Origin of the sequence: Kocuria rhizosphaerae, from assembly GCF_044462265.1 — a bacterium.
GTDB classification, from domain to species: domain Bacteria; phylum Actinomycetota; class Actinomycetes; order Actinomycetales; family Micrococcaceae; genus Kocuria; species Kocuria rhizosphaerae.
This window is the reverse complement of sequence record NZ_JBISWL010000124.1, coordinates 1-49,189: the sequence shown is the minus strand read 5'-3', so window position 1 is coordinate 49,189 and position 49,189 is coordinate 1. Positions and strand designations below refer to the sequence as shown.

General features: G+C 74.0%; 43 protein-coding genes, 1 tRNA gene and 1 pseudogene. 18 read left to right on the top strand and 27 right to left on the bottom strand.

What is annotated here, in order from left to right; genetic code table 11:
* Positions 1–25 precede the first annotated feature (25 nt).
* On the bottom strand, positions 26–187 hold the full coding sequence (locus ACH9EU_RS14475) for a hypothetical protein (RefSeq protein ID WP_396414618.1): 162 nt from the start codon (positions 185–187) through the stop codon (positions 26–28).
* A gap of 44 nt (positions 188–231) precedes the next feature.
* On the bottom strand, positions 232–621 hold the full coding sequence (locus tag ACH9EU_RS14470) for a cell division protein CrgA (protein ID WP_396414617.1): 390 nt from the start codon (positions 619–621) through the stop codon (positions 232–234).
* 140 nt (positions 622–761) lie between these two features.
* On the opposite strand from ACH9EU_RS14470, the gene ACH9EU_RS14465 reads away from it, so the two are divergent.
* A complete protein-coding gene (locus tag ACH9EU_RS14465; protein ID WP_396414616.1) occupies positions 762–1,400 on the top strand; it encodes a glutamine amidotransferase-related protein in 639 nt (212 codons plus the stop codon).
* A 16-nt stretch (positions 1,401–1,416) separates the two neighbouring features.
* Here ACH9EU_RS14465 and pknB read toward each other — a convergent pair whose 3' ends face one another.
* From pknB to ACH9EU_RS14430, 7 genes are read right to left on the bottom strand one after another with little or no spacing between them, the layout of a single operon-like run.
* Positions 1,417–3,435, bottom strand: a complete 2,019-nt coding sequence (pknB, locus tag ACH9EU_RS14460) for a Stk1 family PASTA domain-containing Ser/Thr kinase (protein ID WP_396414615.1) — start codon at positions 3,433–3,435, stop codon at positions 1,417–1,419.
* A 3-nt stretch (positions 3,436–3,438) separates the two neighbouring features.
* On the bottom strand, positions 3,439–5,169 hold the full coding sequence (locus tag ACH9EU_RS14455; RefSeq protein WP_396414614.1) for a protein kinase domain-containing protein: 1,731 nt from the start codon (positions 5,167–5,169) through the stop codon (positions 3,439–3,441).
* A complete protein-coding gene (locus ACH9EU_RS14450; RefSeq protein WP_396414613.1) occupies positions 5,166–6,611 on the bottom strand; it encodes a penicillin-binding transpeptidase domain-containing protein in 1,446 nt (481 codons plus the stop codon). The genes ACH9EU_RS14455 and ACH9EU_RS14450 overlap by 4 nt, the downstream gene beginning before the upstream one ends.
* Positions 6,608–8,290 (bottom strand): FtsW/RodA/SpoVE family cell cycle protein, encoded by a 1,683-nt coding sequence (locus ACH9EU_RS14445; protein ID WP_396414612.1) that lies wholly within the window; start codon positions 8,288–8,290, stop codon positions 6,608–6,610. The genes ACH9EU_RS14450 and ACH9EU_RS14445 overlap by 4 nt, the downstream gene beginning before the upstream one ends.
* Positions 8,287–9,774: a Stp1/IreP family PP2C-type Ser/Thr phosphatase gene (locus ACH9EU_RS14440; protein ID WP_396414611.1), complete on the bottom strand. Its 1,488-nt coding sequence runs from the start codon at positions 9,772–9,774 to the stop codon at positions 8,287–8,289. Before ACH9EU_RS14440 ends, ACH9EU_RS14445 begins: the two co-directional genes overlap by 4 nt.
* Positions 9,775–9,777: 3 nt before the next feature.
* Positions 9,778–10,272: an FHA domain-containing protein FhaB/FipA gene (locus tag ACH9EU_RS14435; protein WP_396414610.1), complete on the bottom strand. Its 495-nt coding sequence runs from the start codon at positions 10,270–10,272 to the stop codon at positions 9,778–9,780.
* Complete coding sequence (locus tag ACH9EU_RS14430; protein ID WP_396414609.1) at positions 10,273–11,046, bottom strand: FhaA domain-containing protein; 774 nt, start codon at positions 11,044–11,046, stop codon at positions 10,273–10,275.
* Positions 11,047–11,218: 172 nt separating this feature from the next.
* On the opposite strand from ACH9EU_RS14430, the gene ACH9EU_RS14425 reads away from it, so the two are divergent.
* The gene (locus tag ACH9EU_RS14425; protein WP_396414608.1) at positions 11,219–11,854 is read left to right on the top strand and encodes a PepSY domain-containing protein; all 636 of its coding nucleotides are present in this window, start codon (positions 11,219–11,221) and stop codon (positions 11,852–11,854) included.
* A 70-nt stretch (positions 11,855–11,924) separates the two neighbouring features.
* Entirely contained in the window at positions 11,925–12,404 is a 480-nt protein-coding gene (rraA, locus tag ACH9EU_RS14420) for a ribonuclease E activity regulator RraA (RefSeq protein ID WP_396414607.1), read from the top strand.
* A gap of 12 nt (positions 12,405–12,416) precedes the next feature.
* Here rraA and ACH9EU_RS14415 read toward each other — a convergent pair whose 3' ends face one another.
* The 3 genes from ACH9EU_RS14415 to ACH9EU_RS14405 form a co-directional block, all read right to left on the bottom strand.
* Positions 12,417–14,048: an amidohydrolase family protein gene (locus ACH9EU_RS14415; protein ID WP_396414606.1), complete on the bottom strand. Its 1,632-nt coding sequence runs from the start codon at positions 14,046–14,048 to the stop codon at positions 12,417–12,419.
* A gap of 103 nt (positions 14,049–14,151) precedes the next feature.
* A complete protein-coding gene (locus ACH9EU_RS14410) occupies positions 14,152–14,700 on the bottom strand; it encodes a hypothetical protein (protein ID WP_396414605.1) in 549 nt (182 codons plus the stop codon).
* A 36-nt stretch (positions 14,701–14,736) separates the two neighbouring features.
* On the bottom strand, positions 14,737–14,970 hold the full coding sequence (locus ACH9EU_RS14405) for a hypothetical protein (RefSeq protein ID WP_396414604.1): 234 nt from the start codon (positions 14,968–14,970) through the stop codon (positions 14,737–14,739).
* A 259-nt stretch (positions 14,971–15,229) separates the two neighbouring features.
* Here ACH9EU_RS14405 and ACH9EU_RS14400 point away from each other — a divergent pair, with 259 nt between their 5' ends.
* Positions 15,230–15,793, top strand: coding sequence for a ferritin-like domain-containing protein (locus tag ACH9EU_RS14400; RefSeq protein ID WP_396414603.1), 564 nt, complete (start codon positions 15,230–15,232; stop codon positions 15,791–15,793).
* Positions 15,794–15,870: 77 nt separating this feature from the next.
* Positions 15,871–16,650: an endonuclease/exonuclease/phosphatase family protein gene (locus tag ACH9EU_RS14395; RefSeq protein ID WP_396414602.1), complete on the top strand. Its 780-nt coding sequence runs from the start codon at positions 15,871–15,873 to the stop codon at positions 16,648–16,650.
* 19 nt (positions 16,651–16,669) lie between these two features.
* Here ACH9EU_RS14395 and ACH9EU_RS14390 read toward each other — a convergent pair.
* A pseudogene (locus ACH9EU_RS14390) lies at positions 16,670–17,000 on the bottom strand (anion permease); the annotation flags it as partial.
* 297 nt (positions 17,001–17,297) lie between these two features.
* On the opposite strand from ACH9EU_RS14390, the gene ACH9EU_RS14385 reads away from it, so the two are divergent.
* Both ACH9EU_RS14385 and ACH9EU_RS14380 read left to right on the top strand, forming a co-directional pair.
* Positions 17,298–18,026 (top strand): DUF1028 domain-containing protein, encoded by a 729-nt coding sequence (locus ACH9EU_RS14385; protein WP_396414601.1) that lies wholly within the window; start codon positions 17,298–17,300, stop codon positions 18,024–18,026.
* Positions 18,027–18,082: 56 nt separating this feature from the next.
* Positions 18,083–19,306 carry a CapA family protein gene (locus ACH9EU_RS14380; RefSeq protein WP_396414600.1) on the top strand — a complete coding sequence of 408 codons (1,224 nt, stop codon included), beginning with the start codon at positions 18,083–18,085 and terminating at the stop codon, positions 19,304–19,306.
* A 3-nt stretch (positions 19,307–19,309) separates the two neighbouring features.
* On the opposite strand, the gene ACH9EU_RS14375 is transcribed toward ACH9EU_RS14380, so the two are convergent.
* The 4 genes from ACH9EU_RS14375 to ACH9EU_RS14360 all read right to left on the bottom strand — a co-directional run bounded on the left by ACH9EU_RS14375 (position 19,310) and on the right by ACH9EU_RS14360 (position 24,917).
* Positions 19,310–20,227, bottom strand: a complete 918-nt coding sequence (locus tag ACH9EU_RS14375) for an endonuclease/exonuclease/phosphatase family protein (protein ID WP_396414599.1) — start codon at positions 20,225–20,227, stop codon at positions 19,310–19,312.
* Between the two features lie 145 nt (positions 20,228–20,372).
* Positions 20,373–23,357, bottom strand: coding sequence for a glycosyl hydrolase family 65 protein (locus ACH9EU_RS14370; protein ID WP_396414598.1), 2,985 nt, complete (start codon positions 23,355–23,357; stop codon positions 20,373–20,375).
* Positions 23,358–23,413: 56 nt separating this feature from the next.
* Positions 23,414–24,610 (bottom strand): phosphoglycerate dehydrogenase, encoded by a 1,197-nt coding sequence (gene serA / locus ACH9EU_RS14365; protein WP_396414597.1) that lies wholly within the window; start codon positions 24,608–24,610, stop codon positions 23,414–23,416.
* A gap of 220 nt (positions 24,611–24,830) precedes the next feature.
* Positions 24,831–24,917 (bottom strand) — tRNA-Leu (locus ACH9EU_RS14360).
* Between the two features lie 150 nt (positions 24,918–25,067).
* Between ACH9EU_RS14360 and ACH9EU_RS14355 the strand changes: the two genes are divergently transcribed.
* Positions 25,068–25,919 carry a formate/nitrite transporter family protein gene (locus ACH9EU_RS14355; RefSeq protein ID WP_396414596.1) on the top strand — a complete coding sequence of 284 codons (852 nt, stop codon included), beginning with the start codon at positions 25,068–25,070 and terminating at the stop codon, positions 25,917–25,919.
* A 2-nt stretch (positions 25,920–25,921) separates the two neighbouring features.
* Here the strand turns inward: ACH9EU_RS14355 and ACH9EU_RS14350 are convergent, their stop codons facing one another.
* From ACH9EU_RS14350 to ACH9EU_RS14340, 3 genes are all read right to left on the bottom strand, one after another.
* The gene (locus ACH9EU_RS14350; RefSeq protein WP_396414595.1) at positions 25,922–26,704 is read right to left on the bottom strand and encodes a metal-dependent hydrolase; all 783 of its coding nucleotides are present in this window, start codon (positions 26,702–26,704) and stop codon (positions 25,922–25,924) included.
* A gap of 101 nt (positions 26,705–26,805) precedes the next feature.
* Positions 26,806–27,093, bottom strand: coding sequence for a hypothetical protein (locus tag ACH9EU_RS14345; RefSeq protein WP_396414594.1), 288 nt, complete (start codon positions 27,091–27,093; stop codon positions 26,806–26,808).
* Positions 27,094–27,141: 48 nt separating this feature from the next.
* The gene (locus tag ACH9EU_RS14340) at positions 27,142–28,368 is read right to left on the bottom strand and encodes an acyltransferase family protein (protein WP_396414593.1); all 1,227 of its coding nucleotides are present in this window, start codon (positions 28,366–28,368) and stop codon (positions 27,142–27,144) included.
* 211 nt (positions 28,369–28,579) lie between these two features.
* Here ACH9EU_RS14340 and ACH9EU_RS14335 point away from each other — a divergent pair, with 211 nt between their 5' ends.
* The gene (locus ACH9EU_RS14335; protein WP_396414592.1) at positions 28,580–28,831 is read left to right on the top strand and encodes a hypothetical protein; all 252 of its coding nucleotides are present in this window, start codon (positions 28,580–28,582) and stop codon (positions 28,829–28,831) included.
* A gap of 54 nt (positions 28,832–28,885) precedes the next feature.
* Entirely contained in the window at positions 28,886–29,362 is a 477-nt protein-coding gene (locus ACH9EU_RS14330) for a thioesterase family protein (RefSeq protein WP_396414591.1), read from the top strand.
* A 301-nt stretch (positions 29,363–29,663) separates the two neighbouring features.
* Here the strand turns inward: ACH9EU_RS14330 and ACH9EU_RS14325 are convergent, their stop codons facing one another.
* From ACH9EU_RS14325 to ACH9EU_RS14305, 5 genes are all read right to left on the bottom strand, one after another.
* On the bottom strand, positions 29,664–31,529 hold the full coding sequence (locus ACH9EU_RS14325; RefSeq protein WP_396414590.1) for a TIM barrel protein: 1,866 nt from the start codon (positions 31,527–31,529) through the stop codon (positions 29,664–29,666).
* Positions 31,529–32,953, bottom strand: a complete 1,425-nt coding sequence (locus tag ACH9EU_RS14320; RefSeq protein WP_396414589.1) for an MFS transporter — start codon at positions 32,951–32,953, stop codon at positions 31,529–31,531. Before ACH9EU_RS14320 ends, ACH9EU_RS14325 begins: the two co-directional genes overlap by 1 nt.
* A gap of 372 nt (positions 32,954–33,325) precedes the next feature.
* Positions 33,326–34,282, bottom strand: coding sequence for an aldo/keto reductase (locus ACH9EU_RS14315; protein ID WP_396414588.1), 957 nt, complete (start codon positions 34,280–34,282; stop codon positions 33,326–33,328).
* Positions 34,279–34,962 (bottom strand): tetratricopeptide repeat protein, encoded by a 684-nt coding sequence (locus ACH9EU_RS14310; protein ID WP_396414587.1) that lies wholly within the window; start codon positions 34,960–34,962, stop codon positions 34,279–34,281. Before ACH9EU_RS14310 ends, ACH9EU_RS14315 begins: the two co-directional genes overlap by 4 nt.
* Positions 34,963–35,002: 40 nt before the next feature.
* Entirely contained in the window at positions 35,003–35,266 is a 264-nt protein-coding gene (locus ACH9EU_RS14305; RefSeq protein ID WP_396414586.1) for a PLDc N-terminal domain-containing protein, read from the bottom strand.
* A 137-nt stretch (positions 35,267–35,403) separates the two neighbouring features.
* Here ACH9EU_RS14305 and ACH9EU_RS14300 point away from each other — a divergent pair, with 137 nt between their 5' ends.
* Both ACH9EU_RS14300 and ACH9EU_RS14295 read left to right on the top strand, forming a co-directional pair.
* Positions 35,404–35,790 carry a hypothetical protein gene (locus ACH9EU_RS14300; RefSeq protein WP_396414585.1) on the top strand — a complete coding sequence of 129 codons (387 nt, stop codon included), beginning with the start codon at positions 35,404–35,406 and terminating at the stop codon, positions 35,788–35,790.
* 155 nt (positions 35,791–35,945) lie between these two features.
* Complete coding sequence (locus ACH9EU_RS14295) at positions 35,946–38,192, top strand: catalase (RefSeq protein WP_396414584.1); 2,247 nt, start codon at positions 35,946–35,948, stop codon at positions 38,190–38,192.
* A 54-nt stretch (positions 38,193–38,246) separates the two neighbouring features.
* On the opposite strand, the gene ACH9EU_RS14290 is transcribed toward ACH9EU_RS14295, so the two are convergent.
* A complete protein-coding gene (locus ACH9EU_RS14290; RefSeq protein ID WP_396414583.1) occupies positions 38,247–39,629 on the bottom strand; it encodes a TIGR01777 family oxidoreductase in 1,383 nt (460 codons plus the stop codon).
* A 515-nt stretch (positions 39,630–40,144) separates the two neighbouring features.
* Here ACH9EU_RS14290 and ACH9EU_RS14285 point away from each other — a divergent pair.
* The 5 genes from ACH9EU_RS14285 (at position 40,145) to ACH9EU_RS14265 (ending at position 47,884) form a co-directional block, all read left to right on the top strand.
* Entirely contained in the window at positions 40,145–40,426 is a 282-nt protein-coding gene (locus tag ACH9EU_RS14285) for a hypothetical protein (protein WP_396414582.1), read from the top strand.
* 87 nt (positions 40,427–40,513) lie between these two features.
* A complete protein-coding gene (locus ACH9EU_RS14280) occupies positions 40,514–40,720 on the top strand; it encodes a hypothetical protein (RefSeq protein WP_396414581.1) in 207 nt (68 codons plus the stop codon).
* Positions 40,721–40,785: 65 nt separating this feature from the next.
* Positions 40,786–41,364 carry a histidine phosphatase family protein gene (locus tag ACH9EU_RS14275; protein WP_396414580.1) on the top strand — a complete coding sequence of 193 codons (579 nt, stop codon included), beginning with the start codon at positions 40,786–40,788 and terminating at the stop codon, positions 41,362–41,364.
* A 158-nt stretch (positions 41,365–41,522) separates the two neighbouring features.
* Positions 41,523–46,445 carry an NAD-glutamate dehydrogenase domain-containing protein gene (locus ACH9EU_RS14270; protein WP_396414579.1) on the top strand — a complete coding sequence of 1,641 codons (4,923 nt, stop codon included), beginning with the start codon at positions 41,523–41,525 and terminating at the stop codon, positions 46,443–46,445.
* A 5-nt stretch (positions 46,446–46,450) separates the two neighbouring features.
* Positions 46,451–47,884, top strand: a complete 1,434-nt coding sequence (locus ACH9EU_RS14265; protein ID WP_396414578.1) for an FAD-dependent oxidoreductase — start codon at positions 46,451–46,453, stop codon at positions 47,882–47,884.
* Between the two features lie 7 nt (positions 47,885–47,891).
* On the opposite strand, the gene ACH9EU_RS14260 is transcribed toward ACH9EU_RS14265, so the two are convergent.
* A complete protein-coding gene (locus tag ACH9EU_RS14260; protein ID WP_396414577.1) occupies positions 47,892–48,515 on the bottom strand; it encodes a transglycosylase SLT domain-containing protein in 624 nt (207 codons plus the stop codon).
* A gap of 82 nt (positions 48,516–48,597) precedes the next feature.
* On the opposite strand from ACH9EU_RS14260, the gene ACH9EU_RS14255 reads away from it, so the two are divergent.
* Positions 48,598–49,107: a DUF456 domain-containing protein gene (locus ACH9EU_RS14255; protein ID WP_396414576.1), complete on the top strand. Its 510-nt coding sequence runs from the start codon at positions 48,598–48,600 to the stop codon at positions 49,105–49,107.
* Positions 49,108–49,189 lie beyond the last annotated feature (82 nt).

The window sequence follows — 49,189 nt, the reverse complement described above, 5'->3', positions numbered from 1 at the left end:
GCGGGCCACGGCCGTCGGCGAGGAGCTAGCGCAGCTGCTGGGCCAGGAACCACACGGCGGGCACGGCGACCAGCAGGAGCAGGGCCCAGCGGCGCAGCCGCACCTCGAACGTCGCGGGGTTGATCCGCCCGCCGGGCCCGGGGCGGGAGGCGGCGATCTCGTCCTCGAGCGGTTGCGGGGAGGGCACGTTCCGGTCCTCGTCCGAGTCCCCGGGCGGGTCCTCGGGCCCGGTCACCGCCACTTCGTGGTCATGATCAGGCCCGCCATCATCAGCCCCAGGCCGACGCCGATGTTCCACGTCCCGATCCCGGGCACGGGGTAGGCCCCCTGGAAGAGGTAGTACACGATGAGCCACAGCAGTCCCGCGACGAGCAGCCCCAGCATGATGGCCTTGTACCAGGTGGGGGTCGGAGCCTTCTCCTCCCGGGCGCCGTGGCGGGTGCGCTCGGTCAGCTCCTGCGCCACCGCGTTGGCCGCGGCGTCCGGGTCGAAGGCGGTGGACCCGCCGGGCAGTCCCTCCGCCGCGAGCCGCGCCAGGTCCGCGTCGACGGGCGTGGCGGGTCCCGTGCCGCCGTGCTGACGGCGGGCGGGCTTCCTGCGGCGGTTCCTGGACTCGGGCACTGATCCTCCTGATCACCAAGCGGGCCGTGGTCACGGCGGGGGGTCCGGTGACCAGTCTAGCCGCCCGGCGCCGGGGGCCCCGCGGGCGGTAAGCTGGACGGGCGCCCGCGCCGCCAGGCACCCCGTTCCCAGGAGACCCCGTGACCGTCAAGATCCTCGTCGTGGACAACTACGACAGCTTCGTCTACACCCTCGTCGGCTACCTCCAGCAGCTGGGCGCCGAGACCACGGTCATCCGCAACGACGACCTCGACGAGGCCGCCGCGTGCGCGCTGGCCGACCGGCACCAGGGCGTCCTGCTCTCGCCCGGGCCGGGCGCACCCGCCGACGCCGGCGTGTGCACCGCCCTGATCCTCAACGCCGAGCGGACCGGGCAGCCGCTGCTCGGCGTCTGCCTGGGGCACCAGGCGCTGGCGGAGGCCTACGGCGGCACCGTCACCCACGCCGAGGAGCTCATGCACGGGAAGACCTCACAGGTCGAGCACAACGGCACGAGCGTGTTCGCGGGGGTCCCGACGCCCTTCACCGCGACCCGTTACCACTCCCTGGCCGTGGTGACCGGGTCCGTCCCGGACGTCCTCGAGGTCACCGCCCGCACCCCCAACGGCGTGATCATGGGGCTGCGGCACCGCAGTGCCCCGTTGCACGGGCTGCAGTTCCACCCGGAGTCCGTCCTGACGGAGGGCGGCTACCTCATGCTCGGCAACTGGCTGGAGCTGGTGGGACTGGACGGAGCGGCCCGTGCGGCGGCCTCGTTGTCCCCCCTGATCACGGTCTGACGCCGGCCGGGCCGGCTCACTCCTCGCCGCCGGAGCGCCGCTCCTGACCGTCGGCGCGCCGCTCCTCGCCGCGGGCCTGCTGCTCGGCGGCCCGCTCCTGCGGCTGTTCGGGCCTGGGGTCCTCGTCCTGGCCGCCCGGCGTCGCCGGCGCCTCGGCGGACCGCCGCGCCTCCGCGGCGGGCGGGGACTCCGCGTCGTCGTCGGACGGATCCTCGTCCTCCGCCTCGGGCTCCTCGTCCTCCGCCTCGGACTCCTCGGGTGACGGCGTGGGCGACGGCGTGGCCGGGGGTTCCGGGGCGGGCTCGGGGGCCACCGCCACCGTGAGGGTGATCGTGGAGCCCTGCGGTGCCGACCGGCCGCCCTCGACGCTCTGGTCCACGACCTGCCCCGGCTCCACCACGGAGCGCGGGGTCGTGACGATCTCGTGCGCGAGCCGGACGTCGTCGGCGCGGAGCGCGGCGATCGCGTCCTCGCGGCTGAGGCCCACCAGCTGGGGCACGGTCACGCGTCCCGTGGACAGGGCGATCCGCACCTCGGAGCCCGTCGGGACGGTGGTCCCGCCGGGCGGGTCCGTGCCGGCGACCATGCCCTCGGGCACCCAGGAGCTGTTCACGGCGTTGGTGGGCCCCGGCTCGAGCCCGGCCGAGTCCAGGGCCTCCCGCACATCGGCCTCGAACTGCCCCACGAGGTCGTCCGGGACCTCCACCTCGGCGGGGCCCTTCGAGACGTCGAGGACGACAGTGCTGCCCGCCTCCACCTGGGTGTCCGGGGCGGGATCGGTCCCGACGACGTCCCCCTCGGGCACGTCGTCGCTGAAGACCTCATCACGCTGGGGGACGAGGTCCACGTTGCGCAGCGCCGTCTCGGCGACGGAGGCGTCCATGCCCGCGACGTAGGGCACGGCCACGAGCACCGGTCCGCCCCGCTGGGACTGGTACCACTGGAGCGCGAGGAGGCCGGCAACCGCGAGCACCACGAGCACGAGCAGGCCGATCAGCGCGGCCCGCAGGCCACGGCGGCGGCGCGGCGCGGCGGTGGAACCGGTCTCCTGGACCTCCGTGCTCGTCTCCTGGAGGCCGGCCGCCACCCCCGCGGCGGGGACGGGGGGAAGGGTCTTCGTGTCCTCGTCGCGCACCGGGACGGTGTCCACGGGCTGGGTGGCCTCGAGGTCCTCCGGCACCCCCGGGCGCAGCTCCCGCAGCGCGCGGCGCATCTGGCCGGCGTCCTGGAAGCGGGCGGAGCGGTCCTTGGCGAGGGCCTTGGCCATGAACGCGTCCACCCGCCGTCCGAGCCGGGGGTCGAGCTCGGACGGGGCCGGAGGCGCGTCCCGGACGTGCTGGGCGGCGACGTCCACGGAGGAACCGCCCACGAACGGGGCCCGCCCCGTGAGCATCTCGAAGAGCACGCACGCCGCGGAGTACAGGTCGGAGCGGGCGTCCACGGACTCGCCGCGGGCCTGCTCCGGGGACAGGTACTGGGCCGTGCCCAGCACCGCCTGCGCCTGGGTGAGCGCCGGTGAGGTGTCCTCGACGGCGCGGGCGATGCCGAAGTCCATGACCTTGACTTGCCGCTCGGGGGTCACGATCACGTTGGCGGGCTTGATATCGCGGTGGACGATGCCGGCCCGGTGGCTGTACTCCAGGGCGTCGAGGATCCCGAGGGTGAGGTCCACGGCCTCCTGCGGGGTGATCGCGTCCTCGTGGATCAGTTCCCGCAGGGTGCGGCCGGGCACGTACTCCATCACGATGAACGGCCGGTCCACCCCCTCGTCGGTCTCCGCGAGGATCTCGCCGGTGTCGTAGACGGAGACGATCGAGTGGTGGTTCAGAGCCGCCACGGACTGCGCCTCGCGCTTGAACCGCTCGTGGAACGTGTCGTCCCGCGCGAGCTCGGGCCGGAGCACCTTGATCGCCACCCGCCGGCCGAGCCGGAGATCCCGCCCCGCGTGCACCGTGGCCATCCCGCCGCGGCCGATGGTCTCGCCCACCTCGTAGCGGTCGTTGATCAGCTGGGGGACGGAGTTCCGGCCCGGCACGGCTCAGCCCTCCTGGCCGGGTCCGGGCGTCGTCGGAGGCGCCGTCGCCGTGGGCCCGGGGGACCCGGTCCGGGGTGCGACGGCCACCCACATCTCGATGGTGTCACCGGGGCGCACGGTGGACCCGCCCAGCGGCTGGGTGCGCAGCACCGTGTCCGGCTCCGCCTCCTCGGTGGGCTCCTCGTAGAGCGTGATGTTCACGCCCAGGAGCCGGATCCGGTCGATCAGCGGCTGAGCCGGCTGACCCACCATCCCCGTGGGCAGCTCCACGGTGTCGGGTCCGGTCGAGTAGAGCACGGTGATCGTGCTGCCGCGCTGCACCTGGCCCACGGGATCGAGGGAGACCACCGTGTCCGGTTCCTCGTCCGAGGCCCGTCCCTCCCGCTCCACGGCGAAGCCGAGGTCCGAGAGCTCCTGCACGACGTCGTCGACCGGCCGCCCCTCGTACCGGGCGGCGAGCACCTCCACGGTGTCCGCCGCCGCCGGCGCCGTCGCCTCGGGGGGCGCGGTGGGCGTGGCGGGCACGGCGGAGGTGGAGACGGTGCCCGTGGGGGACGGCGCCCGGCCCCCGGGGTCGGTCTCCCGGGCCAGCAGGAACCACACGAGCCCCGCGACCACGACCAGCGTCAGGAGCAGCGGGAGCAGCCAGCTCCACACCGACCGCCGCCGGCGCTCCTCCGGCACCGGCTCCGCGTCGTAGCGGGTGGCGTCGTCGTCGGGGTCCTGCGCGACCTCGACGGCGTTCAGCTCCGCGGTGACGGGGTGCGCGGGATCGGCGGCCGCGGCGGCCGCGGCACGACCGTCCAGCTGCTCGGTCGCGTCGTCGCGCACGGGCTCGAACGCCTGGGTGGGGTCGTCGTCGGGGAGGTCCAGGAACGGCCGCATGCCGGGCACGGCGGCGAGGGCGGCGGGCACGTCGTCGCGCCGGATGGCGTCCACGGCCGTCGCGAGGGCCCCGGCCGTGGCGGGGCGGTCCTTCGGGTCCTTCGCGAGCATCGACATCAGCAGCGCGCGCACGGGCTCGGGCACGTTCCGGGACAGCGGTGGCGGCGGGTCGTTGACCTGGGCGAGGGCGATCGCGATCTGGGACTCGCCCGTGAACGGGCGGCGCCCGGCCAGGCACTCGTAGCCGATGATGCCCAGCGAGTAGATGTCGGAGGAGCCGGTGGCCGTCTGTCCCGTCGCCTGCTCCGGGGCGAGGTACTGCGCGGTGCCCATCACCTGGCCGGTGGCCGTGAGCGGCACCTGGTCCGCGAGGCGGGCGATGCCGAAGTCCGTGACCTTCACCCGGTTGTCCGGGGTGATGATGAGGTTTCCCGGCTTGACGTCGCGGTGCACCAGCCCCTGCGCGTGCGCCGCCGCCAGGGCCCGGGCCGTCTGGCCGATGTAGTTGAGCACGGTGTCCGGCCCGAGGGTCCTCTGCCGCTCGATCATGTTGGACAGCGGTTCCCCGGGCACGAGCTCCATGACGAGGAACGCCGAGCCCTCCTCCTCGCCGTAGTCGAAGACGTTGGCCACGCCGGGGTGGTTCAGCAGCGCGGTGTGCCGGGCCTCCGCGCGGAAGCGCTGGAGGAAGTTCGGGTCGCCGTTGTACTCCTCCTTGAGGATCTTCACGGCGACGATGCGGCCCAGGACCCGGTCCTTGGCCTTCCACACCTCTCCCATGCCGCCGATCGCGATCCGATCGGTCAGTGCGTAGCGCCCGCCCAGGACGGTGCTCGACGATGGTCTCACTTGTTCAACACCGCCTCGAAGAGTTGCTTGGCGCTCGTGGTGGTCAGGCCGGAGCCGGTCGCGATGTCGACGTCCTCGAAGACGACGGCGAGGGCCACCTGCGGGTCGTCGGCCGGCGCGAAGCCCGTGAACCAGGCGTCGTTGAGGCCTTCGTCCGAGCCGATCTCGGCGGTGCCCGTCTTGCCGGCCACCTCGACGCCGGGCACCGCCGCGCCCTGGGCGATGCCGTCGTCGACCACCTCGACCATCAGGTCCTTGACCGTCCCGGCGACGTCCGCGCTCGTGGAGCGGCGCAGCTGCTCCGGGTTGAGCTCGTCGATCACGGACAGGTCGGCGGAGCGGACGGTGCGCACGAGCTTGGGCTTCATCTGCACCCCGTCGTTGGCGATCGTGGCACTCGTCATGGCGACCTGCAGGGGAGTGGCGCGCACGTCGTACTGGCCGATCGCGGACAGCGCGAGCTGGGACTCGTTGAGCTCCTCGGGGAAGATCGACGGGGTCACCTGCAGGGGGATCGACAGGGGCTCCCCGTAGCCGAAGTTCTGCGCCGTGCGGCGGATCGTGTCCTCCCCGAGGTCGAGGGCGATGGAGGCGAAAGGCGTGTTGCAGGACTGCTCGAGGGCGAACTCCAGGTCGGCCTGCGCGCGGGCCGTGCACCCGCCGCCCACGAAGTTCGGCAGCGTCACGTCCGTGCCCGGCAGCGGGAGCTCCTGCGGGTTGGGGATCTGGGAGTCCGTCGTGTACTTCCCGGACTCCAGGGCTGCCACGGTGTCGATGATCTTGAACGTCGAGGCCGGGGCGTACAGGTCACCCGCGATCGCCCGGTTGATCAGTGGCTGCTCCGGGTCGGCGTTGAGCCGCTCGGCGGCCGAGATGACCGCTGCCGGGTCGTGCGAGGCCAGCTCGTTGGGGTCGTAGCCGGGGCTGGAGACCATGGCGAGGATCGCGCCCGTCTCCGGGTCGAGGGCCACGACCGAGCCCTTGCGCCCCTGCAGCAGGTCGTGGGCCGTCCGCTGCAGGACGGGGTCGATGGTCAGCTCGACGGAGGCGCCCGTGGGCTGGTCCCCGGAGAACATCGCGACCACCCGGTCGTAGAACTGCTCGTCCGAGGCGCCCGAGAGCTCCTCGCCCAGTGCCGCCTCGAGGCCCGTGGCGCCGTAGACGAGGGAGAAGTATCCGGTCAGGTGCCCGTAGAGCAGCGGGTCGGTGTAGACGCGCTGGTACTCGAAGTCGTCGTCGGAGGGCACGGAGGAGGCCTTCGGGTCGCCGTCCACGAGGATCGATCCGCGGTCCGCGCCGAACTGGTCGTACAGGCTGCGGTTGTTCCACGGGTGCGCCTCGAGCGAGCGCGCCGCGAAGAACTGCACGTAGGTCAGCGCCAGGAGCAGCACGGTGAAGGCGGCCACGCCGGCCATCCAGGTGCGTCGGATCGCCCGGTTCACGATGCTCCTCCGTTCTCGTCGCCGCGGGGTCCCCGGTGCCGGCCCTCGTCCGTCAGGCGGGACATGGCCTCGGTCGGGGTGTCCCCGTCCGCGTCCTGTCCGCCCGTGGCCCCGATGGGCTCCGTGGCGGGACCGGCGTCAGGCACCTCGTCACCGGGCGCGGTGTCCGTCCCGACGGCGCGGTGCTCGACCGTGGCGTCGTCGTCGGCGTCCGGTTCGGCACCGCGGCTCCGGCGCCGCTCGAGGCGCTCCTGCTCGTCCCGCTCCGCCGCCTCCCGCAGGGCCGCCTCGTGCGCGGCGATCTCGGCGAGGTCAGCCTCGGTGGCCGGCCCCGTGACCACGGGGCGGCGGGCCGTGTGGGAGATCGCGAGGATGATGGCCGCGATGATCCAGTTGGACAGCAGCGAGGACCCCCCGGCCGACATGAACGGGGTGGTGAGCCCCGTGAGGGGGATCAGGCGAGTGACACCGCCGACCACCACGAACAGCTGCAGCACCATGACGGCGGAGAGCCCGGCGGCGAGCAGCTTCCCGAAGGCGTCGCGGGTGCCCAGGGCGGCCCGGAAACCCCGGCTGACGAAGAGGAAGAACAGCAGGAGCACGGCACTGACGCCGATGAGCCCGAGCTCCTCGCCGAACGCGGTCATGATCATGTCCGAGTTGGCGTAGGAGACGAGGTCGGGCCGGCCCTGGCCCAGGCCCTGCCCGAAGAGACCGCCCGAGGAGAGCCCGAACAGGCCCTGCACGATCTGCCCGGACCCGCCGGGGGCACGGTTGTAGACGTCCGGGTCGAAGGCGTTGAGCCACGAGTCCAGGCGCGCCGCCACGTGGCCGAAGAACTGGCTCGCGAGGAACCCGCCGACGGCCACGAGCAGCAGGCCGATGACGATCCAGCTCAGCCGGCTCGTGGCGAGGTAGATCATGGCGAGGAACAGCCCGAAGAACAGGATCGCCGAGCCGAGGTCCCGCTGGAACACGAGCACGCCGATCGCGATGAGCCACGCCGCGAACATGGGTGCCATGTCCCGGAAGCGGGGCAGGCGCACGGGACCGATCTTCTTCCCGGCCAGCAGGATGAGGTCCCGGTTGGTGGACAGGTAGCCCGCGAAGAACACGGCCAGCGTGATCTTCGCGACCTCCCCCGGCTGGAACGTGCGCCCGCCCACGGAGATCCAGATCCGGGCGCCGTTGAGCTCCACGCCGAGACCGGGCAGCAGTGGCATCAGCAGCAGCAGGCCGCTGAGCAGCAGGCAGATGTAGGTGATCCGCCGCAGCACCCGGTGGTCCTTGAGGAACCACAGCACCAGGCCCGCGGCGACCATGGCGACCGCCGTCCACAGCACCTGGGAGCCCGCCGCCGACTGGTTCGTGGTGAGGTCGATCCGGTGGATCATCGCGATGCCGAGGCCGTTGAGGGCCACCACGATCGGCAGCACGTAGGGGTCGGCGTGCGTCGCCCGCAGCCGCAGCACCACGTGCAGGAGCAGCCCGCCCACGCCGAGCACGAGCCCGGAGACCAGGATGTGCGGGTCCCCGGAGCCGAGCTGGTCCGGGTCCACGAGGATGTTGGCGCCCACGCCGATGGTGACGGCGACCAGCAGCAGGAGCAGCTCGGTCAGCCACCGCGGCTTGCGGCGCGGCGCGGCCTGCGCCTCGCGGGGGGACACGGCGGTGCTCATCGGTCACCTCCCGGGCTGGACGTGGGGGAGGAGGTGGCCCGGCGGACGGTGCCGGTGGGGCGGGGCTCGGGGCTCGGGGTGGCCTGCGGGGCGGACTCGCGCAGCTCGCGGACGATCCGTTCCGCCTCCGCCAGGCTGTCGGCGGGGATCGCGGTGCGGACCCGCTCCCGGGCGAAGCCGGGGAGGTCCTCCACGCGCAGGTCCGTGGTGCGCTCCAGCTCGCTGAGGCTGACCGGCCCGAGGGACTGGGAGACGCCGTTGTAGATCGCCACGTTCCCCTGGGCCTCACCCACGTAGTACTGGGAGCTGATCCAGGTGCTGGCCATCCACGCCCCGGCGACCAGCAGCAGCCCCACGGCGGCGAGGCTCAGCGCGGCGATCGCGCGGCGGTGGCGGCGGCGGCGCGGTGAGCGTCCCGCGGCGGCCTCCGCCCGGTGGAGCGCGGACTCGACCTCCTGGGGATCGGCGAGGGTGTCCGGCGCCGAGGTCTGGACCAGCGTGGCCCGGCGCTCCAGGACGCTGTCGCTCACGGTCGGGATGCGACCGGTCTGGGTCGCGTTGGCCGCGGCGCCCACGAGCAGGTGCGGACGTGCGGCCAGGTCCCGGCGCAGCACGGCCGCGGAGGACTCGGTGACGGGGACGGGAGCGGTGTCCTCGCCGGCGGCCGGGTCGTCGGTCATCTCGTCCGAGGTGAGCGCCGACCCGGGGTCGGGGACCGCGCCCTGCGGCTCGCCCGTCCGCGGCACGACCGCGGTGTCGTCGTCGCCGAAGACCTCGACGACGACCACGGTGACGTTGTCCGGCGCCCCGCGGTCCAGGGTCAGCTCCACGAGGGTGTCCACGGTCTGGCTCAGGTCGCCGGTGGAGCGCAGCACCGACTCGATGGTCTCCTGGCGGACCACGGCGTTGAGCCCGTCCGAGCACAGCAGCCAGCGCTCGCCGACCTGCGGGCGCAGCGTGGTCACGTCGATCTCGGGGGAGGCGTCGACGTCGCCGAGCACGCGCATCAGGACGTTCTTGTGCGGGTGGGACTCGGCCTCCTCGGGGCGCAGCCGACCCTCGTCGATGAGCCGCTGGACGAAGGTGTGGTCCTTGGTGACCTGCTCGAACTCCTCCCCGTGCAACCGGTACGCGCGGGAGTCGCCGATGTGGGCGACGACGAGCTCGTCCTCGTCGGCGAGCAGCGCCGTGACGGTGGTGCCCATCCCGCCGAGCCGGGGGTTGCCGTGCACGAGCCGCGCGAGGTTCTGGTTGGCGTTCTGGATCTCGTCGGCGAGCACGGTGGCGCCCTGGCCGTGGTGGCCGGTGTGGTCGAGGGTCGTGAGGTCCATGACGGCGGAGGCCGAGGCCACGTCCCCGCCCACGTGCCCGCCCATGCCGTCGGCGACCACGGCGAGGTGGCGGCCCGCGTAGGCGGAGTCGTCGTTCTTCGAGCGGACCCTGCCCACGTCGGAGCGCGCGGCGTAGCGGAAGGCGACCCCCATGCGTCAGGCCCTCAGTTCCAGGACGGTCTTGCCCACACGGAACGCGGTCCCGGGCTCCAGGGGAACCGCGCGCGTGAGGCGGGCTCCGCCCACGAACGTGCCGTTGGTGGAGCCCAGGTCCTCGAGGAACCACCGGGAGCCCTGCGGGAAGAGGCGGGCGTGCCGGCCCGAGGCGTAGTCGTCGCCGAGCGGGACGGTCACCTCGGGGGAGCGGCCGAGCAGGACGGGCGCGTCGCCCAGCGGGTAGCTGCGCCCGCGCAGGGGCCCCTCGAGGACGACGAGGGTCTGCGGGCGGGACCGCTGGGCCGGGGGCGGTCCCCCCGCGGGGCGGCCGGGCCCGGTCGCCGGCGGATCACGGCGATCGGCGCGCGAGCGGGCGCCCGGGAGCTTCCCGCCGACCGCCAGGTCGCGTCCCTGGCTGGCGACGATGCTGAAGATGAAGATCCAGAGGAGGGCCAGGAAGCCGAAGCGGAGCAGCGTGATGGTCAGTTCCGACATTCAGCGGTTCCCCTTCGGGGTCAGGAGGCGGAACGTGATCCTGGTCCGACCCATCGTGATCACGGAGCCGTTGACCAGCTCGGTGCGGCCGATCACCCGCTCCCCGTCGACGTAGGAACCGTTCGTCGAGCCCAGGTCCACGGCCACGAAGTGGTCCCCCTGGCGCCGGATCTCGAGGTGCTTGCGGGAGACGCCGGAGTCCTCCACGGTGATGTCCGCCTCTGTCGAGCGGCCGAGCACGATCGACTCCGCGTTGATGGAGAACCGCTCGCCCTCGACGTCGAGCACCGGGATCCAGTGCCGGACGGGCGCGGCGGCCTGCGTCGGCTCGTCCTCCTCACGGCGGTGGCCCCGCGCGATGCGGTGCCCGCTGGGCGTCGACGGCGTGTTGGGGGACTCCGCGGTGCGCTGGGCCGAGGAGTGGATGCGGAACTGCCCGGCCTCCACGTCGGACCCGCGGGCGAAGGAGACCTTCACGGCGCCCTGGAGCGTGTAGGCCTGGCTGCGCGCGTGCTTGATCACGACGTCGCACAGCTCCTCTGCCAGCGGCGTGCCCCAGTCCTGGGCGCGCGGGAAGTCCTCGTCGGAGAACTCCACGACGAAGACGTTGGGGGCCATGGTGCGCCCGGCCGAGATGGTGAACGCCTCCTGGTCGAGCTCGCGCCGCAGTGCGCTGGCGATCTCCACCGCCTCGACGCGCTTGCGGGAGCCCGTGGCGAAGGTGGCGCGGACGGCCTTCTCGATGTTCTTCTCGAGGCTGTCGAGAAATCCCATGCCGCCTCCTTCCTGGCGTCGATCGCGGTGCGCATGCCCCCGGTCTCGGGTCAGGCGTTCTCCAGGATAGTAGACGCGCACCCTGGGAGCCCGGTGGGGCGCCGGGCGCGGCGGTTCCGCCCGTCGCGCCGGGCCCTTGCACCCGGGCGTGGCGGGGAGAAGAATCCGGGACATGAGGCACACTGACCGACAAGGACCGTCCATCGCAGCTCTCGCGGTCACCGCCCTGCTCCTGGCCGGGTGCGGCGGCGAGGAGGACGGGGCGCCGGGCCCCACCGGGACCACGTCGCCCACCGGGGAGGCGACTGCCTCCGCGAGTCCCACGAGCACGGCGGGTCCCACGGGCACGGCGGAGCCCACGGCCACCGGGAGCCCCACGGCCACCGCCGGGGCCGGTGACGAGGCCACCACGGTGGCGGGCGTGATCGCCGCGGCCGTGGAGACCGTGCCGGGCAGCCGGGCGTTCGAGCTCGACCGCAAGGACGGCGAGGGCTGGGAGGTCACGCTCGCCGTCGGGGACCGGGAGCAGGAGGTGGACGTCTCCGAGGGCGGCTCGCGCGCCACGGCCCAGCCGGGCGACGACGACCTGGACGACGAGGACCGGCGCAACCTCGCCCAGGTCGCGGTGCCGCTGGAGGTCGCCGTCCGCACCGCCCTCCAGGAGGCCGACGGCAGCCTCGACGAGGCCGAGCTCGGCACCGAGGGCGGCACGGTCGTGTGGGAGATCGACGTCGACGACGAGGACGGCTCCTCCGTGGACGTGTACGTCAACGTGGGCGACGGGTCCGTGCTGAAGATCGACCGCTGACCCGGTAACTAGGCTGGGGCGCGGAACAGTCACCCGGGCCGTCCGCGCCCGCAGCCACGAGGAGCCCGACATGAGCGACCCCCGCCCGTTCACGACCGCCGACCTCTACGACGAGCGCGGCGAGCAGCTCATGTCCTGCCCGCGCCAGTTCCTGGACCTGGGCGGCGTGCGCGCGTTCACCGGGCCGGTGCGCACGATCCGCTGCTTCCAGGACAACGGGCTCGTCAAGCAGGTCCTCGGCACCCCGGGGGACGGCGCGGTCCTCGTCGTGGACGGCCACGGATCCATGGGCACCGCGCTCATGGGGGACATGATCGCCGAGTCCGCCGTCCGCAACGGCTGGGCCGGGGTCGTCGTGAACGGACCCGTCCGGGACCGCGTCGCCCTCGCCGGACTGCCGCTGGGGGTCAAGGCCCTGGGCTCCAACCCCCGGAAGTCCGCCAAGGACGGTGTGGGAGAGGTGGACGTGCCCGTCGTGATCGAGGGCGTGACCTTCCGGCCGGGGCGCACCGTGTGGGCGGACGAGGACGGGATCCTGGTCGAGGGCTGAGCGCCGGCCGCCTCAGCCGGGCGACCCGTGGGTGAGCCTGCCGCCGCGGTAGGTCGCGCGCACGCCGATGTGCTCCACGGACTGCCCGCGCCGGTGCGCCGCGACGGGGTCCTCCTCGAGCACCACGAGGTCCGCGAGCTTGCCCGGGGTCAGGGAGCCGATCCGGTCGAACATGCCCAGCGCCCGGGCGGCCTCGGAGGTGTAGGCGGCCAGCGCGTCCACGACGTCGAGCCGCTCCCCGGGCGGGCCGAAGCGGCGCCCGTCGCCGTCGAGCCGGTCCGTCCACGCCTGGACCGAGCGCAGCACGTCGCCGTCGGCGACGGGGCGGTCCGAGCTGCCGGCGATCCGCACCCCGGCGTCGAGGAAGCTCCGGCCCCGGTACGTCCAGTCCGTGCGCTCCGGGCCCAGCAGACGCCGGAACTGCACCGCCATGGGGCGCAGGAACCCGATCTGCGGGGTCACCCAGATCCCGGCGGCGGCCAGCCGCGGGAGCTGGTCGGGGCGGGTGATGCTCGCGTGCTCGATCCGGTTGGGGAAGCGGCGGCGGCCGTGCTCGTCCTGGCACCGGGTGATCACGTCGATGGCGAGGTCGACGGCGCGGTCGCCGATCGCGTGCGCCGCCACCGACCACCCCGCCCGGTACGCGGCGCGCACGGCCGTGGCCATCACTTCGGGGTCGTCCTGGAACCAGCCGGTGGAGTGGCCGCCGCAGAAGGCCTCGCTCACCGCGGCGGTCTCGCCCAGCAGGGAGCCGTCGACGAAGACCTTGACCGGCCCGAGCACGAGCTCGTCGTCGCCGAAACCCGTGCGCAGCCCCAGGTCGAGCCCCCGGGCGGGGCCGGCCCCGAGACCGCCGATCTCGTGCAGCACGTCGAGCACGGGCATCACCTGCGCCCTGGCGTGCAGGCACCCCGCCTCGCGGGCCTGCTGGTAGGCGAGCAGCTCTGAGGGGTTGTGCCCGATCCACCCGCCTCCGACCCCGGCCTCGGCGAACGTGGTGATCCCCTCGGCCGCGTAGCGGGCGGTGGCCCGGTCCAGGGCGGCCACGATCTTCGCGACCGGGTACGGGCGGAAGAGCCCCTGCACCATCGACTGGGCGGTCTCCTCGACGAGGCCGGTCGCCCGGCCGCGGGCGTCCCGAGCCACCCGCCCGCCCACGGGGTCGGGGGTGTCCGGGGCCAGCGCCCCGGCGCGGCGCAGCGCCTCCGAGTTCACGACGGCCGCGTGGCCGGAGGTGTGGCGCACGAACAGGGGGGTGCCCCCGGTGATGCGGTCCAGGACGTCGATGTCCGGCAGTGCGCCGCCGACGGCGGCCGGGTAGAAGCCGGTGGCCATGAGCCACTCCTCGTCCTCCGGCCGGTCCGCCATCCCGCGCTCGAGGGCGGCGTAGAGCTCCTCCAGGCTCGAGCACCCGGACAGGTCCACCTCCGCCAGGCCCAGGCCGAACCACGCGGTGTGGCAGTGGGCGTCCACGAACCCCGGCAGGACCGCGGCCCCGCCCAGGTCGACGGTCCGGGCCGCGGGCGCGCCGGGCTCGTCGAGGACCACGATCCGGCCGTCGAGCACCCCGATGCTCGTGGCCCGGGGGCGGGCGGGGTCCATGGTCAGCACGGTGGCGTTGACGATCAGGAGGTCGAGCCGCACGGAGGATCCTTTCGCCGGGACTGCCCTCGCTCGGAGCGCCGGCCCGGACCCGGCGCCCCGTCGTCCCCGGCAGGGGTCTCCCGCGGGCAGCTCCCGGCCGGGGTCAGAGGCCGCGGAGCCGTTCCTTCCAGACAGGGCGCCACCGTTCGGCGTCCTCGGCGGAGGCCAGCCCGGTGTGGGCCACGCCGACCGTCGTGCGCCCGCCGCCCTTGTCCCCCACGGTCACGGTGATCCGCGTGCCGTCGGCCAGCCTCGCCCGCCAGTAGCGCCACTTCTCGGTGGCGGCGGTGACGGGCTCCTGCTCGAACGGCACGCCCTCCACGCCGTCGGCCCCGGCCATGAGCGCGCACCACCTCCCGAGCGCGTCGTCCCGCGAACCGGACACGGTCCGGCTCGCGCTGACCCCGAAACTGCCGTCACCGGCCTGCCCGGGGCGCCGGGCGCCCGTGTGCTGCTCGTAGGCCACGGCCACCGACTGCCCCCACCACTCGTGGTTGTCGACGACGCCCTCGAGCCAACCCGCCGCGTGACGCGCGATCTCGGCGTGGCTCATCTCCCGCGCGCCGATCCCGTCCAGCCGGGCCGTCCAGTCCTCCCAGGGGATGCCCGTCGCCCGGGCGATCCCGGCCGTGCTGGTGCCCCGGGTGGTCATGGCCGCCGGGGGGCCGGGGCGGTGGCCGCCACGGGGTCAGTCCGAGGTCGGCGGGCGGTAGCCGCCCGCCGGGTCCTGGTCGTCCCCGCCGATCCCGTGGTCCGTGGTGCCGGCGTCGGCGACCCCGGGCAGGCGCTGGCCGGCGTTGGTCTGACCGAGGGGGTCCTCGGCGGTCTCCATGTCCCTCGCCGGGGTGTCGGGAACGCCGACGTCGTCGGCGAGGTGCGGGTCGTCGGGAAGCTGGTCGCCGGAGGCGGGCGTGGTGTTCATGGGACCAGACAACCAGCGGTTCCGGGTGCTGGCAAGGGTCCACCGCCCGCCCGGTGCGTCCCGCGTGCGTGCGGGACGCACCGACCGCGGCCGGGCCTGCCCGTGTGCCCGGGCGATATCGCGGACAGCGAATGCACAGGGTGCTGACAGTGTGGGGGGCCCGTGCCATAGTGAGACCGGACGGCTCGCCGACGCGAGCAGCACATCGTTGTCGACCAGGGTCCCCGTCCGGCGGGGGCCGGAACCAGGAGACGCAGTCATGGCCACCCTGAAGCAGAGCAACGCGCCCTACACCGTCCCGGGTCTGTCCACGCAGAACGGTCACGAGGTCGCCCAGACGCTCCAGCAGCGGCTGCACGCCCTCAACGACCTCCAGCTGACCCTGAAGCACGCCCACTGGAACGTGGTGGGTCCCAACTTCATCGCCGTCCACGAGATGCTGGACCCGCAGATCGAGCTCGTGCGCGGCTTCGTCGACGAGCTCGCCGAGCGGATGGCGACCATGGGCGTGGGACCGAGCGGCCTGCCCGGCGACCTGGTCCGGGCGCGGACCTGGGAGGACTACTCGGTCCACCGGGCCTCCGCGGTGGAGCACCTCGCGGCCCTCGACCTCGTCTACACCGGTGTGATCGGGGACCACCGGGACGCCCTCCGGAAGGTGGGGGAGCTCGACCCGATCACCGAGGACATGCTCATCGGCCAGGTCCGTGAGCTCGAGCTCTTCCAGTGGTTCATGCGCGCCCACCTCGAGAACAGCGGCGGGGAACTCCAGCACGGCGCAGCCCGCACGGAGCGCGACGCGGCGGAGTCCGCCGCGCGGTAGCCGGCGCCGTGACCTCGCCCCCGGTGACCGGCCCCGCCGACCCCTCTGGTCGGCGGGGCCGGTCCGCGCTCACGGCCATGACCTTCAACGTCCGCCGCCCCCACGACCGGTACCTGTGGGCGGGGCCGGACGCCTGGTTCACCCGCGTCCCGGCGGTGCAGGCGGTCCTGCGGGACCACCGGGCGGACCTCGTGGCCCTGCAGGAGGTGCACCCCGAGCAGCTGCACCCGATCCAGGACGCGCTGGGCCCGCGGCACGTCCTGCTCGGCACGGGCCGGGACGACGGCGGGCGGGGCGAGGGGTGCCTGCTCGCCGTCGACACGTCGCGGTTCGACGTCGCGCACTGGCGGCAGCGCTGGCTCTCGCCCACCCCCGAGGTCCCCGGATCGCGCTGGCCGGGGGACGCCTGCCCCCGCACCGTCGTCCACGCGGACCTCGTGGACCGGCGCACCGGCGTCGCCTGGCGGGCCGTGGCCACCCACCTCGACCCGTGGCCGGAGCGTGCCCGGCTGCGCAAGCTCCCGGCCCTGCGGCAGCTGCACCTCGAGTGGGAAGGCCCCCTGGTGCTCCTCGGCGACATGAACGCCGCCGCCGGGCGGTCCCGCACGTGGCAGGCCGCCCTCGCGGGCGGTCTGCGGGACACGCTGCCCGCGGACGCGCCCGGGACCTTCCACCGCTACCGCGAGCCGGGCGCCAGGACGCCGCGCCTGGACTGGATCCTGCACGCCGGACCGGTGCGGGTCCTCGACGCGCGCGTGCTGGCCGACCGGCCGCGCGGGACCTGGGCCTCCGACCACTTCCCCGTCCTCGCCGCCCTGGAGCACGAGCGGGCTCCCGACGGCGAGCGCGACCGCTGAGCGGGGCGCTCCCGGGCGGTCAGTGCACCACGCCGAACACCCAGACCCCCGGGGTCATGGTGAGGAGGGTGATCACGACGGTGCCGATGAGGTGGAGCCACAGCCCGACCCTGATCATCTGCCCGATGGTGACGTAGCCGGAGCCGAAGGCGATGGCGTCCGGCGGCGTGGCCACGGGGAGCATGAACGCGCTCGTGGCGGCCAGGGCCAGGGGGACCACCCGCAGCACGGGATCCAGCCCCGGCCCCATGGCGACCCGGCCCGCCGCCGAAGAGCAGGAGCACGCCCCACGGCAGCTTGACGGCGGTCTCCCAGCCCAGCAGCCGGACCCCGCGCCGGGCGCCGGGGGGACGTCGCGCGCGTCCCCGGCCTCGGCCGGCCGCACCACCCGGACGTGGCCGCGCGGGTGCCTCGCCACCGCGCAGGTCCGTGCTGGACGTGCCATGCGCCGCCTCCCGGTGGTAGGAATGACCCGTCCGGCCACGGCGGGCGCAGGTCCCGCCGCGAGCACCCGGCCGTCGGCGTCCGGCCGGCGCAGGCGTCCGGGGCGGCCCGCGGCCACCCCCGTGCGGACCGGTCCGGACGACCGGCGGAGTTCGCCCTGACGACGAGGCGGCCGTCCCGACAGCGATGGCCAGGAGGTGTCCGTGACCTACACCGTGATCGCGCGCAGCGCGGACTCGCGACTGCTCGGGGCCGCCACGGCGAGCTTCTCGCTGGCCGTGGGCAACGCCGTGCCCGCGCTGGTGCCCACGGCCGGGGTCGTGGCCTCCCAGGCGTGGACCAACCGGCGGCTGCGCTACGAGATGCTCCGCACGCTGCACCACGGGGGCGCGGCCGAGGACGCGATCGCGGGCCTGGCCGACGCGGACCCGGACCTGGCGCTGCGCCAGGTCGCGGCCCTCCCGGTGCGGGGTCCGGGGGCCCACCTCACCGGGAGTCTCTGCACCCCCTGGGCGGGGGGCGTCGCGGGGCAGGACTTCGTGGTGATCGGCAACTACCTGGCCGGGCCGGAGGTGGTCGAGGCCATGCGCGAGGCCGTGTCCGGCGCGCTCGCCGTCCCCGCCCTGTCGAGCACGCGGATGGCAGCGGCCCTCGTCGACTGCCTGCGCGCGGGCCTCGACGCGGGCGGCGACAGCCGTGGCCAGCAGAGCGCCGCGGTCCTGGTGGCGGACACCCTCGCGGGCTTCCAGTACCCCGTGCTGCTCGACGTGGACCTGCGCGCCGACAACTCGCCGACCCCGCTCGACGACCTGGACGGGATGCTCGCCCTCAAGGGGGCCAGGGCCCACCCCGCGCCGGCGGAGCTCGTGCCCAGCACGGAGGTCCCGCACCGTCCCGAGGACGAGGGCCTGTGGTCCACCGTCCTGTCCTGACCGCCCCGGGCCCCACCGGAGTGGGCGCGACGGGGCCGATGCCCTACCCTCGGGGCATGTCCTGTCCTCCACTCCCGCGCCGCGCGCGGCACCGCGCGGCCGCGGCCCTCGCCGTGGCCCTCCTCACGACGGCGCTCGGCGCGTGCGGCGGGCAGAGCGCCGAGCCGGGAGGGGATCCGGCCACGGCGGGCTCCGGCACGGGCGCTCCGACCGGTGCGTCCCCGTCCGCCGGCCCTTCCGCCGCGGCGACGACCGCGCCGCCGGACGACGTGCAGGTGGTCGTCACGGGCGACGTCCTGCTGCACCAGGGCCTCTGGGCGCAGGCCGAGGCCGACGGCGGCGGGGAGCTGGACTTCGGGCCCCTGGTCGCCGGGCTGCGCCCCTTCACGCGGGACGCGGACCTCGCGATCTGCGACATGGAGACGCCGCTGGCCCCGCCGGGCGGACCCTACACCGGCTACCCGGCGTTCGAGGTCCCGCCCCAGATCGTCCCCGCCCTCGCGGACGTGGGCTACGACGCGTGCACGACGGCCACGAACCACACCCTCGACGCCGGCCCGGCCGGGCTCGAGCGCACCCTCGACGCCCTGGAGGAGGCGGGGATCGCCACCACGGGCTCCTACCGCACGGCCGCCGACGCCGCGCGTCCGCTCGTGCTCGACGCCGGCGGGGTGGACGTGGGCCTGGTGACGGGGACCTACGGGCTCAACGGGAACGTCCCGGACGCCCCGTGGCGCGTCGACCTCCTGGACGTGCCGCGGATGGTCGACCGGGCGCGGGCGGCGCGGGAGGCCGGTGCGGAGATCGTGCTCGCGGCCGTCCACGCCGGGGACGAGTACTCGAGCGCCCCCAACCAGCAGCAGCTGGACGTGACGCACGCGCTGGCAGACAGCGGGGAGTTCGACTTCGTCTACGGGCACCACACGCACTCGGTGCTGCCGATCGAGAAGCACGGGGACACGTGGATCGTGCACGGCCTGGGCAACAGCCTCTCCGAGCACGCGACGCGGGTGCCGGTCAACAACGAGGGCCTGACCGTGCGCATGACCTTCACGCGGCAGGGGGAGGAGTGGATCGGGGAGCCCCCGGTGTGGATCCCGCACATCCTCACGGTCGACCCGGTCCGGTGGTGCGCCCTGCCGGCCGAGGACGTCTGCCGGTCCCCGGAGGAGGACGCGGCCTCCCTGGCCCGGACCGCGGCGACCGTCACGTCCATGGGCGCCGAGGCCGACGGCGCACGCCCGTGGCGGCCGCTCGGAACCCCGACCCCGGGGCAGTAGCCCTCAGGCCCGCTCCGCGTCGTCGTCCGGGTCCTCGTCCGCGTCGACGCGGACGAGGGCCTGCACGGCGGCGTGGTCGCTGGGGTGACCTCCGTCGAAGCGCGCGGTGTTGATCCCGCCGGCCCGCACCCGGACCTCCGGGGTGGCCAGCACCCAGTCGATGCGCAGGTCGTCGCCGTCCGCGTGGCCGTAGTCGGGGAACGTGCCCAGGTCCGGGGTGAGGTGGCGCTCCGCCGCCGCCCAGGTGTCCCGGAGGACCCCCGACCCCACGAGTGTGCTGTACGCGGCCGAGTCGTCCGCCACCGCGTTGAAGTCCCCGGTGACCACGGTCGGGGTGTGCGGGCGGAAACTGTGCACGAGCTCGACGACGGCGTCCGCGCTGCGGTCCCGGGCGGTCTCGGAGTCGTGGTCGAAGTGGGTGTTGACGAGCACGAGCTCGGCACCCGTGCCGCGGTCCAGGAAGCGGCCCCACGTGACGATGCGGGGCACCGTGTTGCCCCAGGTGGCCGAGCCGATGAGCTCCGGGGTGTCCGAGAGCCAGAACTGGTCCCACTCCAGCAGCTCCAGGCGGCGGGCGTCGTAGAAGATCGGGGAGTACTCGCCCTTGCTCCCGCCCGCCCGGCCGCAGCCCAGCATCGCGTAGCCGGCCGGCAGGGCACGCTCGACCACCGAGAGCTGGTGGAACAGCGCCTCCTGCACGCCCAGGAGGGTGGGCTGCTCGAGCCGGAGCAGCCTGGTCAGCCGCGGCGCGCGGTCGGGCCAGTGGTCGGGGTCCCCGCGTCGCGTGCCGCTGTGCTGGAAGCGGATGTTGTAGCTCATCACGTGCAGGTCCCGGCCCGTGGCCGGTCCGACGAGCGGCCGGGCCGGGTCGGAGACCCCGGGGGTCGTGGGGCGGTCGAGGAGGGCGGCGTCCGGTGTCATCACAGCTCCAGGTAGGGGATGGGCGGGGGCGTCGTCGTCCCATCGTGGCCGGAGGGATCCGACCACGACGGGACCGGAGGAGAACACCGGATGGCGATCCGGTGAAATTCGGCCCGCGGGGGTCGCGGGGCCGGCGGCGAGGGGCTCAGGCATCGGCCGCCTCCACGGGGAACTGCCGGACCTGCCCGGCGGCGAGCTCGTGCACCTGCCGGTTCACGTTCACGCGCACGGGTGCGGCCGGACCGGGGGCGAGGTGCAGCCGCAGCGCGGTGCGGGTGACCTCCACGTGGATGCGCTGGTGCCGGTAGCTGATCGAGAAGGAGACCCTGGGCAGTTCGGGCGGGATCGCCGGGTGCAGCCAGAGCATGTCCTCCCGGACCTCCAGGCCCGTGTAGCAGCGGGTGAGGATGTCCACGGACCCGGCCATCGCCCCCAGGTGCACCCCCTGGCGGGTCGTGTCCCCGTGGGCGTCGACGAGGTCGCTGTCGAGGGCCCGGGTCAGGAAGCTCCACGAGCTGGCGCGGTCCCGGCGGGCCTCCACCCAGGAGTGCACCACGTTGGACAGCGTGGACCCGTGCGAGGACCGGGCGCAGTAGAACGCGACCGTGGCCCGCACCGCCTCGCCCGGGAGGTCGTACCCCATCTGCCCGAGGATCTCCCGCAGCTCCTCCGCGGAGAACAGGTACAGCAGCATCAGGACGTCCGCCTGCTTGGAGAGCCGGAAGTCGTTGGTGGACCGCCCCTCCGCGTCGAGGATGAGGTCGAGGCGTCCGATGCGGTCGTAGCGGTCCCGGTAGTCGTCCCACTCGAGCTCCGGCAGGTCCTCGTAGCCGTCGTACTGGGCGATCACGCCGTCGGCCATGAAGGGCACGCGCAGACGGGTCCGGATCCGTCCCCAGCGCTCCACCTCGTCCTCGCGCAGGCCCAGGCGCCGCCACAGCGGTCCCCCGTAGTCCTGGCCGAGGCGCTCGACCATCTCGGTGGTCCGGGCCAGCAGCCAGGCGGTCATGACGTTGGTGTAGGCGTTGTCGCGCAGCCCGGAGCCCGGGGTCCCCGGATAGCCGTCGTGGAACTCGTCGGGGCCCATCACCCCGGCGATCACGTACCGTCCGTCCTCGGGGTCCTCGACGGCGAGGCTGCTGAAGAACCGGGCGATGTCCACCATGAGCTCGGCGCCCTGCTCGATGAGGTACCGGGTGTCCCCGGTGGTCTGGAAGTACTGCCAGACGCTGTAGGCCACCGCGAGCCCCACGTGGCGCTGCAGCCGGGAGTGGTCGGGGATCCACCGGCCCGTGAGGGGGTTGTAGAGGACCCGCGGGGTCTCCTCCCGCCCGTCGCTGCCGCTGCGCCACGGGAACATGGCCCCCTCGTGGCCGGCCGCGCGGGCCGCCGCCCGGGCCTCGGGAAGGCGCCGGTACCGGTAGGCCAGCAGCGCCCGGGTCCACTCCGGGCGGCGCAGGGTGATCATCGGGTAGACGAACATCTCGTCCCAGAAGACGTGGCCGCGGTATCCTTCCCCGTGCAGTCCGCGGGGCGGGACCCCTGCGTCGAGGTCCGGGTGGGCGGCGGCGACCGACTGCAGGACGTGGAAGGTGTTGAGGTTCACGGCCAGGCCCTGCCGGCCGCCGGCGTCCGTGGCCACGGTGAAGGCCGACCAGAGCGCCTGCCACGCGACCACGTGCGCTGCGAGCAGCTCCTCGAAGCCCTCCGAGCGCTCCAGCAGCGCGGCGGCGGCCAGGGCGGGTGTGGAGATGGCCCGGTCCCGGGAGGTCACGACGGCCACGACCTTCTCGACCCGCACGGGGCGCCCGCGCGACATCCGCAGCCGCAGTTCGTGGCCGACCACCCCGGGCGCCGGCCGGGAGGGGGCGCGGGAGAGCATCCGGTCCTCGGCGCCGCTGCGCAGCACCCGCGTGCGAGCGGCCACGGCGATCCGGATCCCGGACTGCGCGGTGGCCGTCTCGGCCAGGACGGTGCCGTGGCCGATGTCCCGGAGCACGGCCTCCCCGAGGTGCCGGCCGCCCAGGGGCGCGTCCCCGGCGACGTTGCGGTTCTCGACGTCGGTGTCCACGAGGCTGCGCACGGTGAGGGTCCCGTCCCAGTCCTCGGCCTCGAAGACCGTCTCCTGGCCGGCGAGGTGCCGCTGCTCCTGGGAGACGAACCGCCGCGTGGTCACCCGGGTGGTCCGCCCCGTCCCGTCCCGGAACCGCAGGGTGCGCGTGAGGACGCCGGTGCGCACGTCCAGGTCCTGGTGGTGCTCGAGCACCGTCTCGGGCGTCGGCACGAACCAGTAGCCGTCCTGGACGCGGTACTGGAGCAGGAGCCAGTTGGGGGCGTTGACCAGGTCCTCGTGCTCCACGACCCGGCCCTCGACCTCGAGGCGCAGCCGGTTGTACACCCCGGCCAGGTAGGTGCCGGGGTAGTGGACCCCGTCCGCCCGGGACTCGCACGCGGCGCCGCGGACGGCCATGTACCCGTTGCCCAGGGTGCACAGGGCCTCGCGCAGACCCTCCTGCCGCGGGTCCAGGCACGGGTAGGTGAGGTTCCAGGGACCCTCGTCGCCGGAGCCCCCACCCCAGTCGGCGCCCGCGGCCGCGGCGGCCACCGGGATCTCGAGCTCGGCGATGTCGTCCACGACGAGGTGGGCGCCCGCCGCGAGCAGCGGTCCGCGCCGGTCCGCGCCGTCGACGCCCACGACGAGGCCGAACCCGTGCGCCACGGCCGTCCGGACCAGACGGTCGCTGTCCGTGATGACGACGACGTGCTCGGGATCGACCGCCAGCCGCCGGGACGCCAGCAGCAGCGACGCCGCGGGCGGATGCCGCTCCCCGTCCTCCGCGGGCGCGGACGTGACCACGACCTCGGCGATCGGCTCCCCGGGCGGCTCGGGGCCGGTGGTGACCAGGGCGGTGAGCACGCCCTGCGCCCGCAGGCGGGCGAGGAGGTCCAGGGCCTCGGCGCGGTGACGGGGGTCGGGGGACCCCGGGGCTATCGGGACGGGGGCCGCGTCCTCCTCGGCGCGCGCGCCGTCGCCGGGGCCCGGCGCCGCCCCCGTGTCGGCGAGGGCGAGCACCACTGCTCCGTAGGGGCTCCGGCCGCGGTCGGCCGGCTGCTCCAGGACGCCGCTCATGCCGTCATTGTGCCACCTGCCTCCGTCGCGCACCTGGAGGACGGGGCGGAGGTGCCTCAGTTGATGGTGCTGAGCCGGATGGTCTCCGGCAGCGCCAGGATCTGCTCGATGACCTCCGGGGTCACCCCGTTGGCGGCGTCCGTGACCAGGTAGCCGGTGTCCCCGTGGGTGGACAGCTGCTGGCTGTCGATGTTGATGCCGTGGTCGCCCAGGACGCTGTTGACGGTCGCGAGCACACCCGGCACGTTGCGGTGCAGGTGCAGCAGGCGGGTGCCGTTGACGGCGGTGTCGAGCTGGACCTGCGGCATGTTCACGGAGAGGGTCGTGGAGCCGGAGGTCACGAAGGACGAGAGCTTCCCGGCCACGAACCGGCCGATGTCCACCTGCGCCTCCTGCGTGGACCCGCCGATGTGCGGGGTGAGGATCACGTTGGGCAGGCCCTGCAGCACCGAGCTGAACGGGTCCCCGGCGACCTTGGGCTCGTTCGGGAACACGTCCACGGACGCGCCCGCGATGTGCCCGCCGACGAGTGCGTCGCGCAGCGCGTTGTAGTCCACGACCATGCCGCGGCACAGGTTGAGGAACAGCGACCGGGGGCGCATCCGCTCGAACTGCTCGCGGCCGAACATGTTGTTGTTGCTGCGCCGGCCGTCCACGTGCAACGACACGGTCTCCACGCGCTCCAGCAGCTCCTCCAGCGAGTCGCAGCGCTGCGCGTTGCCCAGGGGCAGGCGGTCCACGACGTCGTAGTAGTAGACCCGCATGCCGAGCGTCTCGGCGAGCACGGAGAGCTGGGAGCCGATGTTGCCGTAGCCCACGATGCCGAGGGTGCGGCCGCGGACCTCGTGGGAGCCCTTGGCGGACTTGTCCCACACGCCCTCGTGCATGGCCTTGTTCTTGTCGGTCAGGTGGCGGGCCATCGAGATGATCTCGGCGATCGCGAGCTCCACCACGGACCGGGTGTTGGAGTAGGGGGCGTTGAAGCACGTCACGGCGTGCTCCGTGGCGGCCGCGAGGTCGATCTGGTTCGTGCCAATGCAGAAGGCGCCCACCGACAGCAGCTGCGGGTGGGCCTCGAACACCTCCCGGGTCACGTGGGTCTTGGACCGGATGCCGAGCAGCTCGACGCCCTCGAGCGCCTCGACCAGCTCGGGGACGTCGAGCGCGCCCTTGCGCGTCTCGACCTCGATGCCCTTCTCGGACAGGATGCGTTCGGCCTCGGGGTGGACGTTCTCCAGGAGCAGTGCTTTCACAGTGGTCCAGTCTATGGCCCTCGGGTCCCGCGCCGCGACGCCGGGTGCGGCCGCCCGCCGGTCGTGACCGGGCTCACCGGGTCCGGGGCGGCCCCGCCGGTCCCCGGAACGGGCCGAGGGCGCCCCGGCCGGCGCCGAGAACTCCGCGCCGGGCTGTGCCGGACGGGGCCGGAACGACGGAGAGCGGGACACCCTGAGGTGTCCCGCTCTCCGTTGCTGGTGGTGCGCGAGGGGGGAGTTGAACCCCCACGCCCTCTCGGGCACACGGACCTGAACCGTGCGCGTCTGCCTATTCCGCCACTCGCGCTCGTCGACCCCCGGCGCCGGAACGCCGTGAGCAACGACGACCATGCTACCCACACCTGCCCCGGAAGGCCAATCGTGGCGGCGGCCCCGGGGCAGTAGTCTGGTCCCCTCCGCTCGAGAGGGGAGTCCGCGCCGACGAGGGGAGCACAGCATGGAGCCCGACCACCAGCAGACCGAGCAGAAGCGGAAGGAACTGGGCCGCACCGACGAGCCGGTGGAGGACGAGCTCGTCGAGGAGTTCGAGAACACCGTCACCGAGGGCGCCGACCGGCTCAACCGCACCTGGCGGGCGCTCGCCATCACCGGGCTGTTCGGCGGCATCGACGTCGGGCTGGGGATCATGGCGATGCTCGCGGTCCTGGACGCCACGGGCTCCGAGCTGCTGGCCGGCATGGCGTTCGGCATCGGCCTGTTCGCCCTCCGACTGGCCCACTCGGAGCTGTTCACGGAGGACTTCCTCATCCCCATCAACGCCGTGGTGGCCCGGCACGGCACATGGCTGCAGCTGCTGCGCCTGTGGGTGGTGACGCTCGTGACCAACCTCGCCGGCGGCTGGCTGTTCATGTGGGTGGTCGGGGCGGCCTTCCCGCAGTTCGAGCGGCTGATCGTCGAGATCTCGGTGGGCTACATGGAGAAGGGCCTGACCCTGGAGACCGCAGCCCTGGCGGTGCTCGCCGGCAGCACCATCACGCTGAGCACCCGGATGAGCCAGGGCACCACCAACGACGTCGTGACCGCCCTCATCTCCCTGATCAGCGGGCTGCTCGTCGTGGGTCTGGGCATGCTCCACGGCGCCCTGAACTCGATCGTGGTCTTCGGCGCCATGCACATGGGCGCCGCGATCTCCTACACGGACTGGTTCGTGTGGTTCCTCTGGGTCATCCCGCTGAACATGGTGGGCGGGCTGGCGATCATCACCCTGCCGCGGCTCGTGCGCACCCTCGAACTGATCAAGAAGGAGCGGGCGAAGCAGGCCGGGCGTCTCGCGGGGGAGCGGGGCTGAGCTCAGGCGACGGCCAGCCCCGTGACGAGGGCGAGGGCGCCCCACAACCCGGTGAGGGCGAAGAGCGTCACGGGCGCGAGCAGCGCGAGCTCCGCGACGGATCCGGCGTTGCCGAGCAGCGGCACGGCGACGAAGGACCGGTTCCGGTACACGGACCGGGGCAGCGGCAGGGGAGCCCGCAGCGGGTACAGCAGGTGCACCCCGCGGGTGGTCACCAGGTCCCCGAGGACGTGGACGACCACGCCGGTGCCGACCGCCGCGGGGAACCACCACTCGTGGGCCGGCGGGTGGAGGCCGACGACGGCGCCCAGCCCGATCCCGGCGACCCAGTTGAACTTCGCGACCCGTGCCGGCAGGAAGGCCAGCGACTGCACGGCGAGGGCGATCAGCAGCACGGACATGACCGCGGCCAGCGGCCACACCCGGCCGAACCCCTCGACCGGGACGCCCAGCTCCTGAGCCGCCGCGGCCAGGCCGGTGAACGCCGCCATCCCGAGCAGGGAGTGGGTGCCGCGGCGGTGCCCGCCGGCGATCCGGCACACCACGCGCGACAGCCAGGTGGACAGCGGCGGCAGGGACCGGGCCACGGTCCCGCCGGGGTGGTCGAGGTCCGGCAGCAGCGCCGCGCCGGCGGTGACGAGCGCCCCCGTGAGCACGCCTGCGTCCCCGACGTCGAGCAGCCCCCAGCCGATCGGGATGCTGATCCCCTCGAGGTGCAGCCGGTAGTCGGCGGTCAGCGCCACCCACGCGGCCGCCCCGCAGGCGGCATGGCTCGGTCCCATCATGACAGTGACGTCCTCCTCGGATCTCCGGTGGGACCGCGGCGGCGCCACCGGCGCAAACACTAGGGTCCGCCCCGGACGGCACAAGACCGGTGCCCGTCCGCTCAGGGCGCGGGGACGCGCCGCCAGCCGGCCGAGTCGACCTCGACGACGGCGGGAGCCCCGCCGCCCACGCCGCGGCGCAGCAGCGCGGCGTCGACGTCGGCGGCCGGGGCCGAGACCACGAAGGTCTCCCCGCGGAACAGGTCGGCCGTGTCCTCCACGAGCTCGGCCAGCTCCGCCGCACCGCGGGCGGTGAGCCTCGCCGCCACGCGCAGGCGGGCGCAGCACGGCGGGGCGGGGGCGTCCTGGTCGAGGAGGACGGCGGTCGCGGGGCACTGCAGGTCGCTCATGCCGCCAGTCTCTCGCGTCCCGGGCGGTCCGGGGCGACGCCCCCGGGTTCAGTCGGCCGGCGGCGTCCACCCCGCGGCGAAGCCCAGGCCCAGCGAGGTGGCGAGGGACACCGCCGTGATCCCGGCCGCCACCGCCACGGTGCGCCCCGGTGCGGCCCGCGCCCAGCGCCACCGGGTCCCGGGCAGTTCCACCCACCGGTACGTCGCCCCCGCCAGCACCAGGACCCCGGCCGAGAGCAGGACCAGGTCGGCGTCGCTCGGCGTGCGGCCGAGCAGGAAGGGGAGCACGAGGAACAGGGGCCAGTGCCACAGGTAGACGGAGTAGGAGGCGTTCCCCAGCCACTGCACCGGGCGCCGGTCGGTGAGCACCTCGAGGCCCGTGCGCGGAACGGCCTCGCCGCCGGCGATGATCGCGGCGGCCGCGAGCACGGGTGCGAGCGCACCCACCCCCGGGAACGCGACGCCGTGGAAGAGCACCCCGCAGGCCGCCAGCACGGCCCAGCCCAGGACGACGAGGACGCGTGCCGTGACGGCCCGCCGCGGCACGCCGACGCCCAGGGCCACGAGCGCGCCGACGCCGAACTCCCACGCACGCGTCCACGTGGCGAAGTAGGCCGTCTGGCTCGAGAGCTCGGTGTGCACGACCCCCACCACGAAGCTGAGCGCGGTGGCCGCGGCCACGAGCACGAGCACCCGGCGGCGGCCGCCGTCCGCGGCGCCCCGCCGCAGCTCCCCCCGCACAGCGAGGAGCAGCAGCACCGGCCAGGCCAGGTAGAACTGCTCCTCCACCGACAGGGACCAGAAGTGCTGGAAGGGTGTGGGCAGTCCGTCCGGGGAGAGCTCGGGGATCGTGCTGAGGGCCATGAGCCAGTTCTGTGCGTAGAGGGCCGCCCCCACGCCCTCGACGGCGGTGCGCGTCCAGTCCTCGCGGGGGAGGGCGGCGCGGGCGAGGACCGTGGCCACCAGGGTGACCAGGGCCGCGGCGGGCAGCAGGCGGCGCGCCCGCCGGCCCAGGAACGCCTTGAGGTCCACCGTTCCCGTGCCGCGCAGCTCCCGCAGCAGGTGGCCGGTGATGAGGTAGCCGGAGATGACGAAGAACACGTCCACGCCGACGTACCCGCCGGGCAGCAGCCGCGAGGGCCAGAAGTGGTCGACCACCACGAGCAGCACCGCGAGCGCCCGCAGGGCCTGGACGTCCCGGCGGCGGAGGGGCGGGGCCCCGGCCCGGGACGCCGAGTCCGCCGGTGCGCGGGAGGCCGGCGCGGGATCCGCCACGGACCCTGCCGCGCGGCCCGTGGCGGGACTCGTGGGGGGACTGGTGGCGGGACCCGTTGCTGGACCCGTTGCTGGACCCGTGGCGGGGCGCACCGCGGGGACCGCGCCGGTGCCGGGACGGGGAACGGGGGCCGGGGACATCACGGGCGTGGAGGCTAGCAGGTGTGCCTCAGGCCTTCCTGGGCGGCCCCCGCTGCGCGAGACTGGGTGCATGACCGATCCCGTGGACCCGCTCACCCAGGCCGCGGCCCGGGCCCGCCTGGCCGCCGACGCCCATCGCGGCGTCGAGTCCGATCCCTGGACCGCCGGCCTCGCCGAGCCCTCCGGCCCGCACCGGCCCGGGACGCCCCGCACCTCGGCGGCCGACGTGCTCTCCGGGCGCGACGACGCCCACACCGTGGTCTCGGAGGGGGAGCGCCGGGCGCGGGAGTGGAGCCATGACCTGGGCGACCGCGGCGGCTGAGCCCCGGGCCGCCGGGATAGGCTGGTGCCGACCGGACAGGGAAGGACGAACGGCATGACGACGACGCTGACCGAGCACGGGGTGCTGTGCCGGGTGCCGATGCGCTGGGGCGACATGGACCCGTACGGCCACGTCAACAACGTCGAGATCGTACGGCTGCTCGAGGAGGCGCGCATCGAGGCCCTGGGCGTCCCCGTGGGCACGGGCGACCAGGTGGCGGCGCCGCTCATCCCGTTCTTCTCCGCCCTGCCGGAGGGCACGCAGGCGCTGATCACCGAGAACCGGATCAAGTACCTGCGCTCCCTGGAGTACCGCAACGTCCCGGTCGAGGTCCGGGTGTGGGTGGTCTCCGCCCGGGGCGGAGCCCTCACGCTCGGCTTCGAGATCACCGACGCGGTCACGCGCAGACCGTGCGTGCGCGCCGAGACCCAGCTCGCGTTCTTCGTGCCCGCCACCGGGACGGTCCTGCGCATCACCCCCGAGCAGCAGGCGGTGCTCGCGCCCTACTCGGGGCCGCACCTCTTCCGCTGAGCCGCCCGCCCGCCGCCGCATCCCCCTCGCGCGAGGCCGTCACTCCTGCAGCGGCTCCCCGGTCGTGCGCCAGCCCCTTCGGACGCCGAGTCCCCACCCGAGCGGCGGCTCCCCAAGGCCGTGGCAGTCCCCCAAACAGTGGCGTGGGGGACTGCGACGGACTTGGGGAGCGGGCGACCTCGGCGATCGGGAGCCGGGGACTCCCCATGTCCCGGCACCTCGGAGCTGGGGGGCTCGGCGGCCACGTGGGGGCCCGGCGAGGAGGCGGGGCTCGGGTGGGGGCTCGGCGGGGAGTCGCGGCTCAGGCCTCCGTGCGCGCCCTGTGGTCGGCCTGCCAGCGCCGGTACTGCGCGGCCAGGCGCACCGGGGCGTTCGGGGCGCCGAAGCCGGCGTAACCGTGGCGGCGCTCGACCACCTCGAAGAACACCGTGCCGAGCGTCTCGGTGTAGAAGTGCAGGAACTCCCCCTCGGCGTCCCGGTCGTAGAGCAGGTGCAGCTCCTGCAGCGAGGCGAGGAACGCGGCGTCGAGGTCGAACCTCGCGTCGAGGTCCTCGTAGTAGTTCTGCGGCACCGGAAGGAACCTCAGGCCGCGGCGGCGCGCACGGCGGGCCGCCGCGAAGACGTCCGAGCAGGACAGGGCGATGTGCTCGGGATAGGCGGCGCCCACGAAGGAGCCCTGCTCGGCGGCCGTCGGGGCCACGTTGAGCGGCATCCGGACCGCCCCGCCGGCCGAGCGCATGACCTGGCTGCGCACGAGTCCCGAGGGTCCGGGGACGTCCTGGGCGGCCTGCGCCTCCAGCGCCAGCACCGAGGTGTAGAAGAGGACGGCCTCGTCGTAGTGCTGCCACGGCTGGGCCATGTTGATGTGGTCGACCCCGGTGACGAGCGCGCCTGCCTCGTGCTCCTCGTCGGCGCCGAACTCCCCGAGCCAGGCAGGTGTCCCGTCCGCCGTGCGCTCGCAGAAGAAGATCTCCGTGCCGTCGGGGGCGAACACTCCGCGCAGCACCTGCTCGTCCGCACGCTGGGACCGGGGGACGGGGCGGGCCTTGAGCCGGGCGGCCCGCTCGATCGCGGCGGCCGGGTCGGCCACGTCGAAGCCGATCGCGGCGACCTCGGTGGGGGAGCCGTCGGGGACGGCGTCGTTGACGACCACCCGCACCGGCCCCTGGACCCACACCTGCACGTTCTCCTTGGACTGGTGGTGCCCGCCCAGGGCGAACCCGAGCTGGTGCAGCAGCCGCGTGGTGGCGCCGAGGCGGCCGGTGCGGATCTCCACGAAGTCGTAGCCGCTGGGCTCCTCGACCGCGGGGAGGGACTGGAGGCCGAGGGAGTCCCGGACCGGGGTGCCGCTGAGGGCGCGGCGGGTCTGGTCCTCGAGCCAGCGCAGGGAGCGCAGCCCGTCCACCGCGGTGCGGTGCACGTCGGCCTGCCGGAACGCGTCGTTGAAGATCTCCAGCGACACGGGCCCGTCGTAGCCGGAGCGGACCAGGTGGGTCATGAACCCGACCATGTCGAAGTCGCCCTCGCCGGGGAACACCCGGTGGTGCCGGGACCAGGAGAGCACGTCCATGTGCAGCAGGGGCGCGTCGGCGAGCTGGACGAAGAAGATCTTCTCCGCCGCGATCTCCTCGATGGGCGCCGGGTCCCAGGCCCGGGACAGGATGTGGAAGCTGTCCAGGCACGTGCCCACGCTCGGGTGGTCGGCCAGGTCCACGATCCGCTGGGCGTGCTCGAAGTCGGCGACGAACCGGCCCCAGGCCAGCGCCTCGTAGGCGATCCGGACGTCGTAGCGGGCGGCGAGCTCGCCGAGCCGGCGCAGCTGTGCGGCCGTGACCTCGTCGTCGTCGATCTCCGCGGTCGCCACGTTGGAGCACACCAGCATGGTGTCGGTGCCGAGCCGGTTCATCAGCCGGAACTTGGCCTCGGCCCGCCGCAGGTTCGCGGCGAGCAGCTCCGTGCCCACGCCGTCGAAGTCCCGGAAGGGCTGGTAGAGGTCCAGGGTCAGGCCCAGCTGCCCCGCGAGCTCCCGGATCTGCTCGGGGGAGGAGGGGGAGACCACGAGATCCTGCTCGAAGACCTCGATCCCGTCGAAGCCGGCCGCCGCGGCGGCGTGCATCTTCTCCTCCAGCGTCCCCGAGAGGCAGACCGTGGCGATCGACGTGCGCATCAGCGTCCCGCCCCCGAGGCGGCCGGCTCCTCGGCGCCCCGGCCGGCGGCGGGCTCCTGCCCGGTCCCGAGGGCTTGGAGCTCGGCGGCCTCGGTGCGTGAGGAGTGCAGCGCGTCGATCTCGTCGAGTGACTTCTGCGCGGTCTCCGTGGCGGTGAGCGCGGCGCCGCCGGAGATCAGGCACGCGATCGTGACGAACACGGCCACGCCGAGCCAGTTGTCCCCGGCGGGACCGGCCACGGCGGAGGCGAGGACGGGAGCGAAGCCGCCCGAGACCGCGAACCCGATCTGGGTGCCCAGGGCCAGGCCGGTGACCCGCACCGGGAGCGGCAGCATCTCGGCGTAGAAGGAGGGCCAGATGCTGTTGGCCATGGAGTAGAGGCACCCGGACATGATCGCGCCGAAGAGGAAGATCAGCGGCCAGTTCCCGGCGTGGACCGCTGCCAGGTACGGGTACATCATCACGGCAGGGCCGAGCACCCCGGCCAGGAACACGGGCTTGCGGCCGACGCGGTCGGCGAGCAGGGCCACGGCCGGGATCACGAACAGGGCGACGGCGTTGGCGAGCACGGAGACCCACAGCATCGTGGCACGGTCGAGGCCGACCACGGAGGTCGCGAAGGACAGGGACCACACGGTGAACACCACGTTGACCGTGTTGATCATGGCGGCCGCGGCGATGCGGGCGACGGCGGCGCGGTGGTGCCGCAGCAGCACGCTCAGCGGCGACACCGGCTGCCCGGCGGGCACCTCGTGGCGGGCCTCCTGGAAGGCCGGCGGCTCCTCCAGGTGGCGGCGGATCAGGTAGGCGACCACCACGACGACGGCGGAGAGCCAGAACGGCACGCGCCAGCCCCAGCTGAACAGCGCCTCCTCGGGCAGGAGGGTGAAGGGGATGAACACGGCGGTGGCCAGCAGGGTCCCGAACTGGGTGCCCTGCAGGGTCCAGCTGGTGGTGTAGGCCCGGCGGTCCTCGTCGGCGTGCTCGAGGGACATGGAGATGGCGCTCGCCTGCTCGCCCGCGGCGGACAGGCCCTGCACCACGCGGCACAGGACGAGCAGCGCCGGGGCCAGCATCCCCACCTGGTCGTAGGTGGGGAGGCAGCCGACGGCGAAGGTCGCCCCGCCGATCATGAACAGGGTCAGCATGAGCACGAACTTGCGCCCGAAGCGGTCCGCCAGCGGCCCCATGACCAGTGCGCCCAGCGGCCGGACGACGTAGGCCACGCCCACGGTGCCCATGGCGAAGAGAATGGCCGCGCCGGGGGAGGTCTCCGTGGGGAAGAAGAGGTGGTTGAGCACGAGCGCGGCGGCGGTGCCGTAGACCGCGAAGTCGTAGTACTCGAGGGCGCTGCCGATCCAGCTGGCCAGGGCGGCCTTGCGGGGTGTCCTGGCGGCGGTGGGGGTCGTGGCGGGTGAGCTCATGGGCGTCCTTCACTCTGCGGGTCCACGAGACCGTGGCGTTCGAGCCAGAGTTCTCATATTGTGGCAATAACTTCTATCTTCTGAATATGATTCCTGTGATCTGCTGCACGTGTCAACCACGGTGCGGACGGGGAGGGACGCTGCGAGAACGCGCAGCGGCGCGGAGTGCGCGCCCGAGGCGGCCCGAGGGCCCGCCGGGACATGGCAGGCGAGGGCCTGCGGCTGCTGCGCGAGCACCCGGAGGGGCTCGCCGCGGAGGCCGCCGGGCGGTGCGGGATCCCGGCGGGACGTGCGCCGGCGTGCTCGCGCTGTCCGCGCCGGGGCCCCGACCGCACGCGGTCGGGGCCCCGGCGGGCGTGCGGGTCCGCGGACTCAGGGCACCGACGCGCCGCGGGCGGCGTTGAGCAGCGTGTACCACTGTTCGTGGCCCAGCCGGGGCACGAGCGCCTCCGCCTCGGTGCAGGCGGCGATCCGCTCCGGGTCGGTGGTGCCCACGACGGGCCGGATGCCCCCGGGGTGCCGCATCAGCCACGCGAGGACCACCGCCTCCCGGGTGGTGCCGTGCTCGGCGGCGATCTCCTCGACCGTGTGCGCGGTCGCGGCGGCGTGCTGGTCCTCGGGCGGGATCGGGGCGCCCGAGTACAGGCCCCGGGCCAGGGCGCCCCAGGCCTGCACCTCGATGCCGTCGGCGGCGCAGTACTCCAGGACCCCTTCCGGGAAGGAGTGCTCGGCACCTTCGACGTGGTTGACGAGGATCTGCCGCTCCACGAAGCTGCGGTGCCGCAGGCTCAGCTCGATCTGCACGGCCGTGACGGGGGTCGCCAGCAGCTGCTGGTACAGGGACACCTGCCGCAGCGACATGTTGGACAGTCCCACGGAGCGGATGAGCCCTTCCCGGCGCAGCTCGTCGAGCGTCGCGGCGACCTCCAGGGGATCCGACAGGGGGTCGGGGCGGTGGAGCATGAGCCGCTCCACCGAGTCCACGCGGAGCCGGCGCAGGGAGCCCTCGAGGCTGCTGCGGATGGTGTCCCGGTCCAGCCGGTAGTGCGCGGGGGCGCCGGGGGCCGCGGTGTTGCCCGGCAGCCGGATCCCGCACTTGGTCTGGAGCGCTGCCCGGCGGGCGAGGTCGGGGTCCTCCTCGAGGAGCTGCCCGAAGACCGCCTCGGACTTGCCGTGGGCGTAGATGTCGGCGTGGTCGAAGTCGGTGATCCCGGCGTCCAGGGCGGCACGGACGGCCGCGCGGGCGCGGTCCACGGTGGCGGCGGTGGGCGGGGCGGCGTCCCAGGTCCCGCCGATGGTCATGCAGCCGTAGATCAGGCGTGAGCTCATGCGCGGTCCTCTCCCTCGGTCACTCCGGCGTCCGGTGCGGGGCTCTCCTGTTCGAGCCGCTGCTGCTCGGCCGACCAGCGCAGCCGTGCCGCGGCCGCGTAGGCGGCCCCGGACTCCTTCATGCGCCCGGCGCGCTCGTACAGCCGCCCCAGGGCGGTGAAGCACTCCGCCTGGTCCGAGGCCGTGTCCTCCGTCTCCTGGTAGAAGTCCAGGGCCCGGTTGTAGGCGGTGATCGCCTGGCCGTGCCGTTCACCGAGCTCGTGGATCCGGCCGAGGTTGACGTGGCACTGGGCCTGGTCCACGGCCTCGTGCGGTGTGTCCAGGTACAGGCCGAGGGCGTCGAGCAGGTGCTCCCCGGCGTCGTGCGCGCGGTCCAGCTCGAGGAGCAGGCTGCCCAGGATGAGGTGGGTGCGGGCCCTGTGCCGGTTGCTGCCGGGCAGTCCGGCGAACATCTCCAGGGCCGTCTCGTACGCCGTGACGGCCCGGCCGGGCCGGTTCATCCCCAGGTACAGGTGGCCCAGGTTGTAGTGGCACGCGGCCTGCTCCTGGAGGGAGTCGCCCTCCTGCTCGAAGAGCACGATGGCCTGCTGGTAGGCCGTCTCGGCCTCGTCGAGCCGGCCGCGGTCCTCGGCGTCGAGGGCCCGGGTGAAGAAGCCGTGCCCGTCCGGGGGGTAGCTCATGCGGATTCCTTTCTCGACCGGGGCCTCCACGGGGGTCGGGCTACGCCGGGTGCGCGTCCCGGGGGCGGGGCGTCCGGCGGCCCAGGACGAACCACAGCCCCGCTCCGGCGACGGGGAACGCCAGGATCACGAGGAGCCAGAACAGGCGCAGGACCGGGTCCTGGTCCGGCGTCCTCAGCAGGGACACCGAGGCGGCGACCATCAGTGCGACGACGACCGCGCCGGCCGCCGTCGCACCCGTCTCCCAGGCCCCGGTCCGCGCGGCCTCGGCGCCGCCGGCCGCGAGGGCGGTCCAGGTGATCATGCCTCGATACTGGCACCGCGGGGGCGGGCGGACAAGGGTCCTGGCGGCCGTCCCGCCCGCCCGGGACGACATGCTGTCCGGCTGCTCAGCACGCTGATAGCATCCGTGGACCACTGTCACGACCAGAGGAGCCAGCGATGTCGACCTCCGCCGACCGCCCGCGCGACCGTGACGCCCGGGAGGGCGCCGACCGGCCGGCCACCGACGAGACCGGGGTGGAGCTGCACGCCCCCAGCTCGGCGAACGAGCTCTGGGACCACAACGCCTACGGCCGGGAGGACGGGGACATCGGCGGAGCGGCGACCACCGGGCCCACCGACACCCGCGACCCGCGCGGCGGGGCGCCCGCCTACAACATCGACGCGGGGGACGACGACGCCGTGCGCCACGGCGACGACGCCGGCGAGGACGGCTCGGACCTGCGTGCGCCCGGGGAGTCGTTGAGCGGCCCGGACGCCACGGCGGGGCACGCCGGGAACACCGGGGACACCGGGGACACCGGGGACGGACCCGCGGAGCGCTAGACGGTCCGGCGGGCGTTCACCCAGGGCGGAGTGTCGCCGGGGGGCTTGTGCGCCACGGCGCGGGAGTGCGTAGATGATCAGTGAGCTGGTCGTTCGGCCCCCGGGCCGGGGCGGCCGGCGCCGACGACGTTCCCACGACGACCGGGAGAGGCACCATGCGCAAGAGGCTGAACAGGACCAGGCGACGGGCGGGCGACGAGGCGTCCCTGCCCCCCGGCGTCCCCGGCAGCGAGAGCGCCGCCGTGACCGAGCCCACCGACCCGCGGCCCCCGCTGCCGCCCAAGCCGGACCAGGGCACGCCGGCGCCCGTGAGCCCCACGGGCCGGGACACGGGCACCGATCCCGCGCTCGACGCCCAGGGCGGGGAGCACCTGACCACCGCGCACGGGGCCCGGCGCAGCGACACCGACCACTCCCTGAAGGCGGGCCGGCGCGGCCCGGTCCTGCTGCAGGACCACCACTTCCGCGAGAAGGTCAGCCATTTCGACCACGAGCGGATCCCCGAGCGGGTCGTGCACGCCCGCGGCGCCGGCGCCCACGGCGTCTTCCGGGGCTACGGCACGGCCGAGAAGATCTCCGCGGCGCACGTGTTCAAGAAGGACGTGGAGACCCCCGTCTTCGTGCGCTTCTCCACGGTGCTCGGCTCGCGGGGCTCGGCGGACCTGGCCCGCGACACCCGCGGCTTCGCCACGAAGTTCTACACGGCCGAGGGCACCTGGGACCTCGTGGGCAACAACATCCCGGTGTTCTTCATCCAGGACGCGATCAAGTTCCCGGACGTCATCCACGCGGGCAAGCCGCACCCCGACCGGGAGATCCCGCAGGCCCAGTCCGCCCACGACACGTTCTGGGACTTCGTCTCCCTGCACACCGAGGCCCAGCACCACACCATCTGGAACATGTCCGACCGGGGCATTCCACGGTCCTACCGGACGATGGAGGGGTTCGGCGTCCACACCTTCCGGCTCGTGGGCGAGGACGGGCGCAGCGTCCTCGTGAAGTTCCACTGGAAACCCAAGCTGGGCGTGCACTCGGTGCTGTGGGAGGAGGCCCAGCTCGCGATGGGCATGGATCCCGACGTGCACCGCCGCGACCTCGCCGACGCCATCGAGGCCGGCGCCTTCCCCGAGTGGGAGCTGGGCGTGCAGGTCTTCGACGACAACGAGGAGCAGATGTTCCAGGGGATCGACCTGCTCGACCCCACGAAGATCGTCCCCGAGGAGCTCGTCCCCGTGCAGCCCGTCGGGCTGATGACTCTCAACCGCAACCCGTCGAACTTCTTCGCCGAGACGGAGCAGGTGGCCTTCAACCCCAACAACCTGGTGCGCGGCATCGACGTCACCAACGACCCACTGCTGCAGGGCCGGCTGTTCTCCTACCTCGACACCCAGCTCTCGCGACTGGGCGGGCCCAACTGGACCCAGCTGCCGATCAACCGGCCGCACGCCCCGGTCAACGACATGCTGCGGGACGGCATGCACCAGACCGCCGTGCACTCCGGGGTGGCCCCGTACCACCCGAACTCGCTCGACGGGAACAACCCGTTCCCGGCCGACGAGCCGGCCCGGCCCTTCATCGACCACCCGGCGCCCGTGGCCGCGTCGGTCAAGGAGCGCGGGGCGCCGGCCTCGTTCGACGACCACTTCGGCCAGGCACGGCTGTTCTGGCTGTCGATGAGCGACGTCGAGAAGGAGCACATCGCGCAGGCCTACACCTTCGAGCTCGGCAAGTGCTGGGAGCAGGCCGTCAAGGAGCGGCAGCTGCAGGCGCTCGCGAACATCGACGGCAGGCTCTGCGCCGTCGTCGCCGCCGGTCTGGGCCTGCCGGCCCCGAGGCCCACCGTCAAGCACGGCAGGGTCCGGCCCAGCCCCGCCCTGTCCCAGGTGGGCGGGCAGTGGCCGCTCGACGGCCGCCAGGTGGGGGTCGTGGTGGGGCCGGATCCCGACGAGACGGACCTCGAGGCCGTCGTCTCCGCGATCGACGACGCCGGGATGGTGCCGCTCGTGGTGGCCCCGCACGGCGGGCCGGTCGGGCGTGGTGGGCGGCTCGTGGCCCAGCGGACCTACCTCACCGCCCGCTCGGTGGAGTTCGACGCCGTGCTGGTGGCGGGCGCGGTGCCACCGGCGCCGGACGCCCGCCCGGGGCTGGACGCCAAGGCCGGGGCCGTCGCGGCCGACGGGATCGACCCCCGGGTGCACCTGCTGCTCGGGGAGACGTTCCGCCAGGCCAAGGCGATCGGCACCTGGGGCGCCAAGGGCCGGGTGCTCGACGCGGCAGGCCTTCCCGGCGACGCCCCCGGCGTGGTCTCCGGCAAGGACGCCGCCGCCGTGGTCGAGCAGGTCGTGACGCTCATGAAGAGCCACCGCGCCTGGGAGCGCTTCCCCGCCTCCGGCCGGTTCTGACGTCGTGCGGCGGGGGCCCGGGCTGGTCCCCGCCGCACCGGTGCGCGGGTGCGCTCAGAAGCGGCCGAGCTCCTCCCGCAGCGCGGAGCCGAGGTCGGGGTGGCGGAAGCGGTAGCCGCGGTCGATGGCGCGGTCGGCCGAGACCTTCTGGTCCGCGAGCGCCATCAGCTCGGCTCCCTCCGCACCCAGCACGAGCCGCGGCCCGAAGCCCGGCGTGGGCACGAGAGCCGGCCGGTGCAGCACCTTCCCGAGCGTCCGGGCGTAGTCGCGTGCCGTCACGGGCATGGGGGCGACGGCGTTGACGGGGCCGTGCAGGCCGGGCGTGAGCACCGCGTGGGCGAACAGCCCCACGGCGTCCTCCAGCGAGATCCAGCTCAGCCACTGCCTGCCGGAGCCCAGCCGGCCGCCCACGCCCGCGAGGAAGAGCGGCAGCTGGGCCCGGAGCGCGCCGCCGCCGGGGGTCTGCACCACTCCGGTGCGCATGCGGACCACCCGGGTGCCGAGGGCCTCGGCGTCCTGGGCCGCCCGCTCCCACGCGACGCAGACCTCGGCGAGGAAGTCCTCGCCCGCGGCCGACTTCTCCGTGACGGTCTCCCCGTGCGTGTCCGCGCCGTAGTAGCCGATCCCCGAGGCGTTCACGAGGGCCGAGGGGGCGTCGTCGCCCAGGGCCGTGAACGCCCGGACGAGCAGGCGGGTGCCGAGCACGCGCGAGTCGTGGATCTCCTCCTTGGCGGAGTCGGTGAGTCGGCCGCCGATGCTGCGGCCGGCGAGGTTCACCACGACGTCGACACCGGCCAGGTCGGCGGGGTCCAGGGTCCCGGCCACGGGGTCCCACTCGACCTCCAGCGGCGTGCGTGGCGTCCGGCGCACGAGCCGCAGCACCCGGTGGCCGCCTGTGCTCAGCAGGGCCGCCAGCTGGGTGCCGAGGGCGCCCGAGGCGCCCGCGACCGCCACGCTCAGCCGTCGTCCGGGGTACCGGGCGTGGAAGTCGAGGTCGGCGGCGAGCCGCCGGGAGCGAGCCGCGAACTGGCGGTCCAGCGAGGACAGCACGAGGCGGTCCGCGAACTCGCGGCGGCCCGGCAGCGCCGTGTACTCCACCGTGTCCGTGACCACGGTGCCCCCTCGGCCGTCGTCGTCGAAGAGGTGGTGGTGCTCCCACGAGGCCATCGGCCCCCGCACCATCCGGTCACGGAACTCCCGGCCCGGGACGACGCCGTGGTGCTCCGACGTCCACGGCACCGACGCGAGCCCGTAGGAGCCCGGCACGGCCACGCGCATGCGGGAGCGCTTGCCCTCCCGCAGCGGCGGTGCGGACTCCTCCACCACGGAGCCCGTCCACGCGGGGGTCAGCCGCGTCAGGGCGCCGGGGCGGGCGTGCCACGCGAAGACGTCCTCGACGGGGTGGGGCACGCTGGAGCTGGCGGTGAAGGTGGTCATGCCTGCCACTCAACCCGCATTGCCGCGGTTCGTCCAGGACCCCGACCCCGGACCCTTCCGTGTCCTGGCCCGCGGCCTGCTGTCCCCGCGCCGTGGGGTCGCGTGCTGCTTCTGCCGGCGCCGTGGGGTCGCGTGCTGCCATGGAGGGGGTGTGCTCGCAGCACATCGCGTCCCGCGGAGTGGTGGGCGGCGCAGATCGCGCCCCGCGGAGGGCCTGGAGGGGGTCTGTCGTGCCGTGGGGTCGCGTGCTGATGCCGCCTCTGCCGAAGGGTCGCGTGCTGCTTCTGCCGGCGCCGTGGGGTCGCGTGCTGCCATGGAGCGCGTGTGCCCGCAGCACATCGCGTCCCGCGGAGTGGTGGGCGGCGCAGATCGCGCCCCGCGGAGGGCCTGGAGGGGGGCTGTCGTGGGGAGGGGCCGGTGACGGGGGAGCAGGCACGCTTCCCCGGGCCCCCGACCTTCCCCCGGGGCCGCGACCGGCGCTAGGGTGGACGCACGTTTTCGCGAAGGAGGTTGCCATGACCACCCCGAACAACGACGACGCCCCGGACCTCGACGACGTCATCGAACCGGAGGAGGACGCCCTGCCGCGCCCCATCTACCAGGGGCACGCCGGGATGCCGGAGCGGCTCGACGACGACGCCCTCGCGGCCGCCACGGAGCAGGAGCGGGTGGCCGCGGGTCTGCAGGACTACGCGCCGGGGCAGGTCCCGGACGCCGCGGACCCCTTGCCCGAGGGATCGTCCGAGGCGGCCGACCGCGCCCAGCGGGGCCTGCCCGACGACGAGGGCGCCGGCTGACCGGCTCCGCAGGGAGCCGCATTCCCGAGGGACGCCGTAACCACCACGATCCCGTTCCGGCGGCGGTGTTCCAGCGAGGAGACCGACATGGCCGAGCGAGGCGACACCAAGCACAGCGCGGAACCGGACCAGCAGATGAAGCACGAGGTCGCCGGAGAAGTGGGCGGCGTGCAACCGGACCACGTGGCGGAGCACCGGCAGACGGAGCCGTGGGTCGACGACACGGACAGCCTGGAGGTCCGCTCCGCCGTCGAGGAGCGGGAGCGGGCCCCGCGCCCGGACCAGGAGGCGTAGCCGGTCTCGGGCGGGACGGACCCGCGGGTTTGCCGTGCGGAGCACGGTCGCCGAGAGTGGTGGACGTGAACACCACCGGACGCATCGTGCTCATCCGTCACGGCCAGACCGACTGGAACCTTCAGGAGCGGCTGCAGGGCGCCACGGACGTCCCGCTCAACGCCACGGGCCGTGAACAGGCCCGCGCGGCGGGACGCCGCCTGCGCGCCGAGGGCGCGCACTGGGACGTGCTGGTCTCCTCGCCGCTGGACCGGGCCGTGCAGACGGCCCGGTCGATCGGCGCGGCCCTGGACCTGGAGCTCTCCCGGACGTACGAGGAGCTCGTGGAGCGCGGCTTCGGACCGTACGAGGGCACGAGCCTCGCGGGCCTGCCCGAGAGCGAACGGCAGCGGGTGCTGGCCGCGGCGGAGCCCGCGGACGCGGTGGCGCGCCGTGGGCTGGCGGCCCTGCGCCGGATCCGGGAGGAGCATCCCGGCCGCAACGTCCTGGTGGTGGCCCACGGCTCCCTCATCCGCCTGACGGTCTCCGAGCTCGACGGCGAGGCCCACCCCAGGGTGCGCAACTGCGAGGTGGTCCCGGTGCGGGTGGCGGCCCTCGGGGACGCGCGTCTGCGCCACGACGTGGCCGAGTCCACGGCGCCGTGACACACGGGTCACCGCCACGCCTGACACACGGGTGCTCCTTCAATAAGCTGGGCACACCAGGGGCGGTCCCACGAGGTGCCGTCCACCCCCTGCGGCGGCGATGACGGCGCGCAGCACGCGCTCCTCTCCGCCCACGGTGACGAAGGCGTGATGCGGCTGTGGCCTCTGACCAGTACACGATTCCCGAGGAGGACCGCACGCAGGCGCTGCGGGTGATCCCGAAGGCTCCCGAGTGGAGCGGTGAGCACGCCTGGGTCAACGAGTACTACCGCCACGTGCCCCAGGAGGACCTCCTGGCGCACACCGAGGAGCAGCTCCGCGAGCGCGCCGACCACCACTACGAGGTCGGCCGGGGCCGGGCCCCCGGCCAGATCGCGGTCGGGGTGCGGCAGGAGGACTCCACGTCCGTCGTCTTCGTGGTCACCGAGGACGTCCCCTACCTCGTGAGCACCGTCAACGCCGAGATCGCCGCCAAGTGGGGCGGTGCCCGTCTGGTCATCCACCCGGTCCTCGTGGCCTCCCGGGACGAGCAGACCCACGAGCTGAGACGGCTCCAGCAGGTCCCCGACTTCTCGGCCAGTGCCAGCGGGGACACGGCCGTGCTGCCCAGCCTCATGGCGTTCCGCCCGGACGGGGGCACGCGGCACAGCGTCGAGTCCTGGATCTCGGTGGAGCTCTCCCGGCCGATCTCGGACGAGACCGCCCGGAACCTGGAGCGGCGGCTGGTCGGGCTGCTCAAGGACGTCCAGCGGGTGGACGAGGACCAGGAGCGGCTCAAGGATCGCGTGGAGCGGCTCGCCGGGGAGATCGGCCGGCTCCGGGACCTGGAGCTGCCGCAGGGCGGGAACCCGCCCCACGTGGAGGCCTCCCAGGACTTCCTGCGCTGGCTCGTCCGGGGCAACTTCATCCTCATGGGCTTCAAGGAGTACGACCTGGAGGACACCCGGGACGGGCTGGCCCTCGTCAGCCGTCCCGGCACGGCGCTGGGCCTGCTCGTGGAGCACGACAGCCGCCCCCACCGGCAGGAGCTGACGGGGCTGGGCCGCGAGCACGCGCGGGAGGCCGGCACCCTGTTCATCACCAAGGCCAACCGGCGCTCCTCCATCCACCGGCGCGAGTACCTCGACTACATCGGCGTGGCCAAGTACGACGACGAGGGCCGGATCATCGGCGAGTACCTCGTGCTGGGCCTGTTCACCCGGCGGGCCTATCACACCCCGGCGCGCGAGACACCGCTGATCAAGGAGAAGATCAGCGAGGTCGTGGAGCGCTTCGGCTTCCTCGAGGACTCGCACTCCTCGCGGGACCTCATGGGCAACATCGAGGACTACCCGCGCGACGAGCTGTTCCACATGACCGCGGACGAGCTCTACGACATCATGCACGGCGTGATGGGTCTGGACGAGCGGCGGCAGACGAGGCTCTTCCTGCGCCAGGACCACTTCGGGCGGTTCATGTCCGCCGTCGTGTTCCTTCCCCGGGACCGGTACAACACCTCCGTGCGGGGACGGATCGAGGCGGAGCTGCGCCGGACCTTCGACGCGGAGTCCATCGACTTCGACGCCCGGCTCTCGGCCTCGACGCTGGCCCGGCTGTTCTTCCGGATCCGGCTGCCCTACACGGGCGAGGTGCAGTCCTTCGACCGCGAGGGCCTCGAGGCCCGGCTCCGGGCCGCGGTGCGCTCGTGGCCGGACGCGCTCGTCCGCGCCATCCACCGCACCTTCCCCGAGGACGTCGCCCGGCGCCAGGCCGACACCTGGGCCGAGGCCTTCCCCGACGCCTACCGTGCCGACTACGAGATCGAGGAGGCCATCGAGGACCTGCAGCGCTGCGAGGAGCTGTGGGGCCGGGACCCGGACCTGCCGGCGGAGGTGCGCGTCGTCCAGAGCCCGGAGGGGGTGCGGCTGAACATCTACCTCACCCGCTCGCTGTCCCTGACCGCGCTGCTGCCCGTGCTCCAGAACCTCGGGCTGCGGGTGCTCGACCAGAAGCCCTACTCCGTGGAGCCGGCCGACGACCGCCGGTTCCAGCTCTACGACTTCGGCGTGGAGCTCCCCCCGGGCGTGGCGGCCGTGGGGCCGGAGGACGCCAAGACCGAGGACCTCATCGAGGACACCCTGTGCGCGGTGCTGTCGAACCGCACGGAGTCGGACTCCCTGAACCGGGTCGTGCTCACGGAGCGGATGACGTGGCGCACCGTGGCCGTGCTGCGCTCCTACGTCCGGTACCTGCTGCAGCTGGGCCACCCGAACTCCTTCGACTTCATCGCCGACACGCTCCTGACGTTCCCCACGGTCACGCGCGCCCTCGTCGAGTACTTCGACGCGAGCTTCAACCCCGCCCACGAGGACGCCCAGCGCGACTCCCGGCGCGACGACGCCCAGGCGCGGCTCACCGAGGCGCTGGAGGCGGTGCCCACCCTGGACGCCGACAAGCTGCTGCGCGCGCTGGCCGAGATCATGGCCGCGACCCTGCGCACGAACGTGTACCAGGGGCGCCCCACCATGGCGTTCAAGCTCAGCCCGCGCCGGATCAGCGTCGCCCCGCTGCCGCACCCCCTGTACGAGATCTGGGTGTGGTCCCCGCGGGTGGAGGGCACGCACCTGCGCTTCGGACCCGTGGCCCGCGGCGGGCTGCGCTGGTCGGACCGCCGCGAGGACTTCCGCACCGAGGTCCTGGGGCTCGTGAAGGCGCAGATGGTCAAGAACTCCGTGATCGTCCCCAACGGGGCGAAGGGCGGCTTCTACCCCAAGCAGCTGCCGGACGCCGCGGTGGACCGTGACGCCTGGGTCGCCGAGGGGCGGGAGGCGTACAAGCTGTTCATCGCCTCCCTGCTGGACATCACCGACAACCTCGTGCGGGACGAGACCGGCCAGGACGTCGTCGTGCACCCGGACGACGTGGTCCGCCGCGACGGGCAGGACTCGTACCTGGTGGTGGCGGCGGACAAGGGAACGGCCGCCTTCTCGGACACCGCCAACGCGATCTCCGCCGAGTACGGGTTCTGGCTCGGCGACGCCTTCGCGTCCGGCGGCTCGGTGGGCTACGACCACAAGGCCATGGGCATCACCGCCCGCGGCGCCTGGGAGTCCGTCAAGCGCCACTTCTTCGAGCTGGGCGTGGACACCCAGGCCGAGGACTTCACGGTGGTGGGGATCGGGGACATGTCCGGTGACGTCTTCGGCAACGGGATGCTGCTCTCCGAGCACATCAGGCTCGTGGCGGCCTTCGACCACCGCGACATCTTCCTGGACCCCGACCCCGACCCGGCCGTCTCCTACGCGGAGCGCGAGCGGCTGTTCGGGCGCCCCCGCTCCTCCTGGCAGGACTACGACCCCACGAAGATCTCCGAGGGCGGCGGCGTGCACTCCCGCACGGCGAAGTCCGTCCCGGTCTCCCCGCAGGTGCGGGAGGTCCTGGGGCTCGACGACGGCGTGGACGAGCTCAGCCCCATCGAGCTGATCCGCGCGATCCTCACCGCCCCCGTGGACCTGCTCTACAACGGCGGCATCGGCACGTACGTGAAGTCCGCGACGGAGACCCACACCGACGTCGGGGACAAGGCCAACGACCCGATCCGGGTCGACGGCGGGAAGCTGCGCGCCAAGGTCGTCGGTGAGGGCGGGAACCTGGGCTTCACCCAGCTCGGGCGCGTCGAGGCCGCGCTGAACGGGGTGCTAATCAACACGGACGCGATCGACAACTCGGGGGGCGTGGAGTCCTCCGACCGTGAGGTCAACATCAAGATCCTCGTGGACCGCATGGTCGTCGCCGGGGAGCTGTCCACCGGTGAGCGGGCGGAGTTCATCGAGGCCATGACCGACGAGGTCGCGGGGCTCGTGCTGGAGACGAACGTCGCGCAGAACGTGCTGCTGACCACCGAGCGGGCCCGGCTGCACCGGATCAGCGAGGCCTACATCCGGTTCATGCACTGGCTCGAGCAGAACGCCGACCTCGACCGGGAGATCGAGTTCCTGCCCACCGACGACCAGCTGCGCGAGCGGGTCCGGTCGGGCCAGGGCCTCACGTCCCCGGAGCTGTCGGTGCTCGCGGCCTACGCGAAGATCCAGCTCTCGGAGGCCCTCGTGGAGGGGGGCCTCGCCGAGGACCCGTGGTTCCAGGGGGTGCTCGAGGCGTACTTCCCCGAGCAGATCACCAGCCGCTTCGGCGACCTCGTGGACACCCACCCGCTGCGCGCCGAGATCATCGGGACCGTGGTGGCCAACCAGATGATCAACTACGGGGGCATCCCCTTCGCCTACCGGGTCATCGAGGAGACCGGGTGCGGGCCCGTGGAGGTCGCGCGCGCCTTCGTGGCCGCGGTGCGGATCTACGAGCTCGACCGCTACGCCCGGGAGCACCGGGAGCTTCCCGCCGACGTCCCCACCGAGGTCTGGGACCGGCTGTTCCTGGACATGCGCCGGCTGCTGGACCGGGTGGTGCGGTGGCTCATCCACCGCCAGGAGACGGCCAAGCCGGTGGCCGAGGTGATCGAGCGCTACAAGCCGACCGTGGACATCCGCTTCATCGAGGAGCGCCTGCTCGGGGAGGACTCGCGGGAGCGGGTCGACTCGCGGGCGGAGGCGGCCCATCGGCAGGGCGTGCCCGGTCCGCTGGCCACCGAGTGGTCCCAGCTGCTGGACGCGTTCGCGCTGCTGGACGTCGCCCGTCTCGCCCACGCCTCGGGAGAGGCGATCGCCGAGGACGGGAGCCTGGACGAGGAGCAGATCAAGACCATCGCGAAGGTCTACTTCCGGCTCTACGACCGCTACCGGATCGAGAGCCTGCTCAGCCGCATCACCGGCCTGCCCCAGACCACCCGATGGGAGAACCTCGCCCGGATGTCCATGCGGGAGGACGTGTACGCGACGCTCGTGGCACTCGCCGACCAGGCGCTCAAGGCGCCCGGGAGGGACGCCCAGGAGAAGATCGACGCGTGGGAGGCGGGCAACCAGGCCCGCCTGGCCCGGCTCCACGAGGTCCTGGAGGAGATCGAGGCCGCGGACAGGGGGGATCCCGCCACGGAGCTCGCCGCGCTGTCCGTGGCGCTGCGGACCATGCGCAGCGCCCTGGCCGGGTAGCCCCGGTGCGCGCCACGGCCGTCGTCGTCGGGTCGGGGCCCAACGGCCTGGGCGCGGCCGTGGAGCTGGCCCGTGCCGGCCTGGACGTCACGGTCCACGAGGCGGCGGCCGTGCCCGGGGGCGCGGCGCGCTCCACCGACCTGTTCGGGCCCGGCACGGTCGTGGACCTGGGCTCGGCGGTGCACCCGTTCGGCGTGGCCAGCCCGCTGTTCCGACGGCTGGGCCTCGAGCGGCACGGGCTCGAGTGGCTGCACCCGCCCGTCGTGGCCGCGCACCCGCTCGACGACGGTCCGGCGGGCCTGCTCCACCGCTCGCTCGAGCGCACGGCGGCGGAGCTCGGCCCCGACGGCCGGGCCTGGTCGCTGCTCCACGGCGGGGTGGTGCGGCGGTGGGAGGAGACGGTCCCGGCGGTCCTGGGCCCGCTCGTCCGCCGGCCGGAGCACCCGGCCGCGCTCGCCGCCTTCGGGCTGCGCGCGCCCTGGCCGGCGGCGGCCACGGCCAGGGCGCTGTTCCGCACCGAGCAGGCACGCGGTCTCTTCGTCGGGTCGGCCGCACATGCGGTGCTGCCGCCGAGCCACCCGCTGACCTCGGCCTTCGGGACCCTGTTCGGGGCGGCGGCCCACGCCACGGGGTGGCCGGTGGCCCGGGGCGGGACGCAGGCGATCGCGGACGCCCTGGTCGCCGAGCTCGAGGAGCACGGCGGGCGGGTGGTCGTCGACTCCCCCGTGACGGACCTCGCCCGCGTGCGCCCGGCCGACGTCGTCCTGCTCGACCTCACGCCCCGGCAGGTCCTGGCCCTGCGGGGGCTGGACCTGCCGGGCCGGTACCGGCGGGCGCTGGCCCGGTGGCGCTACGGGACGGCGTCCTACAAGGTGGACCTCCTCCTGGACGGGCCCGTGCCGTGGCGGGACCCGCGCGTGGGCCGGGCCGGGACCGTACACGTGGGCGGGACGCCGGCGGAGATCGGCGCCGCGGAGTCCCAGGCGCGGGCCGGCCGGCTCCCGGAACGGCCGTTCGTGCTCGTGGCGCAGCAGGGTGCCGCCGACCCGTCGCGGGCCCCCGCCGGGCGGGAGGTGCTGTGGGCCTACGCGCACGTCCCGCACGGGTGCGACGACCCCCGGGCCGGTGACCGCGTGCTGGCCCAGCTCGAGCGCTTCGCCCCGGGCGTCCGGGACCGCGTCCTCGAGCGCGTGGACACCCCTCCGGCGGGTCTGGAGGCCTGGAACCCGAACCTCGTGGGCGGGGACATCGGCGGCGGCGCCCTGGACGGTCTCCAGCAGGTCTTCCGGCCCGCCGTGCAGGCCGACCCCTACGCCACGGGGGTGCCGGGGGTCTACCTGTGCTCCTCCTCGACGCCGCCCGGGGGAGGCGTCCACGGGATGGCGGGCTACCACGCCGCGCGCAGCGCCCTGGCCGGCCTGCGGCGGACGCCGGGCTGAGCGGCGCTCAGCACGCGCACACGCCGGCGTACCGGGTGGCCGCCAGCTCCTGGATCCGTGCCACGTAGTCGCGGGTCTCGGCGTACGGCGGGACGCCGCCGTGCGCCAGGACCACCGTGGGGCCGGCGTTGTAGGCGGCGAGGACGAGGACGATCTCCTCCTCGGCCGAGTCCGGTCCCAGGATGCGGACCATGCGCCTCAGGTCCTTGAGATAGGCCCCCTGCGCGCGGATCGCGCGCTCCGGGTCGAACGGGTCCCCCCGCCCGTACCGCTCCCAGGTCCGCGGGACGAACTGTGCGAGGCCCCGGGCGCCGGCCGGGCTGACGGCCCGCGGGTCCCACCGGCTCTCCACGTCCAGCTGGGCGGCCACGATCGGCGCCGGCAGACCGGAGAACTCCGCGGCGGCCAGGACGTCGTCGCCCCACGGCTCCGGCACGGGTGCCGTGGGGCTCGGACGGCCCGGCTCGGTGGAGGGCGTCCGGCCCACGGTGTTCGCGTGCACGAGTCCCCCCGCGCCGATCAGGAGCAGCACCACGGCCGCGAGCAGCAACCACGGGGAGCCGTCCGCCGCACGCGGCGGCGCGTTCTCCCCGGTGCCGGCGCGCGCCGGTGACGGGGCGGTGATGAGCATCCGTTCCAGCCTAGGAACGCCGCCCCGGCAGGTCTGCCGTCACTTGGGGGGACAGCGCGCCGTCCCCGCCTACGATGAGGGAGTGACCGCCGAGATCATCGCGACCCTCGTCGCCGCCGTCCTGCTCGTCGTCGGGTGCCTGGGCGTCATCGTCCCCGTGCTCCCCGGCTCGATCCTCGTCGTCGTGGGTCTGCTCGTGTGGGCCCTCACCGTGCAGGCGGCCGAGGGGTGGGTCGTGCTGGCCGTGGGCTCGGCGCTGGCCGTGGCCGGGATGGCCGCGAGCGCCGTGCTCACCGGAGCCCGGCTCAAGCGCCGGCAGATCCCCAACCGGTCGCTGCTGCTCGCCGCCGCGGGCGCCGTCGTGGGCCTGTTCGTCATCCCCGTGGTGGGCATCGTCGTCGGGTTCTTCGCGGGGCTGCTGCTGAGCGAGACGGCGCGCCGGCGGGATCTTCGGGCCGCCCTGGACGCGAGCTGGGCCGGACTCAAGGCGGCCGGGCTGGGCATCGTCGTGGAGTTCGCGTGCGCGCTCGCCGCCTCGACCGTGTTCGTCCTCGGCGCCCTGGTCTTCTTCGTGACCGCGTCCTCCGCGTGAGCGGCCGCGCCGGGCACGCCGTCGACCGGCGGCACCGCCCGGACGCGACGGGGGCCTCACGCACCGGGGGCCCGGACACCGC

Bases quoted from the DNA above. Each gene is read 5' to 3' on its own strand.
- ACH9EU_RS14350 (WP_396414595.1), bottom strand. From the start codon at position 26,704: ATGATGGGACCGAGCCATGCCGCCTGCGGGGCGGCCGCGTGGGTGGCG.
- ACH9EU_RS14405 (WP_396414604.1), bottom strand. From the start codon at position 14,970: ATGAACACCACGCCCGCCTCCGGCGACCAGCTTCCCGACGACCCGCAC.
- ACH9EU_RS14440 (WP_396414611.1), bottom strand. From the start codon at position 9,774: ATGGGGGTCGCCTTCCGCTACGCCGCGCGCTCCGACGTGGGCAGGGTC.
- ACH9EU_RS14305 (WP_396414586.1), bottom strand. From the start codon at position 35,266: ATGATCACCTGGACCGCCCTCGCGGCCGGCGGCGCCGAGGCCGCGCGG.
- ACH9EU_RS14425 (WP_396414608.1), top strand. From the start codon at position 11,219: ATGAGGCACACTGACCGACAAGGACCGTCCATCGCAGCTCTCGCGGTC.
- ACH9EU_RS14315 (WP_396414588.1), bottom strand. From the start codon at position 34,282: ATGAGCTCACGCCTGATCTACGGCTGCATGACCATCGGCGGGACCTGG.
- ACH9EU_RS14335 (WP_396414592.1), top strand. From the start codon at position 28,580: ATGACCGATCCCGTGGACCCGCTCACCCAGGCCGCGGCCCGGGCCCGC.
- ACH9EU_RS14260 (WP_396414577.1), bottom strand. From the start codon at position 48,515: ATGCTCATCACCGCCCCGTCACCGGCGCGCGCCGGCACCGGGGAGAAC.
- ACH9EU_RS14325 (WP_396414590.1), bottom strand. From the start codon at position 31,529: ATGCGCACGTCGATCGCCACGGTCTGCCTCTCGGGGACGCTGGAGGAG.
- ACH9EU_RS14310 (WP_396414587.1), bottom strand. From the start codon at position 34,962: ATGAGCTACCCCCCGGACGGGCACGGCTTCTTCACCCGGGCCCTCGAC.
- ACH9EU_RS14410 (WP_396414605.1), bottom strand. From the start codon at position 14,700: ATGACCACCCGGGGCACCAGCACGGCCGGGATCGCCCGGGCGACGGGC.
- ACH9EU_RS14320 (WP_396414589.1), bottom strand. From the start codon at position 32,953: ATGAGCTCACCCGCCACGACCCCCACCGCCGCCAGGACACCCCGCAAG.
- ACH9EU_RS14330 (WP_396414591.1), top strand. From the start codon at position 28,886: ATGACGACGACGCTGACCGAGCACGGGGTGCTGTGCCGGGTGCCGATG.
- ACH9EU_RS14430 (WP_396414609.1), bottom strand. From the start codon at position 11,046: ATGGGATTTCTCGACAGCCTCGAGAAGAACATCGAGAAGGCCGTCCGC.
- ACH9EU_RS14300 (WP_396414585.1), top strand. From the start codon at position 35,404: ATGTCGACCTCCGCCGACCGCCCGCGCGACCGTGACGCCCGGGAGGGC.
- ACH9EU_RS14445 (WP_396414612.1), bottom strand. From the start codon at position 8,290: ATGAGCACCGCCGTGTCCCCCCGCGAGGCGCAGGCCGCGCCGCGCCGC.
- ACH9EU_RS14435 (WP_396414610.1), bottom strand. From the start codon at position 10,272: ATGTCGGAACTGACCATCACGCTGCTCCGCTTCGGCTTCCTGGCCCTC.
- rraA (WP_396414607.1), top strand. From the start codon at position 11,925: ATGAGCGACCCCCGCCCGTTCACGACCGCCGACCTCTACGACGAGCGC.
- ACH9EU_RS14380 (WP_396414600.1), top strand. From the start codon at position 18,083: ATGTCCTGTCCTCCACTCCCGCGCCGCGCGCGGCACCGCGCGGCCGCG.
- ACH9EU_RS14295 (WP_396414584.1), top strand. From the start codon at position 35,946: ATGCGCAAGAGGCTGAACAGGACCAGGCGACGGGCGGGCGACGAGGCG.
- ACH9EU_RS14345 (WP_396414594.1), bottom strand. From the start codon at position 27,093: ATGAGCGACCTGCAGTGCCCCGCGACCGCCGTCCTCCTCGACCAGGAC.
- ACH9EU_RS14285 (WP_396414582.1), top strand. From the start codon at position 40,145: ATGACCACCCCGAACAACGACGACGCCCCGGACCTCGACGACGTCATC.
- ACH9EU_RS14400 (WP_396414603.1), top strand. From the start codon at position 15,230: ATGGCCACCCTGAAGCAGAGCAACGCGCCCTACACCGTCCCGGGTCTG.
- ACH9EU_RS14280 (WP_396414581.1), top strand. From the start codon at position 40,514: ATGGCCGAGCGAGGCGACACCAAGCACAGCGCGGAACCGGACCAGCAG.
- ACH9EU_RS14395 (WP_396414602.1), top strand. From the start codon at position 15,871: ATGACCTTCAACGTCCGCCGCCCCCACGACCGGTACCTGTGGGCGGGG.
- ACH9EU_RS14370 (WP_396414598.1), bottom strand. From the start codon at position 23,357: ATGAGCGGCGTCCTGGAGCAGCCGGCCGACCGCGGCCGGAGCCCCTAC.
- ACH9EU_RS14375 (WP_396414599.1), bottom strand. From the start codon at position 20,227: ATGACACCGGACGCCGCCCTCCTCGACCGCCCCACGACCCCCGGGGTC.
- ACH9EU_RS14355 (WP_396414596.1), top strand. From the start codon at position 25,068: ATGGAGCCCGACCACCAGCAGACCGAGCAGAAGCGGAAGGAACTGGGC.
- ACH9EU_RS14290 (WP_396414583.1), bottom strand. From the start codon at position 39,629: ATGACCACCTTCACCGCCAGCTCCAGCGTGCCCCACCCCGTCGAGGAC.